Below are 56,812 nucleotides of genomic sequence, written 5' to 3'. Positions count from 1 at the left end.
CAAGGCCGCGCGTGACGATGCCAAGCTGGCGGCGACCAAGGCCAAGCAGGCGGCGGATGCCGCCCGGGCGGCGGGGGAAGCGGCGCAGACCGCGATCGGCTCTGCGCTGGCCGCGCAGCGTACAGCCCGGATTGCGGCCACGGCCGCAGCGCAGACTGCGCAGGCTGCGGTCAACGCCGCGAATGCTGCGACCCGCGCGTCCAACGCGGCGACCGCAGCCCGTGGCGACAAGAACCTGGCCCAGGACGCCCTCGATCGCGCAGCCGAGGCCGAGAAAGCCGCCGGCGTGGCGCGGAAGGCCAAGGACGCCGCCAAGAAGGCCGCCACGGCCAGCCTCGCCGCGGCAGAAGCGATCGTCGCCGCACGCTCAGCGACAGGTAACGCCAACGCGGCAGCTGACGCAGCGGATGCGGCTGCCGCCCATGCCGCGGCAGCGGGTGCGTCTTCGGCCGAGGCGAAGCGAGCGGCGGCAGAGACACGCCGTCACGCTGCGGCGGCCGACCGTGCTGCCGACGCTGCGGAGGCACTTGCCCGGCGCGCCGCCACCGCCGCCGGACAGGCCCAGACCGCCGCTGACGACGCCGCCACGCACGCGGACAATGCCGCCGCTGCCGCCAAGGAAGCCGCAGCCCACGCTGGTGAATCCGCCGGGCATGCGGAGGACGCCGGCCGCTACGCCACCGTCGCTGACCAGGCCGCGACCGCCGCGGAGAAGGCGGTCGCAACGGCGCGCTCTGTGTACAGCCTGGCGCGGGAGACCGAGGAAGCTGAGCTCGCCACCCGTACCGAGGCCGGGCAGGAGCTTGCCAAGACGCAGAAGTCGACGGCGGACTCCTACACCTCCGAGATCGCCTCGCAGGTCGTCGACATCCGTGCCATCGCCGAGGACGCGGAAGACCTGGCCGCGAAGGCCGAAGCAGGTGACACCGCGACCGAAGTGATCGTTACCGAGGGCCGCAAGCTCGCCATGCGGTCCGCCCACCACTTCGGGTCATGGCACCGGGAAGCCGCCATGCTCGCGCTCGGCGGGACCGACGAGGAGGTCGTCGACTACGTCGAACACGGCTGGCGCAAGGCTCAGGACGACGAGAACCGTCAACAGGTGACCAACCTGTCGGTGAGCAGCCCGTACGAGGTTGTCCGCACCGAAGCTGCCCGCCTGGCGGCAGACGGTACCGCGACCGAACTGGAGGACTTCCTCCGCACGGGCCGGCACGAGATAGCCGTGGCCGACTACCGCGTGGAGGTTTCCAAGCTCCACAACGAGGGGGGCCCGGCCGTCCAGGAGCAGGCGGAGAAGGTGCTCGCCGACGGAAGGTCCGCAGCGCTGCACGCGTTCCTCACGGCAGGACAGTACATCGCCCGCAACGGGGACGAGCGAGTCACCGCCAGTACCCTTGCCGGGACCGGCGGACCTGAGCAGGAGGCAGCGGCCAGGATCGCCCTTCTCGGACCGGCCGACAAGCTCACGACCTACCTTCAGGCCGGCCAGCACATGGCCGAGCGCAAGGACGACCTCACCGCGACCCACGTCCACCAGGTCCAGCGGATGATCGCCGAAGGCGAACTGGTCGCCGCCAAGGCACGCGCCGACAGTTGGACAGCGGCAGCAGCCGCAGCCGTCGCCAAGGGCGCGGCGAGCAAGGCGGCCGAATACGCAGCCAACGCCTCCGCCAGTGCGAAGACTGCAGAGGGACATGCCAAGGACGCCCGGCAGTCGGCCAACGAAGCCGCCACCAGCGCCCAGAGGGCCGCCGAATCGGCCACAACCGCCCGCAAAGCCGCCAACGACGCGGCAGGCAGCGCCCAGCGAGCGGAAGAGAGCGCGGCCAACGCCGCCTTCGACGCAGCCTGGGCCGACAGCTCCGCCTACCTGGCCCGTCAAGCCTCCGACGAAGCCCGGACAGACGCCGTAGCCGCCGGAAAATCCGCCCAAGAAGCCGAAACACTGGCCGGCGCCGCCTGGCAGAGCGTGGCCGACAAACGCCGCGCGGAACTGGCCGAGGCCCGCCGCCAGGCAGCCGAGGAGCGCCGGCAACTCCGTGAGGAGCGTCAACAGACCGCCGAGAAGCGACCGACCTGCTACCTGCACATGACCCGGGACAGTCTCCCGCCCTGCGCGATGGCCGGCGAACCGCTCGTTCTCCCGCCGGTGGACCCGCGAGCAGCGGCCTTTGTCACGGAAGTACTTGGTGTCAACGAGGCCATCGCCTGCGCGAAGGACCCCCTCAACCCTGAGTGCCTCGTTGTCCTCGCTGCTGCCCTGCCGCCCATCAGGGGACTCAAGGCCGCGGACAACGTCATCGACGCGATCAACACAGGCGACAAGTCGCTCGACAAGGTCAATGACGCAGCCAAGGTCTCGCGACTGACGCGAATCGGCAAGCTGAAGAAGATAGCCCTGGACGAGTCAGGGAAGCCTTACGGAGAACCCGGAAAACAGAAGCGTGTTTGGATCGCAGAGGAGGGGAAAATTGCGGAGATTGCCGATCTCCTGCGCAGCGAACTGGGTAGGCCAGACCAATCCTCTACGACTCCAAAGGGGCAGCTCGAAATTTGGGAGACCCCTGAGGGGGAAGTCATAATACGGAACTTCAGTAAAACCGGTGGCCTCACGGTGCAGTTCACAAAGTTGCTGGTCAAAGAGACCGGGATTGACAGGTACCACAAGCCAAGCTAGCTGGACAGCACCCTGCTGGGGTTAGCCGGACGATCCTCATCCGATGTTGAAAACTAGAGGCGGGGCGGCGAGACGCCAAGCAGGTGCGCAGGTTCAGTACTTGACCGGGCGAACTGAATAAGTCAACAGCGGTTGGCCAGTTCAGGGTGGCGCCCTGGAGGTAGTGGACCATGACACAGGCCGGGCACGGCCAGCTGCTGCACTGACTGGGTGATGGTCCTGAAGATCATCGGACCGGTCTTGCCGAAGTCGACGCCCGGTCAGGCGTTCGCAGCAGGATCAGTTCCTCTGCGGTGCTCCGCAAAGCAGTCCGGCTGCTGCAGGCTACGGACGACAGCCGGTTCACACGCAGGACGAACTACGTCCAGACGAAAGGTTGATTGTGGAGGATTCCAGCGGGCTCTTCACCTATGAGGATCGCCTTGAATACCTGCTTTATGTCGCAGGCGCGGAAGTGGTCACGTTTGAGCAGCTATGGTGGTGCGCCGAGGAAGTTATTGGCTGCAACTCTCCTGTCGAAGCGATTCAGGAAACGATGCTTCAATTCGTATCTGACATGCTCGAGAAGGGTGTGCTGGTCGGTGGACTAAAAGGGGAGCAGGATGGTGAGAATATTTCACTGAGTACGCACTCCCGGGCTCAAGTAGTAGCCGAAATTCGAAAGCAAGTTACTTCGAAGAGCGAATGGAAGGCGATGTTGCAAATGGGCTGGCTTGCTTTTGAGGAAAGTCCCTTGTGGCCTTGATCGCGCAGCCATTTCCGCATGGGGGGTGTGAGCTGAGAAATCGCGCGAGCACCTCTTTCGCGTCCGTCGAGACCGGATTCATGGCTGAAACCTTCGATTTCGACCAAGGTGTAAATTAATCACAGGAGGAGGGGTGGACTTCCAGGAATCCCTTGAATATCTCGTCGAATATGCGCGATCCACTTTTATCGCGTTCGATTCGGTGTGGGATTGCGCCGAGGAGGTTGCAGGTCTCGGGAGCCCCTTCGGAGATTTGCGCCGGAATTCCATTGATCTCGTTTCGGGCATGATCGACAGCGGCGTGACTGTTGGATACCTGAGTAAGGTATCCGGGCAGGACTTGATTCCATGGGACGGGGCAAAGCCCGAGATTCTAGCAAAGATAGACAGGGATATTGAGCGCGTTGCAGATCCTTGCGAGTTCATCAATATCTGCTGGTTCATCGTTGACCGAGGGTGCAACTCGAACCAGCGCATCCATGTCGATTCGGTTCCGCCCGCCGAGGCATCCTTCGCTTATTGGGTCAAGGGAAACGATGTAGATCTGCATAGTCAACGCCCCGGGACGGGTTCGGTGGTCCATTCTTTTCACGTCGACCAGGCGGCGGACGCTGCTTATGGCTGGAAAATAAATGACCACAAATAAGCGATAGTGAATTTAGGATTATTGATCAGAAACTCATTGGGTTCTCGTCCAGGACGTAGCGGACGTGCGGGCCGCCGAAGTAGCCGCGGACGATGTGCGGCTGGCGCTGGCGTCGGCGGAAGAAGCGGCGGGTCTCCGCGGCGAGTTCGGCCTGGTCGCGGGCTCGGTGCTGCTTGGGCAGGCTGTGTTTGAGGTCGGCGTTGACCAGCTCGTCGGGGTTCAGCTCGGGCGAGTACGGGGGCAGGAAGTGCAGCTCGACAGCCTCGGGGTGGGCGGCGAGCCAGTCCCGGACCATCTTCGAGCGGTGCGCGGAGTGCCCGTCGACCACGAGATGGACCTTGTGGTCGAAGTGGCCGGCCAGCCGGTCCAGGAAGCGGCACATCACCTTGGCGGTGAAGGACTCGGTGAAGACCATGAAGTGCATCCGGCCCTTGGTGCTGATCGCCGACATCGCATTCACGGAGAACCGGTTCCCGCTCCGCCGCACGACGGGCGTCTTCCCTTTCTCGCCCCAGGTGCGGCCGGTGACCTGGTCGGATCGGATGCCGACCTGGTCGGCGAAGAGGATCTCACCGCCCTCCGCCTTCGCCTTCGCGTGGATCTTCGGCCAGGTCTCCTGGTGCCAGCGGCGCACGGCCTCGGGGTTCTGTTCGACGGCCCGTTTGTCCGGGCGCTGGAAGGAAAGCCCCCACCGCTTCAAGTACTTGCCCACCCCCGGTTCGGTCAGCCGCACCCGGTACAGCTTCGCGATCAGGTCACCGATCAGCCGCCGCGTCCACAGCTGACCGCTCAGGCCCACGTCACAGGGCCGGTGATCGAGGACCGCCTGCCGGACAGCGCCCTGCTCGGCCTCACCAAGCACCTGATGCACCCCGACCGGCTTGCCCCTCGGCCGCATGACCAGCGCCTCACGGCCACCGGCCAGCCACTTCGCCCACCAGCCGTCCACCGCCTTCAGTGACACCCCGAAGAGCTCCGCCACATCCTCACGGTCCCGCCCCGCCACCAACGCGGCCACCGCCCGCAGCCGAAGGGCCTCCTGCGCCGACGGCGACAGATGCCGCGCGTCCCCCACCAGATCGCTCACACTCCACCAACGACCCGGAACCCAAACCGTTTCGGAACAATAGTCCCGCCGGTGGCAGCAGCAGGCGGCGCCGTTCCACCACCGAGTGCCCGCGGCCCCGCGGACTCCGGCTGCGGGGCCGCCAGCCCGACGGTCCCGCAGCAGAGGCCGGTGCGTCAGCGTCCTTGGCGGCCTCGTCGGCCGAAGGGCCGGCTATCCCCAGTCGATCTCGGGCTGCGTCCTGGCTCTGACGTCCTCGACGGAGACGTCGGGTGCGAGTTCGACCAGGCGCAGGCCCCCGGCGGTGACGTCCAGGACACACAGGTCGGTGATGATCCGCTCGACGACGCCCTTGCCGGTGAGGGGCAGGGAACACTCCTCGACGATCTTGAAGCTTCCGTCCCGGGCCACGTGCTCCATCAGGACGACGACTCTCCTGGCGCCGTGCACCAGGTCCATCGCACCGCCCATCCCCTTGACCATCTTTCCGGGGATCATCCAGTTCGCGATGTCGCCCCGTGCCGACACCTGCATGGCGCCCAGGATCGCGGCGTCGATCTTGCCGCCCCGGATCATGCCGAAGCTGGTCGCGGAGTCGAAGAACGAGGCACCGGCGCGCACGGTGACGGTCTCCTTGCCCGCGTTGATCAGGTCGGGATCGACCTGGTCGGCGGCCGGGTAGGGGCCGGTGCCGAGGATGCCGTTCTCGGACTGGAGCACCAGCTCGACGTCGGCCGGGATGTGGTTGGGCACCAGCGTCGGCAGGCCGATGCCGAGGTTGACGTAGTCCCCGTCGGACAGCTCCGCCGCCGCGCGGGCCGCCATCTGTTCGCGGGTCCAGCTCATCGCACCATCCTCTTCTCGATCCGCTTGTCGGCGGCCTGTGCGGGCGTCAGCGCGACGACGCGGTGCACGTACACGCCGGGGAGGTGCACGTGGTCGGGGTCGAGTTCGCCGGGCTCGACGAGTTCCTCGACCTCCGCGACGCAGATCCGACCGGCCATGGCGGCCAGCGGGTTGAAGTTGCGGGCGGCCTTGTCGAAGACGAGGTTGCCGTGCCGGTCGCCGCGGGCGGCCCGTACCAGGGCGAAGTCCGCCACGACGGCGTGCTCCAGCACGTAGGCGCGGCCGTCGAACTCCTGGGTCTGCTTGGCCGGTGAGGCGATCTCGACGCCGCCCGCGCCGTCGTACTTCCAGGGCAGGCCGCCCTCGGCCACCTGGGTGCCGACACCGGTGGCGGTGAAGAACGCGGGAATGCCGGAGCCTGCGGCCCGCAGCCGTTCGGCCAGCGTGCCCTGGGGCGTCAGCTCGACCTCCAGCTCACCGGCGAGGTACTGGCGGGCGAACTCCTTGTTCTCTCCCACGTAGGAGGCGACGATGCGGCGGATGCGGCCCGCGCCGAGCAGCAGCCCCAGCCCCCAGTCGTCGACACCGGCGTTGTTGGAGACCACCTGGAGCCGGTCGGCGCCCGCCTGGAGGACGGCGTCGATCAGCACGGCGGGGATGCCGCACAGGCCGAAGCCGCCCACCGCCAGCGTGGCTCCGGAGCCGATGTCCTCGACCGCCTCGGCGGCGGAGGCGACCACCTTGTCCATCAGATCCCCCGGCCGTGTCGCGCCGCGACGACGCGTCCGCGCGCCTCACCGAAGCCGATACGGGTGCCGCCCACACCGGGCGCGGTGGCGCGCAGCACCACCTCGTCCCCGTCCTCCAGGAACGTCCGCTGCTGCCCGGCGACCGTCACCGGTTCCGCTCCGCCCCAGGTCAGCTCGATGAAGGCGCCGCGCTGCTCCTTGCCCGGCCCCGAAACGGTGCCCGAGGCGAACAGGTCGCCGGTGCGGGTGGGTGCTCCGTTGACCGTGAGGTGGGCCAGCATCTGCGCGGGCGACCAGTACATGGCGGAGTACGGCGGCCGGGAGACCACCTGCCCGTTCCACTCGACCTCCAGGTCGATGTCCAGGCCCCAGGGCTCGTCGAGCGCGAGGTAGGGGAGGACCTCGGGTTCCTGGACCGGGGCAGGCACCTTGGCCTCCGCCAGGGCGAGCAGCGGCACGACCCAGGGGGAGACGGTCGAGGCGAACGACTTGCCCAGGTTGGGCCCGAGCGGTACGTACTCCCATGCCTGGATGTCCCGGGCGGACCAGTCGTTGAAGAGGACGACGCCGAAGAGGTGCTGCTCGGCCCGGCCTGCCGCGACGGGCTCGCCGAGCGGGTTGCCGGTGCCCACCACGAAGCCGAGTTCGGCCTCGATGTCCAGGCGCGTCGACGGTCCGAAGACGGGCGCCGGGTCGCTCGGGCCCTTGCGCTGTCCGGCGGGGCGGATGATGTCGGTCCCGGAGACCACGACGGAGGCGGACCGGCCGTGGTAGCCGACCGGGAGGTGCTTCCAGTTCGGCATGAGCGGCTCGGGGTTGTCCGGGCGGAACAGCCGGCCGAGGTTGGCGGCGTGGTGCTCGGAGGCGTAGAAGTCGACGTAGTCGGCCACGTCGAACGGCAGGTGGAGGGTCACGTCGGCGGCGAGGTGCACCGCCTTGCGGGGTACGTCCCCCCGCAGCGCGGCCGTGATGGCGGACCGCACCTGGACCCAGCGCTCGTGACCCTGGGCCATGAACGGATTGAGCGAAGGGCCCGCGAACACCTCGTCGCCCAGGAGCATCGCGAGGTCGACGACGTGCTCGCCGTAGCGGGTGCCGACGCGGGGGGTGCGGCCGGGCAGCGAGTACACCCCGTACGGCAGGTTGTGGATGCCGAACAGGTCGTCGAGGGGCACGTCGAGGCGGACGGTGGGGTATGCGGTCACAGGAGGTCCTTGGTCAGGTCCGGGCCGAGCAGGCCGAGAGCCGCGAGCTCACCGACCGGCTCCGCGAGGGAACAGGTGCCGAAAGAGCGGAAGGTCTTCCGGACTGCGGGGGACAGGGCGCCGACGAGCCCGGCGACCGTGGCGGCGTCGCGTGCGGCCAGGACCGCGACGATCTCGCTCTCGTCGGCGCCGTCGAGCGCGGCGCCGGTGGCCGCCAGCAGGTTGAGGTGTCCGTGCTGTTCGAAACGGGTCCGCGGATCGGTGTTGCGCACCGCGTGATGCAGCCCCGCCGTGGCCTTGAACGGGACCTTGGCGCGTACCGCGAGGAGCACGGCGCGTGCGAGTTCCCTCTCGTCCGGATACAGCTCGGCCCGCGTGCCGCCGGTGCGGAACTTCGCCAGGTAGGGGGAGTCCGCCAGCGAGGTGATCAACTCGGCTCGGCGCTGGTCGCGGGGCACCTCCACGTACACGGCCGTCCGGTCGCGGTCGGCCGCGTCCGTCAGCGCGGCGGACAGCCGGGGCACGATCTCCGCGGCGGGCACGTCCTCGGGGACGGCGACCTCCAGGAAGCGCAGCCGGGCCGCCGGCAGCGCGCTGACCGAGGTCAGTGCCCGCGCCGCCCCCTCGGGCGAGGGGACGGTGACCGCGAGTCCGAGGGACCGCGCCTCGTAGCCGGCCGTCAGCTCCGCCAGCTCGGCCAGCCGGGCCTGTGGCACGACGAGAGGCCCCACGAGCGGCGCGTGGGCGGCGCAGACGTGCCGGAGGTGGGCGGGCACGGCCTCGGACAGCGGTACCTCGCCGGGCGGGAACACCGCGGCGTCGTCACAGAACGCGGCGAACAGCTCCGCCGGGACCGGTCCGGCGCCGGGAGGAGAGGCGGCCGTCACTTCCCGGCCTCCTGGCCGGCCTTGGCCCAGGAGTACGCGTAGACGCCGTCGTCGCAGGCGCGTGCCGCCTCACCGAGCTCCAGCGGCCGGAAGGTGTCCACCATGACCGCCAGTTCGTCGAAGAACTCCGCCCCGATGGCACGCTCGTAGGCGCCGGGCTGCGGACCGTGCGGGTGGCCGCCGGGGTGCAGGCTGACCGAGCCCTGCCCGATCCCGGAACCCTTGCGGGCCTCGTAGTCACCGCCGCAGTAGAACATCACCTCGTCCGAGTCCACGTTCGAGTGGTAGTACGGCACCGGGATGGCGAGGGGGTGGTAGTCGACCTTGCGCGGCACGAAGTTGCAGATGACGAAGTTGTGCCCCTCGAACACCTGGTGGGCCGGCGGCGGCTGGTGGACCCGTCCCGTGAGGGGTTCGAAGTCGCGGATGTTGAAGACGTAGGGGTAGAGGCAGCCGTCCCAGCCGACCACGTCGAAGGGGTGGTGCGGCAGCGTGTGCACGGTGCCCGCGATGCCCCCCGGGCCGTCGCCCCGGTGCTTGATGTACACCTCGACGTCCTGCTCCGCCACGACCCTGAGGTTCTCCGGGCCCCGGAGGTCCCGCTCGCAGAACGGGGCGTGCTCCAGGAGCTGCCCGAAGCGGGAGAGGTAGCGCTTGGCGGGGGTGATGTGGGAGTTGGCCTCGATGGCGTACACCCGTACCGGCCCGTCCGGGACGATCCGGTAGGTCGTGGCGCGGGGGATGACGACGTAGTCGCCCTCGCCCGCCGGCAGGTCTCCGAAGACCGTCTCGATCCGGGCCGTGCCGGCCTCCACGTAGAGGCACTCGTCACCGATCGCGTTGCGGTAGTACGGGCTGGCGACCTCGGCGACGACGTAGGAGAGCCGGACGTCGGCGTTGCCCAGCAGCAGCCTCCGGCCGGTCACCGCGTCGGCCCCCGAAGCGCCCTCGCCGAAGAGGTCGTGCGCGCGGAGGTGGCGCGGCGTCAGCGGGTGATTCGGGACGAGCGACTGGTCCGGCAGCTCCCAGACCCGGTACGCCGCGATCGAGGACGGGATGTTCACGTGGTAGAGCAGCGAGGAGTCGGAGGAGAAGCCTTCCTCGCCCATCAACTCCTCGAAGTACAGCGGCCCGTCGGGGGCGCGGTGCTGAGTGTGGCGCTTGGGCGGGACGCTCCCCGCCACGCGGTAGTACGGCATGCCTGTCCATCTCCTGTAGGCGGTTCGCCCTCGGTGGCCGGTTCCCGAGCCGGATGCCGGCGCAGTCAAAGGGCTGCGAGCGGCGCCGGACGGTGCGCGCGGGCTTTGCGGCTGGAGGAAACGCCCCGGGGACTTCGTCCTGGAAGTACCGTCGCCACTCCGACCGGTGTGCGCCTGGCGCACATATGTGTGCGGTGTCCGCGACCTTGGTGCAACATAGTTCGCGTCCCGAGCGCGGTCAAGAGCTGCTGTGGCGCGGATCGGTCGAGGTGGGAGCCGTGTCCCCGCGGCCGTCGCGCCTGCGGGGACCGGGAGTCGTCGGCAGGCCGTGCCGTCGCGGTGGCTAACCTTCGAGTGGCCGCACTCCCGCCTTCGGGCGCGAGGCGCCACCAACCGCGGAGCGAACACAGGAGGAAGCCCCCGTGGCCACCTTGCAGAGTCTGGACCGTGGCCTGCGTGCCCTGAGCCTCGTCTCCCTCGCCCCCGAGGGGCTCACGGTCGCCGAGATCGCGACCCGGCTCGACACCGACCGGGCGACCGCCTACCGCATCGTCGACACCCTGGAGCAGCACGCGCTGGTGACCCGGGGCGTGGGGAAGAGGATCCGGCTGGGGGCGGGCGCGGTCGTCTTCGCCAACCGCTTTCAGCCCCAGCTCGTCCGCGCCGCCGGACCCGTCCTCCAGGAACTGGCCGATGCCGCCGGGGTGGCCGCGTTCCTCTCCCTGGCCCAGAGCGACGACGCGTGCGTCCCCGTACTGTCCGCGGAACCCACCCGGCAGACGATCTTCCAGGTCAGCTACCGCATCGGGGCCGGTCACCCGCTGGACAAGGGGGCCAACGGCATCGCCATCCTGGCACTCCAGCCGGCGGCGGAGAGCGACTCCGGGGCGGTGAGGCGGGCGCGGGACGCCGGGTACAGCGTCACCGCCGGTGAGCTTCAGCAGGGGGCCGTCGGGGTGGCCGCGGGCTTCGAGGTGCCGCACCTGCTCGGCGCCTCCGTCGGCACGGTGGCCATGGGGGAGGTCGACGTCGACCGCCTCGGCGCGCTGGTGCGTGCGGCGGCCGCCCGGCTCGCCCGGCTCAGTCGGGCCTGATTCCCGCCTCGCCGATACGCGAACGCCGGGCCCGGGGCCCGGCGTTCGCGGTATCGATGAGCGCCCCCGCGGCGGGAGCCGCCGGCGCGGGGGCCGGTCGCGGTGTGGCCGCGACCGGTCGGGACCTTCAGCCGAGCAGTTCGCCCAGGCTTCTCGCCGCACGGGAGACCGTGGTGCCGAGCTGGTCGAGGTCGGTGTACTCGAAGACCGAGACGCCGATGCTGGCCGCCGCCGTCCCGTTGCCCGACGGCACGGCGGCGGAGATGCCGGTCACGGCGGGGATGACCTCGCCCGTGGTGACCGCGTACCCCTTGGCGCGGGCCTCGGTGACCTCCGCGCGCTCGCCCTCGCGGTACGGGCCGTGGGCGAGCACCGCGACGCCGCCGGAGCCCTGCTGGATGGAGTGGGTCTGGCCGGGCCGGAAGGACACATGGACCAGGGCGCCGCGCGGCTCCACCACCATCAGTGCGCGCATCCGGCTCTCGCCCTCCCGGATCAGCAGGTGTGCGGTGGCCCGGGTGTCCTCGGCCAGCTCGTCCAGGATCGGGCGGGCCAGCGCGCGCAGGTCCTGCTGCACCGGCTCGGCCAGCGACACCAGGCCCGTGCCCGGAACGACCCGGCGCTGGTGGTCGCGGCGGCACAGCTGGTGTGCCTCCAGGGTCCGCACCAGGCGGTGCGCGACCGTGCGGTGCACCGAGACGGCGTCCGCCAGCTCGCTGACGGTCAGGCCCTGCGGATGCTCCGAGACGACCCTGAGCAGCAGTAGTCCGTGGTGGAGCGTCTTGGACATGCCCGCGTCGAGTTCGGGGGCCGACCTGGTCGGCGAAGGTGAAGTCACGAATTCATCCCTTGACGGGTTTCAGCCAGCTCCCTATGCTCCCATTAATCGCACAGGTGGTGCGAATATCGCACACGCTCTCGGTGTGTCGCAAGCTCTCCCCCTCCAGCGGCCGGACGACTGCCGGAGGAGGACACGAGCCGAACGGATTCCCGTATGCATCCTCACGCGCCCGGGCCTGTCGCCAGTGCCCGGCTGGCCGAAATCCACCAGCTGTACCACCTCCAGAGTCACCTCATCGACGGTGGCCGCGCCGCGGACTGGGCCGCGACCTTCACCGCCGACGGCAGCTTCACCTCACCCACCTATCCCGCCCCGGTGACCGGCACCCCCGCGCTCACCGCGTTCGCGGAACGGTTCGCCACCGACTGCGCCGCCGAAGGCGTGGTCCGCCGGCACGTGGTCAGCAACGTGGCCGTGACCGGCGACGACGGAACCGGGACGCTCCGGGTCGAGGCGTACCTGCAGATCGTCGCGACACCCACCGGCGGAACACCGCACACCGAGCGGTTCACCACACTCACCGACCGGGTCGTCCACGACGGCAGCGGCTGGCGGATCGCCGCCCGCGTCGTACGCCGCGACGGCACCCCCACCGTCCCCCTGGCCTGACACCCGGGCCCCGCGCCCCGGCCGCGCCCGCACACCACGACACCTCCACGGCGACGCCCGGCCTGGGCGGCCTTCCGGCCCGGCCGCCCAGGAACGCCCGCGAAGGGCACGGGCCGGCGCCACCTCCGGCTGAGGGCACCGGTACCGCCCCGCCACGCACCACCACCCGAGACATCTGACGGCGCCCCGTGCGTCCCCGCCCGCCCGCCGTCCCCTCAAGCTCCCGCGCGTTATAAGGACCGTTCCATGGCAGCAGACCTGAGAGCCGAAACGACTCCGTCGAACCCGTCGGGGGAGTCGCCGCCCACGGTCGGCGAGAACCCCGTCGCCACACTGAAAGTCATCCGGGCGGCGATCCTCGGAACCGTCGTCGAGTACTACGACTTCGGCATCTACGGCTACATGGCCACCCTGCTCTCGGCCCACTTCTTCGTCGAGAGCGACCCGAACACGGCGCTCCTCTCCACCTTCGCCGCCTTCGCGGTCGCCTTCTTCCTGAGGGCGCCCGGCGGCATCCTCTTCGGCCACATGGGCGACAAGTACGGCCGTAAGAAGGCGCTCACCTGGACCATCCTGCTGATGGCCGTCGCCACCACCGCCATCGGGCTGATCCCCTCGTACGCCACACTCGGCATCTGGGCGACCGTCCTGCTGGTGCTGTGCCGCTGCCTCCAGGGCTTCGCCGCCGGCGGCGAACTCGGCGGCGCCAACGCCTTCGTCTCCGAGCACGCCCCGGCACACCGACGGGCGTTCCACACCTCGTTCGTCAACACCGGCACCTACCTCGGCTCGCTGGTCGCCTCGCTGGTCGCGCTGCTGCTGACCTCGGCCGTCAGCGCGGAGACCCTGCACGACTGGGCCTGGCGCATCCCCTTCCTCCTCAGCGCGGTGATCGGCCTGATCGGCCTCTACATCCGCCGCCAGCTGCCCGAGACCGAGCAGTTCGAGGCCGTCCAGGAGAGCGACTCGGTCGAGGTGGCGAAGTACCCCATCGCCGACGTCTTCACCCACGCGTGGCGCCAGATCGTGCTCGTCATCTTCCTCGGCGCGCTGATCGTCGGCGGCTACTACGTGGCCGGCGTCTACGCCGCCAGCTACCTCCAGACCGAAGGGGGACGCTCGGCCGACTTCGCGTTCACCTCCACCTGCGTCGCCATGGTCGCCGCGGTGATCAGCCTCCCCATCGCCGGATACGTCGGCGACCGCATCGGCCGCCGACCCGTGTTCTTCTTCGGCAGCGGCGTCACCGCCGTCATCTCCTTCCCGGCCTTCATGGTGATGCGCGACGGCAGCCCGGCGGCCGCCGTCCTCGCCCAGTGCTCGCTGACCTTCTTCATCGGCCTGGTCAACGGCGTCTCGTTCGCCGCCTACGCCGAGATCTTCCGGGCCCGCTACCGCTACAGCGGCATCGCGATGAGCAACAACGTCACCAACATGGCACTGGGCGGCACAGCACCCTTCATCGCCACCCTCCTCATCAGCACCACCGACAACAACCTGGCGCCGGCCGGCTACCTCCTCGCCACCGCGCTCATGACCTTCATCGCCACCTTCTTCCTCAAGGAGACCCGCGGAAAGGAACTGCAACTGTGAACCCCGCACAGACCGGCCGACGCAGGTTCGAGGGCCGCGCGGTCCTGGTCACCGGCGCCGCCGGCGGACTCGGCCGAGCCGACTGCCTGGCACTGGCCGCCGAGGGAGCACACGTCTGGGCCGCCGACATCGACACGGCCGCCGCCCGGAGGCTCGTCCCCGAACTCACCGCGGCCGGCGGAACCGGGCAGGCCGTCCACCTGGACGTCGCCGACGCCGGCTCCTGGCATGCGCTGGCCGAGGAGGTGGAAGCCGCCGGGCCGCTGCACGGCCTGGTCAACAACGCCGGCGTCAGCCTGCGCGCGGGCATCGCCGACACCACCGTCGAACAGTGGCGGCGCGTCATGGACATCAACCTCTCCAGCGTCTTCTACGGCCTCAAGACGCTCACCCCCGCCCTCGCGCGAGGAGCCGAGGACGGCGGCGCCGCGGTCGTGAACGTCTCCTCCATCGCCGGGATGGTCGGCTACTTCTCCGCCACGTACGGCACCAGCAAATGGGGCGTCCGCGGGCTGTCGAAGGTCGGCGCGCTCGAACTCGCCGCCCACGGCGTCCGCGTGAACTCGCTGCATCCGGGCCTCACCTCCACACCCCTGCTCCACCAGGCCCCCGACACCGCCTTCGTGGACGAGAGCGTGCGGTCGGTACCGGCGGGCAGGCTGGCGACGCCCCAGGAGATCGCGCGTGTCGTCGCGTTCCTGCTCTCCGACGACGCCACGTACATCACGGGCGAGGAGGTCGTCGTGGACGGCGGACTGACCTCCGGCGGGCTCTACCACCGCATCCTCGCCGGGCTGGCCGAAAAACCGTGAACCGGCCCACCGGGCCGACCTGAAGCCCCGCCCGGCAACCCACCCCACCCCACCCACCCCACCTGAAGGAACGCGCATGAGCACCACCCAGGCACCCGACGACAACCCCGGCCGTGTCAACCACGACACCCTCCCCGCGATCAACCCCGAACTGGTCGGCCGCACCGTCGTCGTGACCGGCGCCGGCCGAGGCATGGGCGCGCTCTTCCTGGAGGAACTGGCCCGCCGGGGCGTCAACGGCGTCGGCGGCGACCTCGACCAGGAGGAGATGACCTCCGTCGCCGAGAAGATCAACGCCCGCCTGGCCGGAACCAGCGGCGCGGGCCGTGTGGTCGGTGTCGGCGCCGACGTCACCGACCCGGCCGCCGGCGACGCACTGGTGGCCACCGCCCTGCGCGAGTTCGGCCGCCTCGACCTGTGGGTCAACAACGCCGGCGTCTTCCCCCAGGCCGGGTTCACCGACATCACCCCCCAGCAGCTCGCGCTCACCTACGGCGTCAACGTCAACGGCGTCGTGTACGGCGGGCAGGCGGCCGCCCGCCACTTCCGGACCGTCGGGGGCGGTGCGATCGTCAACATGTCCTCGGTCGCCGCCGTCCGCGCACGGCCGACCCGGGCCACGTACAACTCCTCGAAGGCCGCCGTGCGGCACCTCACCACCTGCATGGCCGTCGAACTCGGCCCCGACAACATCCGCGTCAACTCCATCGCCCCCGGCTACATCGACACCGAGATGACCCGCTGGATACGCGAGGACCAGGCGGCGATGGACCGCGCGCTCACCACCGTCCCGCTGCGCCGGATCGGCGCACCCATGGAGGTCTTCGCCGCCCTCTACTTCCTCCTCTCGGACAGCGCCCGGTACATCACCGGCGTCAGCATCCCGGTGGACGGCGGTTCGCAGCATGTCTGAACCCCACGACACGGCATACGACTACGACGTCATCGTGGTCGGCGCCGGCGGTGCCGGACTGGCCGCCTCGGTCTCGGCCGCCCAGGCGGGAGCACGCGTACTGCTGCTGGAGGCCGAGGCCGAGATCGGCGGCTCCACCCAGCTCTCCGCCGGAATGCTGACCGCCTCCGCCACCAGCGTCCAGGAAGGCCTCGGCGTCCAGGACTCACCACCGCGCATGTTCCAGCACTACATGGACCTGAACGGCTGGCGGGTGCGGCCGGGCCCCGTGAGGATGTTCTGCGAGGAGTCCGCCGGCACCGTCGAGTGGCTGCTCGACCTGGGGGTCGAGATACCCGCCCAGGTCTCGCGCAGCGCCCACGAACCCGGACTGACCCGGGCCGGCGTGGAGGACGTCTGGCGCGGCCACGTCCCCAAGGACCAGGGCTACGGACTGGTGCAGGTGCTCGACAGGGCCCGCGCACGGCTCCACGTCGACCTGGCCCTCGGCAGCAGGGTGGAGGACCTGGTCGTCCGGGACGGCGCCGTCCACGGCGTCGTCCTGGACGGTGAGGAGGCCACCGCACCGGCCGTCGTCATCGCCAGCGGGGGCCTCGCGGCCGACCCCGACCTGGTCCGCCGCTTCCTCCCCGACGCCGGGATCGCGGGCGACGCCCTGTTCGTCGTGGCCGCGCCCGGCGCCCGGGGCGACCACGTCGGCCTCGCCGAACGGCACGGCCTCGCCCTGTTCGGCCAGGGCTGGGGCCTGCTCCTGGTGACGGCCGAGTTCCAGCGGTACCACCACTGGCAGAGCGGATTCCCGCCCGCCTCCCGCATCCACGTCGGCCTCGACGGCCGGCGCTGCATGGACGAGGACGCCCCCTACGCCGTCAGCCCCGGCATCCTCAAGGACCACGGCGGCTGGGTCTGGTCCGTGTTCGACGACGACGCCCGCGCCTCACTGCCCCCCGGCTACGCCGACTGGGACCCCGACCGGGTTCTGGAAGAGGCCGCCAAGGGCGTGGTGCTGCGCGCCGACTCCCTGGAGGAACTCGCCGACCTCATGGACGTACCCGCCGATCACCTGACCGCGAGCGTCGCCCGCTTCAACACCTTGTTCGCCCAGGGCCGTGACGAGGACTTCCTGCGCCACGAATCGCTCGCCGCCAAGGGCGCCGACGCGCACCTCGCCCCGATCGCGACCGGGCCGTTCCACGCGGTGCGGATGCTCCCCGCCGAACTGGTCTGCACCCACACCGGCCTGGAGGTGGACGCCCGGACCCGCGTGCTCGGCACCGACGGCCGGGCCCTGCCGGGGCTGTACGCGGCAGGCGAGGCCGCCGGCGGAATCCTCGGCGAACGCTACGTCGGCGGCGGCAACTCCGTGGCCCACGCGCTGGTCCTGGGCCGGGTCGCCGGCCGCGAGGCCGCCGCCCGCGCCGCCCTGTCGTCCCGCGGCGAGGAGGAAGCCGCATGAGCCGCGCCGAGGACCGCTTCGAGATCCAGGACGTCCTGTTCCGCTACGCCCGAGCGGTGGACCGGTTGGACTACGACGCCATCGCCGCCTGCTACTTCGACGACGCGGTCGACGTCCACGGCGCGTACACCGGCGACGCCGGCGGGCTCGTGGAGGACATCCGCGCCCGCCACCGCACCATCGACTCCTCCCAGCACTTCATCTCCAACGTGCTCGTGGAGTTCACCGGGGAGCACCGCGCCGACGTCGAGTCGTACTGCCTGTGCTTCCTGCGGCAGCAGCCTGCCGAGCCCGGCGGGCAGCAGGACCTGGCGGTCATCCGCTGCCGGTACGTCGACCGGTTCGAGCGGCGTGAGGGCTCCTGGGGAATCGCCGACCGGGTCGTCGTGTTCGACGAGTCGCGCGTCGTCCCCATCGTCGACGGCCTGGCTCCCGACTGGGTCGCCTCGCGACGCGACGGCACCGATCCCGTGTACGGGCGGGAAAGCCGCAGTCCCGCGTAGGCCGCGAGCAGCAGCCGGGCCGGGGGCGACTTCCGTCGCGGGCCGCAGCGACGAAGGGCCACTGCGGCGGGCGGCGGGCGGGGCCTAACGTGGGCGGGTGACTCGTGTGGAATCCATGCCCCCCGCAGCATCCGTACCCACCGCGCCGCCGGTGAGGCCACCCCTGGCATCCCGGCCGGCTGCGCTGTGGCAGGCCCTGACCGCCCCCGGGATGTGGCCTCCCCGGCGCATCGCCGGGGAGGCGTCGCTGTCCCTGTCCCTGGCGCTGGTGGCGGCCGGTGCCGGGCTGCTGGGCGACGACGGGGCCGTGGAGGCCGTCGGTGTCGCGCTGGGCGTCGGGCTGCTGACGCCGCTGCGCCGGGTGCTGCCCACGGCCGTGCTCCTGGTGGCCGTGGTCGGCTCCGTCATGCTCCCGGGCGCCGGGCCACTCGTGCTGGTCGCCGCGTGGTCGGCCGGGCGACGGATCGCCGGCCTCGGCCGGGCGGCCGGTGTCTTCGCCCTCGCCTACGTCCTGTCGCTGGGACTGTCCGCGGTGTGGGAACAGTCGTTGCTCTCGCCGACGCTTCTGGTCTTCAGCGGGCTGTGGCTGCTGGTCTCGCTCATCGTGCCCGGCCTCGCCGGACGCTACTGGTCGCAACGCCGGACGCTGGCCGACACCCTCTACGAGTACAACGCCCAGCTCATCCGCGAACGCGCGATGATAGCCGGGCACGCCCGGGTCCGGGAACGCCAGCGCATCGCGCAGGACATGCACGACAGCCTCGGCCACCAGCTCGCGCTGATCGCGGTCCACACCGGCGCGCTGGAGGTCGACCAGGAGCTGACCGGACGCCAGCGCGAGGCCGTCGGGGTGCTGCGTGCGGCCTCCGTCGCCGCGATGCACGAACTACGCGACGTGGTGGGCCTCCTGCGCGACAGCACCGAGGACCCCGGCCCCGACGGCGTGGAGCCGGCCCAGGACCCGGACGGCGAGGACCCCGGCATGCCCTCACGCGGGGCCGCCGGCATCGACAGCCTGGTCGAGACCTCCCGTAGAGCGGGTACGGCGGTGGAGCTGCGGCGCTCCGGCGAGGTACGCCCGCTCGCCCCGACCGCGGACCACGCCGCGTACCGCGTGGTCCAGGAGGGCCTGACCAACGCCCACAAACACGCCCCCGGCGCCTCGATCACCGTCGGCCTGCGGTACGAGGAGGACTCCCTGGTGGTCGAGGTCACCAACCGCCCGGCGGCGGAACCGGAACCCGGCAGCGTGGCCCACGGCGGCCAGGGACTGACCGGTCTGGAGGAGCGGGCCCGGCTCGTCGGCGGCATGGTGCACGCGGGCCGCACGGCGGACGGCGGTTTCCGCCTCGCGGGCGTCCTGCCGTACGCCTTGCCGGGCACCGCCAACGCGACGTTCGTCGCGGCACCGGAAGACTTTCGCACGCAGAATCCGGAGAGCTCTTTCGGCGAGATTGGCCCTGTCATCGACGGGAACGGTCTTCCGAAGGAGCTGGCCAAGGTAATGAGCAGGAACAAGATGGGCAGCGGCATAGCCATCGGCTGCGGAGTGGCGGCGCTGATCGCCCTGGTGCTGCTGGCCGCGCTGATCGTCGGCGGTGTCTTCCTCTTCCGCGAGGCCGACGAGGCCATGATCGAACCGAAGCAGTACGACGCGGTGAAGGTCGGCCAGTCCGAGGCGGAGGTACGGGAGCAACTCCCCACCGGGGACTCCTTCCTCACCAGCGACGTGGAGAAGGGCGCACCGCCCGTACCGGAGGGTGCGCGGTGCCTCACCCTGCTCTCCACGGAGTTCGGCAGCAGCTGGGAAGCCGAACCGGTCTTCCGCTTCTGTTTCAGGAACGGCGAACTGGTGGAGAAGAAGTCGTTCGAGGTCAAGACCTGAGGACGAACGGCGCCCGGCGGCGCGGTCAGGGATGACGGTCCGACCCCGCAGGTGCGACGCGTCGCACGGACCGCACAGGAGAACCGAGAGCAGCGTGCTGGTGGCCGGTGACGGGCCGCTGACCGGGGCGGGCATGCGGACGCGCCCCCCGAAGGGGACGGACGCCGGGGTCGGCGCGGCCACTTCGCAGGCCCACACGTCCACTGCGTCCTGAACGAGAACCCCATGAGTTCCTGATCAAAAGGTGCATTGACGGCAGCGGTCGCAGCGGCCCGTCCAAGACCCGTTCCGCACCTCGTCATGCAGCGATTGCATAACGCGTAGGCTGTGGGCATGGGCATGCTTCCCGATCTGGACCTGCGACTTGTCCGGTACTTCGCGGTCGTCGCCGAGCAGTTGAACTTCGCCCGTGCGGCCGAGGAGCTGCGGGTCGCCCAGCCCTCGCTGAGCCGTCAGATCAAGCGGCTGGAGAACACGCTCGGCGTACGCCTGCTGGAGCGCACCCCCCAGGGCAGTCGGCTCACCGCCGCCGGCGCGGCGTTCCTTCCACGGGCACAACAGCTGGTGCACGGCGCCCAGCAGGCGGTGCTCACCGCACGCGCCGCCGCGCCGGCGCGCACCGTCACCATCGGGTACGCCGACGATCTGATCGTCACGCCCGCCGTACGCGACCTGCGCCACCGGCATCCCGACGCCCACGTCCGCACCCGCCACCTCGGCTCCCAGGACGCCGGCGCCCTGCCCGACCGGCAGGTCGACGCCCTGGTCATCCGCACACCACTGCCGATCCCGGCCGACGGCCTCGACCTGGCCGTCCTCTACACCGAGCCGCGGGTCCTGCTCGTGCCCGCGTTCCACCGCCTCGCAGACAGGGCGTTGGTCACTGCCGCTGACATCTCCGCGGAACCACTCGTCAGCTGCACCGGTGCGGGTGCCGACTGGACCGCCTTCTGGCGGCTCGAACCCCGACCGGACAACGATCCCGCCCCGCTCGGCCCCACCCTTGCCGACACCTACGACGACAAGCTCGAAGCCATCGCCGAGGGCAATGCCATCGCCGTCGTCCCGGCCGACGACCTGCGCCACACCCTCCGCCCCGACCTCGTCGCCGTTCCCGTCGAAGAGGCCGAGCCCTGCCAGGTCGTCGTCGCCACGCGCACCGCGGACACCAGCCTCCTCGTCGCGGAGTTCGTCGAGTCCGCGAAGCGGCTCCTCGTCCGCCACACCTGACCACTGGCCCTACCGACCTCGTGGGCCCCGTCAGACCGTCCGTCATGCAACTCCCGCATGGAGGGTTGCGAAACAGGTCTTGGACGGGGCCACCGGCAGACCCGTTGGCTGGGCACATGACCGTTGACTACCGCGCACAGACCGTTCTGCTCACCGGGGCCAGCTCCGGGATCGGAGCCGCCTTCGCCAAATCCCTGGCCGCCCGCGGCTCGAACCTCGTGATCGTCGCCCGGCGCACCGAGCGGCTCGAATCGATGGCGGACGAGCTGAGCCGCACCACAGATGCCCGTATCGAAGCGATCCCGACCGATCTCTCCCACCCGACCGCCGCACACGAACTCCACCAGGCGGTCGCCGATCGGGGCATCCAGGTCACGAGCCTGATCAACAGTGCCGGGTTCGGCTCGTTCGCCCCGTTCCCCGGTGCGGGCCCCGGACAGCTCACCGCCGAGATCGCCGTCCACGCGATGGCGCCGGTGCAGTTGACCGCAGCCTTCCTGCCTCAGATGGTGAGCGCCGGCAACGGCTTCGTCATCAACCTCGCCAGCGTTTCCGCCTACCTCCCATCTCCCCGGATGGCCGTCTACAGCGCCTCCAAAGCATTCGTGCTCAGCTTCACCGAATCGCTGTGGACGGAGCTGCGCGGCACCGGCGTCACCACGTTCGCCGTCGCGCCCGGCGCCACCGCCACCGACTTCACCACCGGGATGGGGCCGGACGCCGGGGTACTGACCACCGGGAAGCTGCGCACGCCCGAGGATGTCGTCACCACCACGCTGCGCCACCTAGAGCGCCGCAGCCCCGGCCCGACCGTCGTCGACGGGCGCCTCAACCAGCTGAGCGTCTTCATGAGCCGGTTCATGAGCCGACGCCGCAACGCCCTGATGATGGCGCGCGTCTTCGACCCCGCCCGCCAGACTTCTTCGCAGCCCACCGGGTGACTCGCCCCGTGCCGGCGGCTCACCGGACACGGGTCCGACCGCCCGGCGTCAGCAGACGGCCTCAGGCTGCCAGGGCAAGACCCGTCTCGCGGCCACCACAGCGCTGCTGTTGTCGCCGTGAGACGGCCGGTGGTGCGATGGCCTCGACTGCGGCAGGTTAGGACCACTGCTGCTGGGTCAGGTGCTCGATCGGCAGCGCAAGTCTCGGCGTTTCGGCCGGTGATACGGGTGCAGCCCTTGTAGTGGTTCTCGGGCCGCCGAGTCTCGTGTTTTCTCTGCAAGGGCTGCGGTGCCTGCGTTCTGTGGTTACGGATGCTCCCGGTGTGTTCGCCGTTGGGCACCTGGGTGAGTCGCCCCGCGTTGTTCCGTCAAGAACGGTCCCGGCACGGCGGCGGTGGTGATGCGCGCGGCCCGGCTCGACCCCATGGAGCCCTACCCCGGGGCGAACGTGGCCGGGAACTGCCGCTGCCTCAAGGGCGCCCACGGGGTGGGCGCCAACCTCCACCTCGGTCCGCACCGGTAAGGAGTTCGGCGTGCCGGCGCTGCGCCGCGGGCCAGGCGCGCGTCGAGGCGGTTGCTGCGATCAGGGATGATGGCCTGATGCTCGCTGAGATGGTGCAGGGCACGGACCGTGGGGGAGAGTCGTGATCAGGGTTCTGGTGACCGATGATGAGCCGCTGATCCGGGCGGGTATCCGGATGATCCTCTCCTCGGCCGCCGATATCGAGGTGGTCGCCGAGGCGGCGGACGGCCGTGAGGCGCTCGAACTCGCCCGGACGCACACCATCGACGTCGCCCTGCTCGACCTCCAGATGCCGGTCATGGACGGGCTGACCGCCCTGGCCGAACTTCAGCGTGTGGCTCCCCGGGTACGGGTGCTGATCCTGACGACGTTCGGCGAACGCCGGAACGTGCTACGTGCCCTGAGCGAAGGCAGCGCGGGCTTCTTGCTGAAGGACTCGGCGCCCGCGGAACTCATGCGTGCGGTGCGCGCGGCAGCGGCCGGCGAGGCGTACCTGTCACCCGGCGCCACCCGGCACGTCGTGGACTCGCTGGCCTCCGGCGGCGCCGCACACCGCGAGGAGCGGGCCCGCCGCAGGCTGGAGAAGCTGACGGACCGGGAGCGGGACGTGCTGGCTCTGCTGGGTGAGGGCCTGTCGAACGCGGATGTCGGTCGGCGGGCCCACATGAGTGAGGCCACGGTGAAGGCGTACGTGAGCCGTATCCTCGCCAAGCTGGAATGCGAGAACCGGGTCCAGGCGGCGTTGCTGGCACGGGATGCGGGCCTTGGGGTGTGAGCCTGTGCGGGCCGGTGCGGGCGACACTCTCGTCGGCGCGCTCGACGCGGCGAAGGGTATGGCGTAGCTGATGGTGTGCTTATTGATCTTGATCTTGACCTGGTGTTGCTCGGTTCTACTGGGCGGTAGTTCGTTTTGGCGGGGCAGAGTTACGTGTTGCCGGGGTGTGGGTGGCCGGTGGGATCTGGTTTGAGCTGGGTGTTTGGTGTTGCGCAGTGTGTTGAGCGGGGTGCTGGTTTTTGCTCAGTGGGGTTGGCGCGTCTATATGTGCCGGTGCTGGCTGGCTGTGTAAGGGCTGGGAGCGGCGTGGCGTGCGGGCTGGTTCAGTGGGTGGTGAGGCGTTGCCAGAGCAGGTCGTGGTCGGCGGGTGCGAGGCGGGGCAGGCGGAGGCGGCCGGCGAGGTGGTGGAGGAATGCGGCCTGCTTGGTGTGTGTCAGGGGAGAGCGGAGGGGGAGGCGGTCGAGGGCTGTGGCGAGGGTGAGGGTTTCGGGGTAGATGATCAGGCTCCGGCAGGTCAGCGCGGGTGAGGCGGGGCCATGGGCGAGGCGGGGGTTGGCGGTGGTGAGCTGGCGGAGGCGAGTGTGCCAGCGGTTGTGGAGGTGCTGGTGGTGGTCGTACCAGCGGGTGGTGATCGTGGTTGCCCAGCTCAGGGAAGCCGTAGTGGGGGGCCGGCGGGCGGTGAGGCGGGCGTGGGCGAGCTCGGGTAGGGCGCGGATGCCGAGGGGGATGCACTGTCGGGGGTCACTGGAGGCTTGCTGATGGCGGGTGCAGATCATGACCCGGGGCAGGTCGGGCGCGGGGTGGATCCACGCGGTGGGGGTGTGGTGGGGCGGGCGGCGCAGGGTGCAGGTGGTGCAGGCCGGCAGTGGTTGCACTGCGGGGGCGAGGGTCTGCCAGCGGGCGGTGGCGGTGTGGGTGGTGGCGATGGCGGCGGGCGGGGGCCGGCGGGTCAGAGCGCGGTCAAGGTGGGCGGGCGGGATACGGGTGAAGGCGGCCAGGCGGCGGGCGGCTTCGCAGCTGTAGTGGAGTTCGGTGGCGTGCGGGGCGGCGGGGGTGCCGGTGGTGGTGATGTGCAGCCCGTCGAGGAGGTTGGCGGGGGAGAGGTGGTAGGCGGCGGCGAGGCGGGTGAGGTAGGAGGCTGCCGTTTCGCGGGGCACCGGCCGTACGCGCAGCGCGCCGGGCGGGCTGGGCCACATCGTGCCGGGTCGCGCCGCTAGTGCGGGGCGGGGCCGGGTGGGGGCGGTCACCGGCGGGGGCGGGTACGACGGGCAGGGGTGCGGGGCCGGTAGTGCTCTTCGGCGAGGTGGTCCAGCGCGATGGTGTCCAGCAGGGTCTTGGTGATGCGCTCGGTGCCGTCGCAGATGGCTTCGATGGCGGCCTGGCGGATCAGGCGTGAGAGGCTGCCGATGCGTCCGGCGGTCCGCTCGTGCAGGTAGGGCGCCAGCCGGGGCAGGCTGCCGGGCCGGTGCGCGGTGAGGTCGAGGGCTGCTTCCAGGGCGGCGATCAGCTCGCGGAACGGCTCGCGGTGACCGGCGCGGGCGGGTAGCGCCCCGCAGTCGATCAGAGAGGCACGCCCGGCCAGCTGCGCGCCGCGTACTCCGCTGAAAACGGTGCTGGCGGTGACGTCGATGCCTGCGTAGACGAACGTGGCGCCGATACGTTCGGTGAGGTCCTTGAGCCAGTCGGCGGCCTCCGCGCCGCTGGAGGTGCGCGGGTTGAGCCGGTGGATCTCGTCGATCAGCACGAGTGCGACGCCGGCCGTGGTGTAGGTGTGGCAGACGGCGGTCGTGATCTGCGCGGTGGTCATGCGGCTGGTCACGGGGATGCCGAGGTAACGGGCGAACTCGGCGGCCAGGGTTTTGGCGGTGGCCCCGGGCGGCACCAGCACATAGGCCACGGGCACCCGGTCGTCGCCCGGGGCGGCGCGCCGGGTGTGGGCGAGGTGACAGGTACGGCCGACCTGGAGCAGCGCGGTGGTCTTGCCGGTGGTGGCAGGCCCGGTGAGGATCAGCGACGGCCGTGCGGTGGCCTGCTGGTGCCGGCCCAGGATCATCAGGGTGCGGACCTGGCGAGCCAGGGATTCGATGGCAGGGGTGCGTACGGTGACGAACTGCGAGTGGTAGGCCAGGCGTTCCTCCGCCGAGCGGGGTGCCTGGCCCGGCTGCGGCGGTGTGGGGGGTGCGGCGTGGGCGAACCGGGCGAAGGCGTCGAACGTCGTCACCGTGCCCGTGGCCCCGTCGTCGGGGAGCGAGGGGCGGGCAGGGGTCACCACAGTTCGGCCTCCTGGTCGGCGTCGTACAGTGTCAGCGCGCCGCTTCTCGGCAGCGTGAGTGCGCCGGACTCGTCGGCGCCGACGCTGTCGTCCTGGGATCGGGCGTCCAGCGCATCCAGGCTGTCCTCCACCGCCGTTGCGGCTGCGGCCTGGGCCGCAGTGCGGTGCGGCGCTGCCGGTTCGCCGTCTGCTGCATGGGAGACGGCGTTACCGGCGCGAGTGCCAGGCGTCGCGGGGGGCGGTGCGGGTGGTGCAGGGGCGGCGGGCCGGGTGTGGCGCAGGATCTGGTCGGCGGCTTCGGCGAGGGCGGCTTCGTGTGCCTCGCGTTCGGCGCGCTGCTCGAGGGTGGTGCGCAGGTGGCGCCAGGTGGTCTCGCTCATGGGCGCGTGGACGTGGTCGCGGTGGATCCACGGGATCTCGTGCAGGTGTCCGTCGGGCAGGCGAATGTAAGTCTGGCGGACGTCGTGCGGGTTGAGGTGGACTTCCCACTTGCCGCCGGGTCCGGTGGGCGAGGGCCGTCCGCGGTGCTCGTTGAGTGCCGCGTGGTCGTAGGTGCGGTAGTTGATGCGGATGCCGCGGCCGGTGATCGGGTGGAAGCGCACCGGCAGCAGTTCGGTGTAGTCGGCTCCGGTCAGGGGCAGCGGCACGTAGCCGCTCGCGCCCAGCAGTACGCCCCACATCTCGCCCGGGGACAGTGCCTTCTTGGGCAGGAGGGGGTGGCGCAGCCCGTCGTGGGGGCGGTGCTGCCAGCACGCGGCGATCCACTCGTCCAATAGTTCCTGCAACTGGGCCACGGTGAAGCGGGCTTCGCCCTCCACCTCATGGCCGCGCTGCAGGATGTGGGAGCCGGTGTAGCCGGCGACGTGCTGGGCGAAAAGGGTGTTGATGCTGCCGAAGGTCCGTTCCACGGCGCCCTTGGCAGTGGGGGAGCGGGGCGGGGCGGGCTGCACGCTCACACCGAGGGATTCGCAGGCGGCCAGGAACGCGGCGGAGAGGAACACCCGCCCGCGGTCGATGACGATCGTTTCGGGTACTACCACCGGCCTTGCCGCGGCCTGCTCAAGGCGTGCGTCCAGGGCTAGGAGCCGGGTGTAGGGGACGGCGGCGTGGGCCAGGCGCAGGTGTTCGCCCCAGCCAGGACGCACCGGGTGGGGCACGGCCATCTCCGCGAGCAGCAGGGCCGCGTCCACCGCCTGGGTGCTCTGCTCGCGCAGCACGGCCGCCACCACCGACCGCGTCGCCACGTCCAGGGCGATCGTGAGCTCCGGGCGCACTGGTTTACCGTCCTCGCCGATGGCCATGATGTCCAGCCGGGTGGTGTCGACCTGCACCAGCTCGCCCGGCCGCAGCGCCACCACCGGTGTGAACGGGCGCACCGGCACGGCGGTGGCGGTGCGGGCGGGGCGTCCCGGGTGTTCCAGCGGGTCGGCCAGGACCCGTACCAGCCGGTTGAACGTCGACGGTGGCGGCAGTGCCACGGCGCCCGGCCCGTGGGCGTCGGCCAGGATCTGCCCGGTCACCTCCCGCAGCCCCTTCAGGGTGCCCGTGGAGCGGCCGCGCTGGCGGCGTAAAGCCTCCAGGACCGCGGCCACTATCCGCTCATCGGCCCGGCCCGTCGCGCTCGACGGCTTGCGCTGCCGGATCAGGCCCATGACGCCGCCCGTGTGGTAGCGGGCGCGCATACGGCGCACGGTGGCCCGGCTGGCCCGCGGCCAGCCCAGGGCCGCGAGTTCGTCGGCCTTGGCCTGCTCCCGCTCGGCCATCGAGGTGCGCTGCGGGTCGTACTCGGGCCGGGGGACGCCGGTGCTGCCGGCCCCGCCGGGCAGCCCGGTCTCGATCTCGCGGATGTGCCGCTGCCAGGCCAGAGCCTGCTCCCGCTCCCGGGCGGGCACCGACTCCAGCAGCCCCCACGGCGCCGCGGCGGGAACGGGGCAGTCCACCACCGCGAAGGTGGGGTCGGCGAACAGGAACGAGGACAAGACCGAGGCGGTCTGCCCGGCGGTGTCGACGAGGCGTACCGAGGCTCCGGCCACGGCGGCCACCTGCCAGGGGCGGCCTTCGAATGTCACGTACGCCCCGAGTGCGACCTGCCGGTGCCGGGCGGCGGCCACAGAGCGGGCCGGGCGGCCGGGAGCGTTCACCACTGTCCGGCCTCCGCCTCGGCGTCATACACCCCGAACCCGCCCGGCTCCACGGCCGTGCCGCGGGCGCCGCCGGTGTCGGGCACCGCGACGCCACCGGCGGAACCCCGGGCAGCCGCCTTCCGGGGCTCCGCCGCGATGAGGGCGGGGCCGGTCCGGTCGCCGCCCGGCCGCGTACCGCCGTCGGCACCCACATCCGCACCCGCGCCGCTACCGGCGGCGCGGTGTGCGAGGACGGCGCCGGTGCGGCGCCGCAGCAGCTCGTCGAAGGGCCGCGAGGCGTGCCCGCCCTGCGCCCATGGCACTGGGTGGAGCTGGCCGTCGGACAGCCGGACGAAGACCTGCCGCGGGTCGTGTGGATGGTGGTGGACTTCGAACCGGCCCGCGCGGCCGCGGTGTTCGTCCAGACACGCATCGTCGTAGCGGCGCCCGCCCAGCCGAATGCCGGACTCGGTCACCGCGCACCGGCGACCCGGCAGCAGTTCGCCATAGTGCTGCCCGGCCAGCGGCAGCGGCGCCCTCCCGGCAGCGCCCAGCAGCACCTGCCACATCTCCTGCGGCGCCAGCCCCGCCCGGGGCAGCAGCGGATGCCGCAGTTGCTCCTGGGGACGGTGGTGCCAGACGCCGGTGATCCATTCGTCCAGCAGGTCCTGCAGCTGCGGCATGCTCCAGTACGCCCCGCCCGCCCCCGCCTCGTGCGCCCGGTTCTCGTCCCCGGCGGTGGCGGGCGGCCGGGCCGCCGCCGTCGCGTGCCGGGTGAACAGGTCAGCGAGCACCTGAAGCGTGCGCAGCGCACCGCGACCGGCGCCCGCCGTCCTCGGCCCGGCCGGTTCCAGGCTGATGCCGAGGCTCTCGCACACGGCCAGGTGCACCGAGGTGATGCCGGCCGTTCCGTGGCCGAGGACGAGTGTCTCGGGCACGGCCGCCGGACGCGCCGCGGTGGCCTCGACCCGGGCGGACACGGACATCAGCCGCCGCACCGGCCCGCCTGCGTGGGCCTGTTCCAGCAGGGCGGGCCAGCCCGGACGCAGCGGCCGGGGCACGGCCATCTCGGCCAGCAGTACCGACAGCTCAACTGGCCCCTGCTGTTCAGGGTGCAGCACGGCGGTCAGCACGCAGCCGCTCGCCTCATCCAGCGCGGCCGTCACCGCCACCTCCACCCCGGCCCCGTCCTCGCCCACCACGCCGACCGGCAGGCGGCAGGTGGACACCTCTACCCGCTCCGCGGGCCGCAGCGCGGCAGGCGGGCCACCGGACCGGTCCGCCGCGCTGGCGGTGCGCGCCGCACTGCCCGGCGGCTCGGCCGGATCCGCCAGCGCCTTCACCAGCCGGTACAGCGACGAGCGGGCAGGAAGCCGCACCTGACGCGGCCCGTGAGTGTCCGCCACGATCCGCTCCGTCAACTCGATCACCTGCCGGGTGGTGGTTCTCCTCCGCCCCCGGCACCGGCGCAACGCCTCCAGCACGGCAGCGACCACCCGTTCATCAGTGCGCCCGGTGGGCGACGGGCTGCGCAGGTGTCGCTTGTCGACCAGTCCCCACAGCCCCTGTCGGCCGTAGACCAGCCGCATCCGCTGCACCGTGGTCCGGCTGGCCCTGCTCCAGCCCAGCCCAGCGAGCTCCCGTGCCTTGGCCGCCTCCCGCTCCGCCAAGGTGAAGCGCTGCGGGTCGTACTCGGGCCTCGGCATGCCGCTTCCCGGGCCGCCGGGCAGCCCGGTCTCCACCTCGCGGATGTGCCGCAGCCAGGCAAGCGCCTGCTCCTGCGCAGCCAGCGGTACCGTCTCCCACAGCACCGGGGCCACCGGCGGCGCAGCCGCCGCGCCGATCACCTCGAATCCGTGCGCGGCCACCAGAGCGGAGGCCAGCACACAGGCGCTGTCCCCGTCCCCGGCCACCAGGTACACCCGCCCGCCGGCCAGAGCGGTCACCTGCCAGGCGCGGTCCTCGAACCGGACCTGCGCGCCCACCTCAACGCACCGCCCGCCAGGGACGGCCGTATGGTTCCTGCTCACCTCGCGTACTCCCGCCCCTGCTGCTCCGTGCCGTCCCCGTTCCCGTCCGTGTCCGGGCAGCCGGGAGAGACGACGGTGTGCTCGCTCAGCGGCCGGGTCAGGTCCGCTGCCAGCCGCCCGCTCCACAGCGCGTGGTAGAGCACCGGCAGCGCGCTCAGGACCTCGCCCGCCGCCGCGGCCCCGGCCATCAGCGGCCGCGGCGCGGCGAACGCCTCTATCACCGCCGACTCCAAGCCGCCCGCGTCACGGTGGCGGGGGTGGCGGTAGCCGGCCAGCCACCGCACGTTCGCCGCCATCACCGCATCCGGCGGCACCAGACGCCGGTAGGCGAACCCCACCGCCTCACACGCCGCTTCCAGCACCGAGACCGCGCGCACCGCACGGCCCGCGGCGGGCGCCGCCGAGGCGGGACAGTCGGCGAGCACAGCGCGCCCGTCGGCGTAGCGGGCGAAGACCTGCGGCACCCACGTCAGAGCCCGCCCACTGCCCGGATCACGCCACAGCAGCCGCACCGGCCGCGCCGACAGCCCCACCACCTGCGGATCACGGTCCAGAACCATCAACTGCATGCACATCGCCTGCGACCCGTGCATCACATGCCGCCCCGTCGTCGCCGACCACCACCAGCCCGGCCCCCACCGGCGCCCCGGCACCACCGGGAAGTCCGCCACCGGCACCAGATGCTCGAACCGCACCGCCGCGGCGGCCTGGACCCAGCGCCGCTGCACCAGCGCCCCGGGCGCCTCGGCGAACTCCGCCTCCACCAGACCCGGTTCCACGGCCGGCACCCTGCCACCGTCACCCGCGGGTAAAGCAGACGGGTCGTCCCCCGCCCGGTCACTGTTGATGATCATGTACTCCACACAACGGCATCACAGCCCCGCCCCGCAGGAGAACCCGCCGGTAACCACAGGGGAGTTGCCCACGTCAGCTGCCTCGGACACACGAGGAATAAGGATCCTCTCCCCCCGTACACCGTGTCAGTGCACACCTCTGCCCTGTCTGCCCCCGAGGCGCCCCCAGGCGGTGCTCCCGCCTTGCCGTCACCCAAGGGCCGACAGCACCCACTGCGGCGGGCCGTCCGGGGGACCGCCGAGCCGGACCAGGGCGCCGGACGGCATCGCCGCGCCGCGCGCGAGCGTGTCGACGAAGGCGTCGGCGAGCGCGTTGACCTGCTCGCGCCCCTCACCTTGCCCATCGACGCGGATACCGGAGTCGACCCCCAGCACCTCGCGGTGTCCGGTGACCTTCAGCAGGATCTTCAGCGACTCCCAGCCGTAGGGCGGATCGCTCACGCTGATGCCCACGACAGCATCGCCGCGCACCAGCTCATCCCCTACCCGCACCCACACATCGCGTTTGGCCACGCGTCTGCCTGCTTCCTTCCGGCGGTACCGCCACCTCTTCTGCGCCTGCCCCCTTACGGCCACAAGCCCGCACTGGAGCCCCGCCACCCCGGTCCGCGCTCCTTGCTGTCACAGGGGCCGGGCCCGGATCTAGTCGCGGGCCCGGGGTCAGGGGTGGCGGAAGCCGCGGCCGGGGTCGCGGGCCTGGTCCGGGCGGAAGGGCTCGAACCACTGGGCGGCGCCCAGGTTCGACAAGCCCATCGCCTGGTTGATCTCATTGCCGCCGTCCTCGATCCCATCCAGTGAGGCGTCGAACAGCATCAGCACATCGTGGTCCTCGAACAGAACGGTCGAGCACCAGTCCCAGTCGAAATCGCGGCGGTCCTCGGGCAGGCCTGCCACGACTTCGTGCACCAGCCGCGGGCGGTTGCGCTGCAGAGCCCGGGCCCGGTCAATACCCAGATGCAGGGCCATCTCCTCGCCGGTGCACAACGGCTCCACGCCGCCCGCCGCGGCGAGGGCGGCTGACAGGTCATCGAAGCAGCGGGCCATCTGCCGCCGCCAGGACCGGTCCTGGCCCCAGGTCACCCGAGGCAAAGCCCCCAGTACAAGACCCTCACCCCGCCGCACCGGCGCATTCCCCTTCTCAGCGACGTCCTCCCACGCCTGCGCGGACAGCTCATCGAGCGCCACCCGCAGTACCGCAGCAGTCCGCCCGGTGAGTACCTCGTCCTCCCCGTCGTCTTCCTCATCCCAGTCCCAGTCCTGGTCCGCCGACGGAAAGTTGCCACGGCGCGCCAGACCCTCAAGACGGCTCCGCACTCGCTGCGCGGCCTTCCCCGGAGCGGCGAGGGCGTTGTCGATGATCTGCAGCTCATCGGAGAACGTCTCGGCACTCAGCAGCGCACCGGCCTCGGCGAGCAGGGCGGCGCCCGCGTCTGTGTCGCCGGCGGCGTTCTTGCCCGGCAGGACCACGGCGAAGTAGTTGTCCGTCAGCCGCTCGATGGCCGATCCCACCACCGCGGCGGCGATCAGCGGATCGGCGAACGGCCCGGTCAGCTGCAACTGGTCAACGACCAGGACACTGGAGGACGACTCGATGAACTCCTCGAACTCGTGCGTGAAATGGCCCTCGTCGTCAAGGAGCTGTCCGGCCACCAGCGCGGGGAAGGAGCCCTCGTCGGCCATCCGCTCGCGCAGGTTGTCGCACTGCCAGTACAAGCCCCGCACAGCCCCCAGGCTCCCCACCTGCTCACCGGCACAGTCGATGCGCACATCCCACCGCTGCACACCCTGCGCGGAGGGATCCAGCAGTCGGTGGGTATGGTGGAAGGTGAGCGCCAGCAGGGAAAGATCCGCCCCCGCTGCTGCCTGATCCGGACGAGTGGTCACGTGCACCTCGAAAGCTGTTGCGGGCGCGCCCCTTGCGCACCCGCGAACCAGCGTAGAGCCCCGATACCCGCTGCCGTGCCGGATCAAGAAGCCGGGCAGCCGCAGCCGCAGCGCGTGAAGCCGGGGCCAAGCCCAGACTCCGGAAGCGATCGGCACGCGCCCCGGCGTGTGTCAGTCCTCCTGGTTCCCGGCGAGAATCTCCGCCAGTTCCCCGGCGGGCACCCGGCACCACCCGGCCACGTCCTTGAGCGCCACCCCTGCGGCGACGGCCCCGGCGGCAGCGTCCATGAGCGCCCGATCGAGCAGGTCGGCGCTGCGGCTGAGGTGCCCCAGCAGCCTCTGTGCCACCTCGGCCGTGGTACCGCTCTGCACCCCGTGCACCTGCTCGAGCTCCTCACGGGCCTCGGCGACCAACCCCTCGATACGCCACCGCTGCTCGGCCGGCACCGCCGCCCCCCACCGCGTGCCCGACCCGCCCGTCCGCGCCTCCGCCGCCAGGACCCGCTACTGCCCGGCCATCGCCACCGGCTCCCGCTCCGCGCGCAGCCGCCACGGATCATCCCGCCACCCCCGCGCCACGACTCCACGGCGGGCCCGCACCAGCGCGCCGGTGAAATCACCCAGCGCACTGTCGTAGTCGGACGCGATCAACGGCCCCAGCCAACCCCGACCGAGCCGCTCACCCAGCCTCCCGCAGAACGGATCGTCCTCGATCCGCGCACCGGGCCGCGCCTCATCACCCAAGCGCCAGGCCAGCTTCGCCATCGCAGGGTCCAGCAATGCCTCCGCCACAGCCACCGTCTCCGGGAAGACAGCCGCGTCCCGGCCCACCACCCGCCACCGACCCAACTCCGCACCCGCGTCGCCGCCGGCCAGGAGGTGCAGACGACGCGGCCAGATCTTCTCCCGCTCCCAGTACAAGGCCTGATCCCACCAGCGGGCCACCACCGCATGCGCCACCGCGAACACCTGCCCCGCATCCACCCCGGCCCGCCGCGCACGCCGCGCGACAGCCGGCCACCGCCGCTGCGCTGCCACCACCTCCGCCACGTTCCGTAGATCCAGGTACTCCAGCGGCTGGTCGGCGTCCGCGTCCAACGCCCACCGCCCATGCCGCACGCACACCCGCTGCCAGCGCGGCCGGTAGAGCACCGAGCGCACCGCCCGCCCGGTGCGGCGTGCGGTACACGAACGGCACCCGAACACGGCCGGGCCCGCAACCGTCTGTGCCGCCCGCCACCGCGCCCGGGCCACCGTGCCGCTGCCGGAGTCCTTTGCCAGGCCGTCAGCGGCGTAGGCGGGCAGGGCCCGGCCCAGAACCCGGGGATCCACCCCGCACAGCTCGGCCAGCACCCGCCGCCCCGCCTCGTTGAGCACCACCTCCCCATCCGGCCGGATGCCGCCGCCTCCCGGGTGCCGGGGAGGTGACCCGGTCAGCGACCATTGCCGCAGCACCTCTGCACGCTCCATCCCGTAACGGTCCGCGACCCGGCCGATCAGGGACGACGTCAGCTCTCCGGTCAGGGGTCCCGTCCGTAACGGCCCCGCCGGCGCGAGCCGCCCGGGCCCGGCGTCTGCCGCTGCGGTGGGAGCACCCGCCCTCACATGTGCTGTGTCCTTCAACTGAACTGTCCTCTCCTACGGGGCGATCGGCTGTGGCCCGGCCTGCGTTCTCCGCCGGAACCGGAACCCCGGCGCGGAGCTGGTGCCGGTGTGGTTCAGGTCAAGGCGGCCCGCAGGCGTGCGAGGGCTTTCACCCGGTTGTCGTCGAAGGTGCGATTCCATTTCAGGTTGGAATACCAGACGGGCTGTCCGGTGGCCGGGTCCAGGAAGTCGACGGAGCACCCGGTCGAGGTGTGGCGGTGATCGCACCGGCAGGTGCACGTCTTGGCCGTGACCTCCCATCCCAGTCCGCAGGGCCCCTGCATCAGGAGGCGGATGAGGTCGGAGCAGGGCGGCCCGTCGGTCGTCTCCAGGCGGATGCCTCTGCCGCTGGTCCAGGTGTCGGTGCTGTTGACCGGTCCGGCGCCGGCGGTCGCCCGGATCCGGCGCAGCAGAGACGACATCAGCCGGAAGGGGTCGCAGGGCCGGGCGGTCCGGGCGGCGTATGCCGCCTCTTCGACGGGTGTCCAGTCCGGTCGCCGCATCACAGACCCGTAGACGCCCTCGCGCTTCGTGGCGAACCGCTCCCACCTGTCCGGGCTGAACCCGCGCAGGAGGATCGCCGCCCTCATCCCCGGCCGGTACAGGCGTACGCCGCCGGGGACACGGGCGCTGCGCAGCCCGGGCACACCGCCCACCCGGTCGCGCGGGTCCTCCCCAGCGTCCTGGACGTCGCTGACCCGGGGATACAGGAACTCCACCCAGTGACCGAGGACCACCGGCTCGTCGACGAGCCGGAGGGTCAGCAGATCCTCCTGCGGTCGCACGCTGACGATGCCCAGCGGATGACTGCTCAGACCCCCCATCGCGCAGACCCGCTGAAAGACCGCAGCCTCCAGCCGGGCCTGCTCGGCATGGCGTGCAGCCGGGATGGACAGCCCCCGGCCCGAGCCGGAGAGCAACGGGTGCAGAGCCTGGTGGGATTCACCGGTACTTTGCCGACGGTCGGCGGTGAGGTGGAGAGCGGCCGCAGGGTTCATGGGCTTTCTTCCGCGCGGAACCGGCCCCCGGGCGGTACGCGCTGTGAAGGAAACAGACGGTGCGGCAGATCATGCGGTGACGCTTCTGGCCGGTCCTCGGCGACGGAAGCAGCGGGGGCGTCGTCCGTCGCGCGGCCGGGCGTTCACAGGCCCGAACGCTATGGAAGCCGCCCGGCGGGCCACCGTCAACAAGGCGCGCGGGCGCTCCCGCCCACCGCCCCAGGCCAGCCCCTTCTCGCCTACAGCCGGAACTGGAGGTCGAGGAGGTCGGTGAGTTCGACTTCGAGGCCGTGGGCGCGGCGTCCGTTGTCACGGAAGTAGGTCTCGCCGAGCGCTTCGGCGGTGAGCTGGAGCAGCTGGTCCTCGTCGAGGCCGGAGGCCTGCGCGTCGAGGAGACGGGCGGCGTGGTGGGGCGGGAGGGCGAGGGTGAGGTGGCGGATGCGGGACTGGTCGGTGGAGCCTGTGGCGGCGGTGTAGCCGAACCGGGCCTGGACGTCGATCATGATGCCGTCGGTGGTGGCTGCCTTCTGCCGGGCCCGGGCCCTGATCTGCGGCTGCCACCGCGTGCGGACCTCGCTCTCCAGCCGGGTGGCCAGCTGCGGGCGGGGTTGTTTGATCTGGCCCTTCACGTACCGCTCCACGGTGCGCTGGCTGATGCCGAGCAGGGCGGCGACCTGCTGGGTGCTGCCCTGGTGCTGGCGCACCAGGTATCGCATCCGTGCCCCGGCGGACTTGGGCGCCGGGCGCGTGAACGCTCCTTGTACTGCCCGGCCGAGCTCTTCTTCAACGGTGACCATCTACCGCCACGCTCCTTATTCTCCGGTGTCCCGGGCGGTGACCTCGCCGGTCTTGATGTACCGGGCGAGGTTGGCGACCTTGCCTTGTGCGCCGAGCTGCTCCAGCACCCCGACGCCCCACAGCACGTCCTGGGTGCCTTCGTGCTTGACCATGCCGGGGGAGACGCCGAGGCGGAACGACCCGGGCACGGTCTTGCCGTCCTTGTCGTAGGGCAGGACGTCCAGGGGGGTGGGGCCGTCGGCGGTGTAGACGGCACAGTCGGAGAGGACCGCGACGGGGTAGCGGCCGGTGGCGGCGGCCAGGGCGATCATCTTGCGGTGCATGTTGATCCGGGCCCGGGAGATGACGGTGGCCCGCATGTCGGGGCGCCACGTCGGCCGGGCCAGCGCGGGCCACGCCTGCCCCGGCACCCAGTTTCCGCCGCGGGCCTTCTCCTGCAGCTTGCCGATGCCGCCCTTGACGGTCATCTTCACCGCGTCCAGCACGATCCCCAGCTCAGGATCCCGCCCCTTGTGACCCTCCATCGCCTCCAGAAACTCGCCCGGGGTCAGCTTCTCCGCCACCTTGAGGTCGGCCATCGTCGCGACGTAGGCGTCGCGCAGCCGCTTGTACCAGCCGTCAAGGAACCGCCCGCTCCGGGGCCGCAGCCACGCCTCGAGGGGGGTGACGTCGTAGCCGAGCTCGACGGCGTACGCCACGGTCGGCGTCGCGTACCAGGCCGGGCCCTCGGGCCGCTGTCCGGTCGGGGTGAACGGGCTGGGCAGCAGATCACCGTTGAGCTCGCGCCACTGTTTGGCGACCTTCACCCGGTCCAGGTCGACGTGGGAGAGGTCCACCAGCCAGGAGCCGGGCACCGCCGGGTCGAAGACCGGGTGGGTGACGTGCTCGGGCGGTGAGTCCAGGCCGACGACGGCGCCATTGGCGGCCGCGCCGAACGCCAGGTTCACATCGAAGCCGACCAAGTGGCGCTGCATGCACTCCACATCGGTCAGGTCCCGCGCCCAGTCGTACGCCTCCTCGAACAGCCGCTCCTCGGGGCCGCGGATGTGGAAGCGGGGCAGGTGGGCCAGGACGGGGTGCCCGTCGATCGCCTCGCACGGTGCGGGATCGAGGCCCTGGGTGCCCAGGGAGCCGGGCCGGTGCTCGGAGTGCCGTTTGCCGTCCTGGTCCGGCTCGCTCGCGCGGGTGGGCGGGTTGAGCGCGGTCATCAGCTCCAGCCCGGTCACCGCGGTCAACCCGACCGGCGTCATCACCCGGTGCGCGTACACCCCCAGCACCCGGGCCAGCTCCGCCGGGCCGAGCTTTGCGGCGTGACCCCACGCGCGGTCATCCAGGGCGTTCCAGGACGGGATACACAACTGAACACACTGGCGGCGCCCGCCGGAGACGGGGCGGTAGATCCGCGCCCACGGCCCCAGCCCGCGCCTGGTCAGCTTCCACCCCGCCCGCTCCAGCAGCTTGACGGCCTTGTGCTCCTCGGGAAGTCGCCCGGCCGACCGCTCCGCGTCCGACAGGGTGGCGGGCAGGCCGTAGCGCTCGCACACCGCTGCGGTGAGGACCAGCAGCGGGTCGGCGTCCTTGCCCGACGGGTGCAGCTTCTCCGCCCCCACCCGCGCCTCGGCCAGGGCCCATTCCACCAGGGCGGGGAGGGACCTGGCGGGCACGTCCAGGAGCAGACCGCCGGTGCCGTAGCCGGTCACCTGCCGCCCGTCATCGGCGTCCAGGACAAGCAGCGGACCGTGCGCGTACGCGCCGGACCGTACGGGCACGGGGGCCTTGCCAGCGGCGGCCTTCGGCGCACCGGGAGGGCGTGAACCGCGTGCCGGGCGCGGTGCGGCGGCCGGCGTGGGAGCGGCTGCGGAGGACCGCGCGGGAACAACCGTTGCCGCGGCGGGCGCGGGCGTCACCTCGCCCGCATCGTCGCGCGCAGACCCGGCCGGCACAGCAGGTTCGGCGGGTGCCACCGCGGCCGGTTCCGCCCCCAGCGGGCCGCTCCCCGCGATGGATGAGGTGGCTGCCGGGGCGGGGTAGAGCTGCGCGAGCTGCTGTAGCAGGCGTGCGTAAGGCTCCCGCTGGGGCGGGCGGGGTTCGGTCCTGCCCGACTCCCACGCGCCGACGGTCGCCCGCCGCACGTCGAGGGCGGTGGCCACCTCTTCGAGGGTGAGCCCGTGGGCCTGCCGCAGGCGCTTGCGCTCGGGGGGCGGGGGCAGCGGCGACCGGGACGCGACGAGCGCGTCAACAGCATCGAACAACTCGGACATGGTGAACCTCCGCCACCCACTATACCCCTGAAGCGAACATCAACCGCACAACTGCCGTTCGAATAGCGCACATTGGCCGTACTTGGGGGAGTGGTGGTGGTAGCGTGAACCGGTCAGGGCTCTCGAGAAAGACCTGCCGCGCCCCTCAGCGGAGCGCGGCCGACCCGCCACCGCCCGCGCCACCCTCAGGAGTGCTGTATGACCGTGGCTGCCGCCACCGCCCCCGGCCCGCCCGGTAAGCGGGCACTCTTCCCCGACCAGGCGGAAGCGGTGTCCCGGGTGGCACGGCATCTGCGGCGCCCCGGGACGCGGGGGCTGTTCGTCTCGGCGACCGGGACGGGCAAGACCCTGGTCTCGATCCGGGTCGCCGACGAACTCCAGGCGCGCCTGGTGCTGTTCGTCGTGCCCACCCTCGACCTGGCCGCCCAGACCGCACTGGCCTGGCGGCGCGACGGCCACCACGAGCACATGGTGATCGTCTCCTCCATGGACGCCGCCGGCCGCGACAACCTGGTGGCCGCCCGCGTCATGTCGAGCAGCGACCCCGTCACCCTGGCCGCCCTGATGTCGGTGGTGGGGGAGGGGGCAGACCAGATCCCGGCCCTGACGCTGATCTGTACCTACGACTCACTCGACAAGATCCAGGAGACCCGCAACACCGCATATGCGGTACCGCCGTTCGACCTGGCGATCATGGACGAGGCGCACCGCATCGCCGGCCGTCCGGACAAGAAGTGGGCCGCCGTCCACGACAACCAGCGCATCCGGGCCGACCGCCGCCTCTACATGACCGCCACCCCCCGCATCTTCGCCGCCCCCGACCTGGCCGAGTCCGCCGACACCACCCGCCCCCGCCGCCACATCCCTGCCGTCCCGGGTCCGGCAGCCGAGGCGTTCGCCAACTCCATGAACAACGAACAGGTCTACGGCAAAAAGATCTGGGAATATTCGCTGGCGCAGGCGATCGAGGACGGCCGGGCACCGGACTACCGCATCGTGGTGCCCACCCTCACCGACGAGGACCTGCGCCGCCGCATCAACCTCCCCGCCCCCGACCCCGACGGCCAGGGCGAGGGACCAGATCAGGCCCTGCGCACTACCGCCCTGCACCTGGCCGTGCTGCGCGCCATGGCCGACCACGGCTTGAAGAAGGTGCTGGTCTACTTCAACCTGACCTCCGACGCCCGCCTCTTCGCCCGCGAACTGCCCCACACCCTGCGCCAGCTCGCCCGCACGGACCCCCACCTCGTCCCCACCACCCAGCCGGAGACGCTGTTCGTCCACGGCGAGGACACCCCCCAGCAGCGCGAGGAAACCTTCACCCGCTTCGCCCAAGCCCCCACCGCGATCCTGACCAACGCACGCCTGGTCACCGAGGGCGTCGACATCCCCAGCGTCGACGCCGTCGTCTTCGCCGACCCCACCCGCAGCGTCATCCGCTGCGTCCAGGCCCTGGGCCGCGCCCTGCGCCTGGACGTCTCCGGCAAGACCGCCTCCCTCATCGTCCCCGTCTGCCTCCCGCCCGACGCCAGCCCCGAAGACATCCTCGGCACCGCCTACGAACCGGTCTGGGCGATCGCCTCCGCCCTGGCCAGCCACGACCACCGCATCCTGGAACGCCTCCCGGACAAAGCCAACCGCCTGCCCAAGGAGACCAGCGACGTCATCGAACGCCGCTGGCACTTCGACTTCACCGTCCACCCCGAACGCATCGCCCAGGCCATGGACCTGGTCTCCTTCGACCCCCGAGACCCCGCCACATCCCGCTCCCGCCGCCTCGGCCTCACCGCCGCCCAGGCCTACCACCACCAGTACGGCCACCTCGACGTCCCCGCCGACTACACCGACCCCACCGGCCACACCCTGGGCACCTTCATCACCACCATGCGCGACGCCCGCAAAACCGGCCACCTCGAAGCGGACTGGACCGCCGAACTCGACGCCCTGGACATGATCTGGGACAAACACGACGCCGCCTGGCGCTCCAGGCTCGCCTCCGCCGCCGACCACCACCGCACCCACGGCCACCTCGCCGCTCCCGCCACCACCCCGCTCGGAGCCTGGCTCGCCGAACAGCGACACCTCGCAGCCAACGACCAGCTCACCCCCGCCCGCACCGACGCCCTGAACGCCATCGACCCGAACTGGCGCCTGCCCCACGGTGCGGACTGGCACCGCAAATACCACCTCCTGCGCACCCACCTTCAAGCAGGCAACGACCCCGCCGCCCTCACCCCCGACACCCGCATCGCCGGCGTCAACATCACCTCCTGGCTCACCCGCCAGCTCACCCGATGGACCACCCTGCACCCCAGCCAGCGCGACCTGCTCACCGCACTCAACCTCACCCCCGCCACCAGCCCCCTGGCACCCGCCCCCCGCACCCGCCGCACCTTCCCCCAGACCGTGCAGCTCCTGGAACTCTTCCTCCACCGCCACGGCCGCGCCCCCACCGCCCGCGAAACCCTCCGCGTCGACGGCGACACCGTCCAGATCGGCCCCTGGTTCGCCAAAACCCGCACCAAGCACCGCGAGGACCAACTCCCCGCAGAACACGCCGCCCTGATCGCCTCCCTCTTCGACGGAGACTGGTGCGCCCCGGACCCCGTCCCGGCTTACCTGACGTAAGGCCTTCCAGCATCCGGCCCAGCACCGCGGTCACTTGTACGGGCCCCGTCCCGGCCTCGTCAGCCCCCACTGCCGGGGCAAGCGCCCGATCATGGCGAACGGAGCCCGGCCGGGCGCCCTTCGCACGTCGACCGGCCGGGCCGCACCACCAGCACCGCGACCCGGTCGCACTGCCGATCGCCACACCGCATCCGGGCGGTTCACCACGGTCGCGTCGGACGGCCCGCTTCCTGGAGGCGATCCCGCGCGTGCGACCGCGCCCAGGCCGCGCGCGGGGTTCTGTCAGCTACTCGTGCACGATCGCCGGACCGGACGGCGGCCCGGCCTTGCAGGCTCTCAATTGCACGTTCATGCACAGGACCCAAACACACCCGCCAGGAGCACCAACGAGTCCCGCACCACCAGGGACACAACTGTTGCAAACCGCCGAGAAGGTGAACACGCAACTGATCCGCGCAGACGGTGGCTTCGGCGGGTTCCTTGCCCAGCGGACCGGGAGCCGGTTACCGACCACCGGCCACCCACCTACCCAAGGCGGTGGCCGGCACAGCACATGCCGGCCGCCCTGGAATTCGCCCGGTCAGGGGGCAGTCGGGCCGTCGGGGTCAGATCGAGCGCGAGAACATCTGCTCGCCGGGGAGCGGCATGGCACCGACATCGCGGTGCCTTGAACTTCTGGGAAGGATGACCGGCTCGCCCGGGGGGTGGATGGTGAAGCCGTGACGTCGGTAGAACCGGGCCAGGGCGGCGTCTTCGGCGGTGAACTGCCCGTACATAAAGAACGCGCGGTGCTCACGGTGGATTGCCATGGCCCTGGTGATCAGGGCGGAGGCGATGCCCTGACGCCGGTAGTCGTCCGTGACGGCCAGGGCCCGGAGCTTGGCGTAAGCCATAGCGGTAGCTCCCAGGGACACGGGGTCTGCCCCGTCCCGTTCCATGCCTCCGAGGACGGACAGAGGCGGGATGCTGGAGGAGACGCCGACGATGCGCGCGGTGGGCGTGTGTTCGGCGACCAGGAAGACGAACCGCCCGGCGCCGAACCGGCTGATGAAGGGCCCTGCTGCGTCGACGGTCTCGCACATGGCCTCGCGGTCGTCGAAGTCGCCGTGTCCTTCCATGGCGAGCGTGGCGAGCTCGGTGAACGCCTTGCCCTCCCCGGGCCGGGTCTCTCTGATCTTGATGCTGTCGGGCAGTTCGTCGGGGCGGCGGCGTCGGGGCTTACCAGGCTTGTTGCGTCCCACGAGGGTCCTCTCGGTCTGAAATAGGCCATGCGGCCCCACCAGCCGGGCACGCATCTGTGAGGGCCGGCGCGGCAACACGGCTACCAGTAGGCCAAGAGGTCGCTCGGCGATGAGGGCTAAAGCGGTCATCACGCCGCTGAAGGCGAGAACGATGACGCGTTTCTTTCGCCTCGCGGGCTCTTGGGTTGCCCTGGCCCTTCGTCTCGCGAGCGGGCTTGATGTCGCTGCGGAGCCTTGCCGGCCCGGGCGGTGGTCAGGTGGCCGGGCGGGGTGCTCGGCCGAGCCGGTGCAAGGTGCGGCACTGCAGGTCGCTCTCGACGCCGATGCCCAGGCTGCCGAAGAGCGGCAAGTCCTGCTTCTGCAGCGCGACCGCGGCGCGCGCGGCATCTTCCTTGTCGGGGTAGATCCACAGACAGACCCGCCCGGCATCCGCGTGCTCCGCCACTTTCACGAAGAAGCGCCGGTCCTGCTCCAGGGCTGTCTCGAGCGTGAAGCGGACTGCCAGCTCGAAGGGCTTGGGTGTCCTGCCGTGAAGCAGGAGCAGAACATGACTGTGATCAGGCGCGACCTTCCACCGAGCATCGATGGTGGTGCCGGTGGACTGGATGCCTGAGGTGAAGTCCAGGCAGGCCTCGGTGTACGCCTCGTCCAGCCCTTCGACAGCGTTCCGGCTCACTGGCTGCATCAGCAGCTCCGGCCCCACAGCGACAGTGAGGGGGAATGCCTAGGCCTCGATCACGGTCTGAACGCTCATAGATAGATCGTAGACCGCGACCGGACACATGCCCGTCAACCGACGGCCCCTCAGCTGCACTCACCCGCACGGGAGTTCGGCAACGGGGGCCTGGCCGACGAGCTCGCCGTGTACGGCCCTCACCATCACCCCCCGACGGGGACGGGCCGTGCCCTGGCCACGGGGCACAGCCCCGGACAGTCGAACGACTCCGACGGCCGACGACAAGGCCGCCGCGGACGGTCAGGGCTGTGTACGGGCGGCATCGAGACGGCGGTGGACCATTGACAAGGCGGTCAGCAGCTCCAGCAGTTCCTCGTCGCCCACCGGCCGGCTGAGCCGGGGATCATGCGCCGCCGGATTCCGGTACATGCTGCCCAGTCCCTTGATCAGCGAGGCGAAGCCCTTCTGCTCATCCCGTTCCGTCGTGGTGACGCCGGTGTTGATGGCGACCTGCGGCGCTCCGGTGGCGCCGGGCATCAGGACGGCGTCGACCAGCCGGGCCCCGTCGAGCTGCTCGCCGGTGAGCTGCCGCAGGCGGTCGAAGACGGACTTGGCCGCTTCCAGGCTGGCGTGGAAGGCGTTCTTCGCGAGGATCTCCTGGGTGCAGTACTCCAGGACCCTCGGGTGTGTCCCACGTCGGCGGAGTTCCGCGCGCAGGGAGTTGGCGTGCCGAGCGGCCTCGTCGAGGGTACTGGCGGCTGTGCGCCGAGACCCTTGATCCTCCGCGTCTCTGAGATACCGAGATCCACGAGATGACGGCGGGCCTTCACCGTGCCGACGCCAGGGAGCGACTGCAGGAGATGAAGGGCACGTGTCTGCCGGGCGGTGTCGTCGCCGCGGTCCAAGACGTTGAGAAGCGAAAGACGTTCAGCCTTCAACGCCGCGAGCATCTCGCTGCGCTCTTTGCGGACCCGGCCAGCCTTCGCGAGCGCTTCGGCTCGCTGCTCGGCGGTCAGGGTGGGGAGAGGGTCGGCATGGCGCTCCTTCGTCGGTCGGGCGTCCCATCATGACCGACAGAACCACTCCCCGCGCGGACGGAATGGTTCCCGCTCCGGTCGCTCTGGACCGGAGGTTCAGGGGGACAGGTGTGGTCAGTCGGCTGCGAGCTGCCGGAGGAAGCGCTTCTCCTTGCGCTTGCGCAGGAGCTGGTACCAGCGGGCGTTGTAGGAGAGCTCTTCCCGGCAGGTGTCCAGGAACGCCTTCTGGTCGGCAACCACCGCTTCGGCCTTCAGCTGGAAGCGGTCCGCCTTCCGCTCGTTCAGATCCAGATTCCCGGCGGCCGTGACGAGCTTCTCCGCGGCGTCGATGACCTGGACGCTGCCGCACAGGCGAACACCGTTGAGCGCACTGATCAGGTCGCTGCTGATCTCCCACATCGCGGGCATCTGCGCCGTGAGCAGCTTGTACGAGGCCCGTCCGGCTTCGCGGCGCAGATCGGCGAACTGGTAGCTGTAGGCGAAGGACCGGGTCGAGGCGTCCAGCCTCCGCCGGTACGCGCCTGCCCGGTCCTCCCGATCGTTATCTAGTGCTGTCAAGTGAATCTACAGGTCAACGGGATGGGAAGGTGTAAGGCAAGTTAGGCATATATGAGGGCGGGCTCCATGTGGCAGATGCCATGGATGCGCCCCAGGCCCTCTGTCGTCTCCAGCGTCTGTGGACTACGGTCCGGACCATGGTTGAGGCCTTCATCGGAGCCGGAGCGGGCATCCTGGGCACGCTCATCGCGGCGTGGGTGGCAGTGAAAGCACGTAGGCCAGTGAAGGCTCGGGTCGAGGTAGTCGATCTTGCGGTGCTGTACCCGGATGCGGACGCGAATTCCGGCGACGAGGACGTGGACAATGCGCGGCGCGAGCTCGCCGCAGTCTTCTCTACTCGTGCACTGTTCGTGGTCCTGGACGTCAAGCTCCGTAACAGTGGAGGCGAGAGCGCCTATGTAACGGAACTGGCCCTGGAGTGCTCAGATTTGCTGCACCTGAGATCCCCGGCGCCGAGAGATGAGTGGGGAGCCGTGCTGAATAGCATGCAGAGTTCCACCGCCACCTACCGCCACGGCGATACCAGTCCGCAGCGGATCAGCCAGGTTCTGCCTCCGGGCGGCACGGACCGGTTCATCAGCCGGGTTCTGGTCGCCGTTCGCGAGGAGGACGACGGCCTCGCTTCCTGCCGGCTTCGGGTCGTTCTCACCTACAACAACACGGAAACTGTCACCTCTCACCAAAACGTGCGCGCACCGCTGCTGCTGCTGAACACACCGCATATTCAGTCCCCGGATGAGTTCCTGACCCAGCTGCGGGAGACCATCCGGGTTCCGTCCGAGCAGGGGGACCTTCCGAGCGGTTATCTCCGCGAGTGTGTCCGAGTCTACGAGCGACGCCTGCAGCAGATCCGCACCGCATACGCGGAGACCTCTCACGATTCCGGCCTTCACCTGGAGGAACCGCCCGCGCTCCAGGAGTGCCTGGACTCGCTTCCCCGCATCCGGCAGGAGCTCGGCCTGAGGTGAGCTCGTCGGCCGCGATCCAGTACCACGAGCAGCACCGTCAGGCCGGACAACTGCGGTGACGGCAGGATCGCAGAGACTTGCCGCCCAGGTCTCGCGAGTCTGGCCACGCGGCGGTGGAGTCGGTGGTTCCGGTTCGCACGTCTGCGGGGCGGCTCTGTCGGGTGCCTGTTGGTGCGTCTGCGATACACGATCTTTGGGTTGCTCTAGAGTCGGGAAGATCTTCCCGGTGGCGTCTCGCTGCCGGGATTTCGTGTTCTCTCGGCGGAGTTTGATCTTGCTCAAGGCGCGGCTGCACGACCGGAATCCAGCAGGGCCCGTTCCACGTATCAGCTGGGCGGCCCGGGTCCGGGAGGCAGGCGCCCGCTGGCCATCAGGCCGTACCGGCTGCATTTCACCGCCCGTCTGCTGTCCTGGGCGGGCTCGGCTGTGGCGGGGAGGTCGAGCTGGGGCGCGGCAGAGGCGATCCCGGCAAGCCCCGCCCCAGTGAGGGCCAGTAACAGAGATGCCTTGCTGTCGGCCCGTCCCAGCTCGGTGCGGAGCATGGCGGCCGTCTCGTTGGCGCCCTGCGTGCCGGCGCGGACGGACTGCGGTTCGGCGGTGGTCAATCGCTGCACGGGCGCGGGGGGATGCGGTACGGCCGTCTGCGGCGGCGCGGACGGGGGCGAGGCGGTCCGGGCCCGTTCGGTCCGGCCCCCGAGGAGCCGTTCGGCCATGGCCTGGATCTGGGCGGCCCGGTCGGCGAAGGGCCGCGCGGCGTTGCGGGCCGTTGCCCGCAGGAACCCTGCTTCGTCGTAGCGGGCCTGGTAGGAGGCACTGGCCTGCTGCGCCGAGACGGGGGCGATGGCTGCTGCGACATTGGGGGCGAAGCCGGCCTGGTGGGTCAGGTACGGCCGGTCGGCCTCGCGCCAGGCCAGCTCGGTGACGTCGAACCGCCACGTCGCCGGGGTGCTGGAACTCCACGCTCGTCGCTCGACGGCCCCTTGTCCGCCACCGTGCTCGCCGACCGGATCCACCTCGTCGAGCAGTGGTTCGACGGCCGGCGTATCCAGTGGAACCCGATTGCCGAGATCCCCCTGGGGGTGAGCGCGTGACGTTCCCCGGCACTCGCCCGATCCACGGCGACACCGTCCACATCTCCGTCGGCACGACCCTGCTGGTCTTCACCGGCAGCACCACCTGCCAAGGAGAGGAGTCCTCGAAGGCGGCCGCGGCTTCGTCGAGCTGACGCTCTCCGACGCCGACCCCGAGCAACGCCGCCTCCTGGAGCGCTCCACGAACTACCAGTGGGACCTGCGTCGGGGCGGCGGCATCCTCTATTCCTCCCCGGAACAGGAGCCCACGCAGTTGCGATGAGGGCAGCGTGCCTTCAGGAAGCGTCGCCGTCTCCGGCCGGAAGCCGGGGCCGACGGATCCGCTCACGCTCCACCCCGGCAGCGATCGCCGCCCGCTGGGTCTCGCCGCGCTGCTCGATGGCGGTCCGTTCGGTTGCGCCGCGCTGCTCGATGTGTGCCTTCGCTACCCGGCCGGCCACCGTGACCGCCGTAGCGACGGGCACGGCCGTGAGAAGGATGCCCGGCCATGCGGAGCCGGTGAGAGAGTCACCGGGCTGAAATTCGGTCGGCGCAACGTCAGGCTCGTCTGTATTCATGGTCCTCATGCTCCGACCTCTCCACCCACGTTGACCAGCACAGTCACCCGTGCGGCCCAAGGCGAGCCGGGGCAGGGCCGAAGGAGTCGGTGATGTGGTAGAAGCCGCTCAGCATCGGCGTCAGCTCCAGATGCAGTCGCACAGCGTGGCGGGTCTTCAACACCTTGCCGAGATGGGAGGGGCGACACTGCCGAGCAGCACCCGTTAGGCCGAATGGGTGACCTTCGGTAGTCGATTGGTGACCGATAACCCCATGGAACCGGGCCTGGAAAGAGCACAGGCGGAACCCCGTAGACCTGGCTGCGAAATCGTGGGGCCGGAATCGGCTAGGAAATCCACATAATCATCGAGCCATCGCACGGCGTTCGTGCAGGTCGCCGTCACGTCGACCACCGCAACCGGTCGTGTGAACCACGATTCGCGGACCTCTCCATGAAAAGCCAGGGGTGCCGTGAGCGGAAAACGCTGTTCTGCCCCATGCGAATCGGTGACCACCGACAGCCGCTTCAGGTGGAAAACAGGCCCGGATCGACGCGGTTTCATACCGTCAAGTTTCGTGGAAACGTGCAGGTGACGGACTTGATGACCCTGGTGGTGGGGTGCTTGTTTGAGGCCTCCACCACCTTCGGAGGCACACCTTGCACCCCGTCATCATCGGCGCGTTCATCACCGGCAGCCTCGCCCTGGCCGGTGCCGTCGGCGCCGCTTTCATCGCCACCCGGACCCGACCGGGTCAGGCATCCACGGGCCGCCGATCATCCGAGGCGGTGATGCTCGTTGAGATCATGATCGCCACCACCAGGGCCGTGGTCCTCGCCGCACTCGGTGGCATCGTCGGCCTCGCCGTACTGGCCCTCGCACTCATGGCCTTGGCCGGGTGACCAGAACCCCGGGCAGAGGGCGCTCCAGGGCGGCGAGCACGGTGACGCAGACGACAGGCACGACGGCGACGGCCGCCTCGCCCGCGCCGAGCCGGGCCCTGGTGCAGGAACAGCCCGGTGAACCCGGGGACGGGGGGAGTCGTACAAGCGCCCTCAGTCGGTAGCGCCCGGCGCGGTGACATCGATCGTGGCAGTGCTCACCGGCTCTGTGCGACCCGCTTCCCCCAGCCCCGAAGAGGCCGTACATACACGTCCGCGCCCCCCACCCCAGCGGATCCCACAGGAATACCCAACGCCCCTTGCCGCACAACATGTCCGGCTACGCTGAGCCGATGTCCGTCATACCCGCCCTCTTCCGCGATGCCGAGACCGACCACCCCGCCATCACCCAGTGGTGCACCACCGTCCTCGCTGGCGAAACCGCCCGCCTGCTGCTCCTGGGGCCGCACTGGTCCGGCAAGTCCCACACCGCCTACGCCGCGTTGCGCCGCCTCCTGGCCGCCGGTTACCCCGCGGCGGACATCACCATTCACCAGGCCATGGAGCTCAAAGGCACCTATGAGCCCGGCCTGATCGAGAACGCGGCCAGGGTCATGGTGATCGATGACGTGACGGTCTCTGTCGACCTGGTGCGGGAGGCCGCGGTGCCGCTGGAGACGGACTCCGCCGACATCCAGGCGCTGATGGCAGTGGAGGCGGGAGCCTTGGCGGACGCCGTCGACCGCCTGAGCCGACTGCCGGGGCGGTCCTGGATCCTGGTCGCCTCCAGTGTCGAGCGGCTCGTCGAGACGGTCGGCGAGGAAACCACCGAGCGCCTCCTCGCCATCGCTGAACAGGCTGAACTGCCGCCCCGCCCACGGCCGAGCAAGCGCTGGTAGCGCGGCCAGCTTTCCGAAGCCCTGCCGCGGGCCCAGGGCATCGCGGCCGAGAAAACCCAGAATTGCGGTAGGAGGCACCGCCACCTCCCGGTCCGCGAAGTCGAGGGGCGAAGATGACAGCATCGGGTTGACGCTGGACTTCGATCCCATCGAAACGCTTACCGGGTGTAAGCACGCGAACTCGCGGGCCCGCTGGCCGAACTCTGCGACACACCGGGCGCCTCCACCTGCCGGCCAGCCATGAGTGCGCCCCGCCCTCTATGGGGAACCAACTCCTGTAGACCTGTGGCATGAAGCTCACCGACCTCGCCCCCCTGACGGCCCGCCGCCGGGACGGCGCCCTCAGCTTCGACCGTTTCCGCGCCGCCCCTGAGCTGACCGTGCTGCGGTGGCCAGACGATGTTCTGGAACAGTTCCTCTTCGACCACGGCGACAACACCGCCTTCATCAACGACTACAACACCATCGACCTGCGTGACATCACCTGGCGACTGGAGACCATCCAGGCCGCCGACTTCCGCAGCATGCCGACCGGATCCTCCGATACCGGCTGCATCGAGAGCTACGCCGTCAACCCCATGCACTGGGTCAGCGTTCGGTCCCCGGAGGTCGCCCGGCACTGGGACGAGCACGGAACGTGGCTGCGCCCGCCGCTCCTGATCGAGCGGTGTCTCCTGGACTCGGCCGCGGGCGGGCTGCAGGTTTTGGAGGGCCGGACACGCGTCGGGGTTCTGCGAGGCCGCCTGCGTGAGCACCTGCACGTCGCCCCCGACCACCAGGCATGGGTCGGCCGCCGGTGACAAAAGTGTCCCGCTTCTGTGCGTACGCTGCGGACGTCCGGCCGTTTTCACAGAGAGATGCGGATGATGGAGAACACTGCTGTCCCTGGCCAGCGCCGGGACATGGCGATGCACAACGACTGGTTCGTCTCCGGCTGGGAACACGTTCTGCCCCGTCAGGCCCTCGCCCTGACCATGCTGATGGGGACCGCGGCCCAGCCCGGTTTCACCGGCTCCCTGGCCGACCTGCTGCTGGAGCTCTGCGGTGGCCACTGGGACATGATCGGCGGCGATCTCGACGGTGCCCTCACGTTCACCTGGCACGGTGAGGAGTGGGACTACGAGGAGGCCCCGGAGGGCCGGGAGGCGTGCGAGGCGGCCCGCTGGGAGAAGTTCGGCGCCATGCTCACGGCCGCTGGCTACCCGGTGCCCACCACGGTGCGGGACCTTGTAGAGCTCTACCTGACGTGGGGCCTGGCAGCCCGCAAGGAAACACCCCAGGGAACCCGGTGGTCGATGCCCGCCGCACTGCCGCTCCCCGGCGCCCTGCTGCCCCTGGACACCCGACTCACCGAGCGGCTCGACAAGATCCGCTGGATCATGCGCACCGGACCTCTCGTCGACGTCCTCGTCAACCACCTGATCGAAGATCTGGGTGAACCGCAGGAGATTCTCACCTCCTTGGACCGCCTGGCCGGCGCCACCGGTCAGGACGTCAACGACCTGCGCATCGCCCTCGTCGAACTCGTCCAGTCCGACGACGCCAAGATTTTGCGCGACCAGGAGCCGGCCGACGCCGAACGCCTGGAGACACACCACCGCTTCCGCCTGATCATGGACTGGGACCACTTCCACGAAACCCGGATCGAGCTGAGCCTCGCCAGCGACGACGCGTGACACCGAGCACGCCCATCTCGTAGTGGACGCTCAGTTCCGTCGCCGGCTCCGGTTCAGAGCTTGTCGTTGCCGTGGAGCAGGCGGGCATCCTCCTGGGCCCGGCGCCGCCACGTGCGCTGACGGTCGACGACTGCGACGGTGCGTCGGCGTACGGTCAGCAGTGCCTGATGCGGATCCGCGACGAACGAGCTTCGAGGCATGGTGCGCTGAGGTCCCACGGTACGGTGCAGAGGGAGTAGAGCGCCGGACTATGCGGGCGAGCTACGCGCGAACCGGAGGGCCTTCCAGCTTCCTGGGTCCGCGAGAGAGCGCATGCGGCCGCTGTTCGTTGAGCTCGAGGGCTTGGCCGGGGCGGGGAAGGTCGAGCCCTGCCCACCAGCGGCGCCCGCTCGGCGCGGTCTCCATACCGACATCGCGAATCCCGAGCGCGGCCAAAGCGCGCATGTGCTCGGCGTCCCGGAGCGCCTGGTCGTCGTTGCTCGGCGGCGTGTCCTGCCGGTGGCTGAGCGCCAAGAGCATCACTTGGTTCCGGTCCTCGTCGTCGGCCAGGTGCAGCGAGACGCGTCGGCCGCCATCCTGCGCGGCCGAGCGGAGCAGGAGCTCGACGGCCTGTTGTGGCTGATCGTCCTTCGGCCTGTAGCCCCACTGGTGCAGTGTTGTGGCGACCTCCTGGCCCACGCGGGCGGCGGCGCCACTGCTCGGGGTGACAGCCCAGTTCCGTACGGACCGCCCGCGGATGGTGACCGTAGCGGGCGCAGGGGCAGTCTGCTGCTCCGGCGGTAGAGGCTGGACGGGCCGCTTGGGCGGCGGCGGAGTCTTCGGCGGGTAGTCGGGACGGTGTGGCGACACAGCAGCCTCCCGGCATGGACGGAGGCACCCATCGTAGGGCGGCCGCCCCGGGCCTGGGGACTGCTTCGGCCAATACTTGCGAGGCCCGACCAAGGAGCGACGTCCTGCCGCATCCGGCACTGTGCTCGACAGCGCCATGCCGCCCACCCTCATGTCGTACTCGGGATCATCCGGGTAACCGTGCGACTCGATCAGCCGCACACCCGCGGAGCTGTCGCCCCCTCGGGAGCACCCCTACCGCATCGCCGCGTAGTCGTTCGGGGCCTTGCGGAGGATCTCGATCATCTGGGCCTCGGTCAGCTTCCGGAATGCCGCCGCGGACGAGTTCGCGATCTTCCGGAAGAGGATGTCAGAAGGGATCGGCGGAAGGCCGGCGAACAGGGGGTGATGTTCCGGCCCGGAGCCTTCGCTGAACTCGCGGTGCAGCAACCACACCGTCTCGGCGAACAGGGGGTACGCGGTCTCGTGCTTGCTCCACAGGCAGCGCAGCACGTCGCCGCCGGAGTCCCGGTTGATGAAGCCCCAGACGTACGACATCTCGGCCGTTTTGTCCGGGTGTTGGTCGTCGTTCAGGTAACGGACCCACTCGTTCAGGATGTCCCAGCGCAGTGCGCCGACGATCACGCTCGTCGGCGCTTCGCTCGGCTGTAAGTCGGAGACAGGCTCATCATCAAAGGTCATCCGCCGACGGTAGCGAGAGAGACCACCGCCGCGCCACAGCGCCCGCGCGTCAGCACGAACGAGCGCCTCCGCGACGCTCCCCTTGGCGCTACTCTGGCTGTCCGGGCGTGACCGCAGGAGGGCACATGGCGCACGAGGACTGGACCGTGGACCGGCTGCACGTCGCGCTGCCGCACTCCGCGTCCCGGCAGCAGCTGCTCCAGGACGTCAACCTCACCCCGATCGAGGACCTGCCTGCCGTCCTCGACGGCTGGGCCTCGGCCGCCGAGCAGCTCGAATCGGCCCGGCCCCGCATCGAGGCCGCCCGCGCCCACATGAAGGTGCGCGGTGTTCTCCCTGACGACCTGGAGACCAGGGATGTCACCGCCGACGTTCTCAGGGACGTCGAGCCGCGCCAGGGCAACCGGGACGACCGCGGCCGGGGAGCGGCGTGACCTACCGGCTCAACTTCCCTACTGACGTCTTCGACACGTACAAGCAGCTCCCCGATCTTGCCCGGCGGGACCTCGCGCTCGCCCTGGTCGACGCCCAGCAGGACCCGTTCGCGTGCTCGGAGCCCTACGGGCAGGACGACGGCATCATCCGCACCGTTGCCCAGGGCCACGTCACCGCGGTGATCCTCCTCGGCCACGAGACATCGACGATGACCGTCCTCACGATCGCGTACGCCGGCACGGCCAATTCGTAGGCCGGGACCGCCTGAACGCCCGTCACGCAGAACCGGACTCGGATAGTTGCCCAACGAAGCCGGACGACGTCACTCCCGAACCTCTCACTCACACTCCTCCAGAACCCTCCATCCGCAGAGGCACTACTCCGGAATCCGGCAGCCGGAGCTAGCCGTCCCCGGGCCCGCTGGAGGCAGAGAACGCGGCTCTGCGGAAGAAGGTTCGTGAGCTGGAGGAGGAACGCGAGATCCTTCGGAAGGCGGCGAAGAAGGCACGCATACCCTCCGCCGCGACGGTCAGACCCTTCCGCTGCGCGGGCTCGTCGATCTTTTAATCCAGGTCGGCCGTCCGGCGTAGCTCATCCTCGGAGACGTCTCGGACGATCCAGACTGCACCTCGACGACCCGGGCGACGTCGCCGGTCGTCGAGATCCGGCGGTTGGACCGACTCCGATCCGGCTAGCGGCGGGGGAGAAGCTGACATCCCGGTCGAGGACGAATCCAAGGAGAGCGACGATGACGACAATTGAGTACAACTGGCTACCGGATCATCAGCTGGGGGTGGCGGCGACTCTGTCGCATGCGGATGAACTGATCGGTCAGGTCTCCGATCTGCTCTTTGCCTACCAGACCAGGCCCGACGGGATCTTCGAGCTCGAGGAGCAGATCGGCTGCCCCAACACGCGGACCGTCGTGACGCGCGTGGTTCCGTTGCCGAAGAAGATGCCGCTGCTCGTCGCCGACGCGCTGGTCGCGCTCCGAGGAGCGCTCGAGCACGCGTTGTTCGCCGAGGTCGAGTTCCGCGACGGGGCTCTTGATGAGAAGGCAGCGCGCGTCGTGGAGATCCCGGCGTCTCACAAAGCCGAGGACTTCGAGTCATGGGCGAGGGGGCGTGTGAAGAACGGCCCGGCCTCGTTGCAGCCCAGCAGCGAGCTCGTGCGGAGGATCCAGGGCTTGCAGCCGTTCAATCGGAAGGACGCCGAGAACCACCCGTTGGCTCGGCTGGTCCTTCACACGAACCACGCGAAGCATCGGACTCCTGCAGTGACTGCGGTCCGGATCGCTGCCATGTATCAGGAGGACCAGAGGCCTCACTCGGTTCGCGATCTCCCGCCTCGTCCCGAGGTACCGCTGTGCGCAGGAGATGTCATCGCGGAGACCCCGTTCGGCCAGCGGGTGCCGGTCGCTCTCTTCCCGACGATCGGCATCAACCGGCCCGGGACGGATCGCTGGCCGATCTTGATGACCGAGCTCGACGAGATCTCCCATTGGATCCGCACGCAGGCGGTGCCGCGGCTCATCACCGGAACCGAGCCGCCTGAAATTGTCCTGCCGACCCGCTATAACATCTCGGTCGGGCACGAAGACGAGCGCGACGCCATCGCCGCGGGGTCGGTCGTCACTGCGGCTGAGCGCCATCAACAGCGGCTTGGCGCGGCCTTCGTCCGGATCGACCTCGTCGACATGATCGCTCAGATGGACGGTTCCCCGGGCTCGGAGCAGATCTCGGCCTGGCTCACGCACTTGACCGACGACGAGGTCCTCGAACGGATGTCCCGACTGTCAGCAACTGAGACCTACGATTCTGACGTCATGATGCGCAACTGCGAGGTTTTGGAAGGCATGCGCGACGAGGCGTTGGCATTCGGCAAGGACAACGCGGACTGAACGGCTCCCGGAACGAAGCAGCCACTCCTCGGACGAAGAAGGAGAGTGGAGGACACGAAGGGGCAGCTGTTCTCAGAGCTGCCGACTCTCTTGGTCGTAGTGCAAAGCGAGCACATGTGCCGGATTCTCGATCAGGTCGTTGAGGCCGCTCTGCGGACCCAGCCCGCCGTCGCAGGCGTCAGGAACTGGGACAGCGACCTGCTGAACGCTGGGGATCGTGTCTCGTCCCAGTGCCAGCGAGAGTCCTCGGGGTCCTCGTGGTAACTGAGGTAGCGGGCGGCGTCGGCCCTCGGAGGGCAGATGCCTTGCAGCATCACGTCGCCGACGAAGTCGCTGGGGTCGACGACCCAGCCCTCCCTCAGCGCGACCGGCGGCTCGCGGTCGATATCGACGAGTATGTGAGTGAGGCGCTGCGCGACGGCGCGGCCGGGTTCCTGCTGAAGACTGCGGCCCCCCGTCGAGGTGCTCGCCGGCGTGGTGCTGTCCATGCCGGGCGGACGATATTCGATGCGAGCGCACCGCACGCAGCTCGCCGCCGCCGTCTAGGCAGGGCTGCTGCACGATCAGCGCTGAAGTGTCCCCGTCCGGGAGACGCGGCTCCGAACACGCGCGGCCCCGGCGCGGCTGCGTGACGCACGCTAGGCCGCGTTCCTCCTGAGCGAATATCCGCCGACTTGATCGTGCGGGAATTTTCGAACTATTATCGTGCGGGAAAGTTCGAACGATAGGAGTTGGGCCATGCCCCCACGGACCTACCACCACCCGGATGCCGGAGAGATCGCGATCGCGCGCGTGCTCTTCGCTCTCAGCGAGCCGCTGCGGCTGAACATGGTGCGGATGCTCGCCGAGGAGGGTGAGGTCGACAGCATCGACCTCGGCCCCGACCTGCCGCGCTCGACTCTGACCCACCACACGAGCCTGCTGCGCGAGTCCGGGGTGGTCTTCGTCCGGGCCGAGGGCCGCAAGTGCATGATCAAGCTGCGCGACGAGGATCTCGAGGCGCGCTTCCCGGGGCTGCTCGGCACGGTGCTCACCGGCTACGAGAGCGCCGGCGACGACGAGGGGGAGACTGACGCATGATCCGCAAAGTGTGGCCTCTCGTCGTTGCCGCGGTCGCGCTCGGCATCGACGCCTACGTTCTGGCCGGCGTACTTCCGTCCATCGCCGACTCCCTGACGACCACGGCGGCGATGATCGGCCTGGGCGTCGCGGCGTTCACGGCCGCGTACGCAGTCGCCGGTCCGCTGCTCTCCGGAAGACTCACCCGCGGCAGCACCGCCCGCGCCCTGCTGATCGCCCTCGGGGTGTTCAACGTGGGTAACCTCATCACCACGGTCGCGCCGGGCATCGAGGTCTTCCTGGCCTCCCGGGTCGTCGCGGGGGCCGGTGCGGGCATTCTCACTGCGGTGGCGACGGCGACGGCTGCCGCGACGGTCGCCGACCACGAGCGGGGCCGCGCCATGTCCCTGGTGACCTTCGGGCTATCCACCGGCACCGTCGCGGGCGTGCCGGTCGGGATGATCATCGGCCAGAGTGCCGGGTGGCGCTGGACCATGGCCCTGGTCGTGCTCATCGGCGTGGTCAGCATGGCGGCGCTGGCCTTCCGCGCGAAGACGCTCCCACATCTCGACACGGCGGCAGGCGGGTCCGCGTTCACGGTGCTGCGATCGAGCCGGACCAGCGTCGGCGTCGTGGCGGCCTTCCTGCTGGGCGTCGCGAGCCTGGGGCTCTACACCTACCTGCTGCCCATGGCCGAGGACCGAGGGCTCGGGGGCCTGGGGTTCGCCCTGGTCTGGGCGTGGGGTATCGGCGGCGTTACCGGCTCTGCGCTGATCGGCAAGCCGCTCGACCGCTACGGCCCCAGGCCGATGCTAGTCGGGCTGCCCGCCCTGCTGGCGCTGAGCTTTGCTGCGGTGTGGCTTTCCTCTTCGCCGATCGTGTGGCTGATCGCGGCTATGGTCTGGGGCGCGGCTGGCTGGGCGAGCGTGCCGACGCTGCAACAGGCACTCACCGCGGACCGGCCCGGGCAGGCGATGCCGATCATCGCGTTCCAGATGGCGGCGATGTATCTCGGTTCCGCCGTCGGTGCAGCCCTCGGCGGTGCACTGCTCACCGCGGGCACCGGCCCCGCCTCCCTCGTGGCGTGGGCGCTCGTCCCCGCCGGGCTCGCGCTAGCACTCACCGCGTGGATCGCGGGCAGGACGATCGCGCACAGGAACACTGAGCCGGCAACGGTTCCAGCGTGCGAATCCGTCGGATGACGCAGTTCGACCAACTTTGGCGGACAGCGGAGCGCTGGAGCCCTATCAGGGACGCCTTGGTACAACATCACTCCTGAACCTTTTACCCATACTCCTCCAGAACCTCCACCCCCAGAGGCACTACCCCCAAATCCGGATTCCTCCAAAGTCCTCACCGAAGGAAGCACCCCAGTCTGACAGCCAGCCCCGCGAAGCGGGTTGGGTCAGGGAGCGCAGCGGACGGACCCTCAAGGTTCCGGGAACCGGAACCGCCTGAGGCTGCGTCAGCAGCTTCAGTTTCCTGGAGCAGCGCGGAAGGAAACCACCGGACTCGAAGCGCAGCGCAGAGTCCGAAAACCCCCAGCGAAGCTGGGGGTTTCACTCCGTTAGCTTCGCGCAACGCGCGAAGGGTTCCCTCGAAGCCTGCGAAGCAGGCTTCTACCCGCTCCGCGGG

Annotated in this window: 55 protein-coding genes and 1 pseudogene (1 of these 56 cut by a window edge); 26 read left to right on the top strand and 30 right to left on the bottom strand. The window is 70.5% G+C overall.

Going from position 1 to position 56,812, the window contains the following annotated elements:
• From ACSLIC_RS00280 to ACSLIC_RS00270, 3 genes are all read left to right on the top strand, one after another.
• Positions 1-2,680, top strand: the 3' portion of a protein-coding gene (locus ACSLIC_RS00280; RefSeq protein WP_436735640.1) for an ALF repeat-containing protein. 767 nt of this gene lie to the left of the window's left edge; the window shows 2,680 of its 3,447 coding nt (coding positions 768-3,447); its start codon lies beyond the left edge, outside the window; it ends in the stop codon at positions 2,678-2,680.
• 382 nt (positions 2,681-3,062) lie between these two features.
• Positions 3,063-3,425 (top strand): hypothetical protein, encoded by a 363-nt coding sequence (locus ACSLIC_RS00275; protein ID WP_436735639.1) that lies wholly within the window; start codon positions 3,063-3,065, stop codon positions 3,423-3,425.
• Positions 3,426-3,558: 133 nt separating this feature from the next.
• Complete coding sequence (locus ACSLIC_RS00270) at positions 3,559-4,071, top strand: hypothetical protein (RefSeq protein ID WP_436735638.1); 513 nt, start codon at positions 3,559-3,561, stop codon at positions 4,069-4,071.
• A 25-nt stretch (positions 4,072-4,096) separates the two neighbouring features.
• On the opposite strand, the gene ACSLIC_RS00265 is transcribed toward ACSLIC_RS00270, so the two are convergent.
• The 6 genes from ACSLIC_RS00265 to ACSLIC_RS00240 form a co-directional block, all read right to left on the bottom strand.
• The gene (locus ACSLIC_RS00265; RefSeq protein ID WP_436735637.1) at positions 4,097-5,158 is read right to left on the bottom strand and encodes an IS630 family transposase; all 1,062 of its coding nucleotides are present in this window, start codon (positions 5,156-5,158) and stop codon (positions 4,097-4,099) included.
• 192 nt (positions 5,159-5,350) lie between these two features.
• A complete protein-coding gene (locus ACSLIC_RS00260) occupies positions 5,351-5,983 on the bottom strand; it encodes a CoA transferase subunit B (RefSeq protein ID WP_436735636.1) in 633 nt (210 codons plus the stop codon).
• Positions 5,980-6,732 (bottom strand): CoA transferase subunit A, encoded by a 753-nt coding sequence (locus tag ACSLIC_RS00255; protein ID WP_436735635.1) that lies wholly within the window; start codon positions 6,730-6,732, stop codon positions 5,980-5,982. The genes ACSLIC_RS00260 and ACSLIC_RS00255 overlap by 4 nt, the downstream gene beginning before the upstream one ends.
• Positions 6,732-7,937 carry a fumarylacetoacetase gene (fahA, locus tag ACSLIC_RS00250; protein WP_436735634.1) on the bottom strand — a complete coding sequence of 402 codons (1,206 nt, stop codon included), beginning with the start codon at positions 7,935-7,937 and terminating at the stop codon, positions 6,732-6,734. Before fahA ends, ACSLIC_RS00255 begins: the two co-directional genes overlap by 1 nt.
• Positions 7,934-8,824, bottom strand: a complete 891-nt coding sequence (locus tag ACSLIC_RS00245) for a hypothetical protein (RefSeq protein ID WP_436735633.1) — start codon at positions 8,822-8,824, stop codon at positions 7,934-7,936. The genes fahA and ACSLIC_RS00245 overlap by 4 nt, the downstream gene beginning before the upstream one ends.
• Positions 8,821-10,023: a homogentisate 1,2-dioxygenase gene (locus ACSLIC_RS00240; RefSeq protein ID WP_436735632.1), complete on the bottom strand. Its 1,203-nt coding sequence runs from the start codon at positions 10,021-10,023 to the stop codon at positions 8,821-8,823. The genes ACSLIC_RS00245 and ACSLIC_RS00240 overlap by 4 nt, the downstream gene beginning before the upstream one ends.
• Positions 10,024-10,445: 422 nt before the next feature.
• Here ACSLIC_RS00240 and ACSLIC_RS00235 point away from each other — a divergent pair, with 422 nt between their 5' ends.
• Positions 10,446-11,117: an IclR family transcriptional regulator gene (locus ACSLIC_RS00235; protein ID WP_436735631.1), complete on the top strand. Its 672-nt coding sequence runs from the start codon at positions 10,446-10,448 to the stop codon at positions 11,115-11,117.
• Positions 11,118-11,244: 127 nt separating this feature from the next.
• Here ACSLIC_RS00235 and ACSLIC_RS00230 read toward each other — a convergent pair whose 3' ends face one another.
• The gene (locus ACSLIC_RS00230; RefSeq protein ID WP_436740227.1) at positions 11,245-11,907 is read right to left on the bottom strand and encodes an IclR family transcriptional regulator; all 663 of its coding nucleotides are present in this window, start codon (positions 11,905-11,907) and stop codon (positions 11,245-11,247) included.
• A gap of 204 nt (positions 11,908-12,111) precedes the next feature.
• On the opposite strand from ACSLIC_RS00230, the gene ACSLIC_RS00225 reads away from it, so the two are divergent.
• From ACSLIC_RS00225 to ACSLIC_RS00180, 10 genes are all read left to right on the top strand, one after another.
• On the top strand, positions 12,112-12,567 hold the full coding sequence (locus tag ACSLIC_RS00225) for a nuclear transport factor 2 family protein (protein ID WP_436735630.1): 456 nt from the start codon (positions 12,112-12,114) through the stop codon (positions 12,565-12,567).
• A 246-nt stretch (positions 12,568-12,813) separates the two neighbouring features.
• Positions 12,814-14,160 (top strand): MFS transporter, encoded by a 1,347-nt coding sequence (locus tag ACSLIC_RS00220; protein WP_436735629.1) that lies wholly within the window; start codon positions 12,814-12,816, stop codon positions 14,158-14,160.
• The gene (locus ACSLIC_RS00215; protein WP_436735628.1) at positions 14,157-14,972 is read left to right on the top strand and encodes an SDR family NAD(P)-dependent oxidoreductase; all 816 of its coding nucleotides are present in this window, start codon (positions 14,157-14,159) and stop codon (positions 14,970-14,972) included. The genes ACSLIC_RS00220 and ACSLIC_RS00215 overlap by 4 nt, the downstream gene beginning before the upstream one ends.
• Positions 14,973-15,048: 76 nt before the next feature.
• Positions 15,049-15,885, top strand: coding sequence for an SDR family NAD(P)-dependent oxidoreductase (locus tag ACSLIC_RS00210; protein WP_436735627.1), 837 nt, complete (start codon positions 15,049-15,051; stop codon positions 15,883-15,885).
• Entirely contained in the window at positions 15,878-17,341 is a 1,464-nt protein-coding gene (locus tag ACSLIC_RS00205; RefSeq protein ID WP_436735626.1) for an FAD-dependent oxidoreductase, read from the top strand. The genes ACSLIC_RS00210 and ACSLIC_RS00205 overlap by 8 nt, the downstream gene beginning before the upstream one ends.
• A complete protein-coding gene (locus tag ACSLIC_RS00200; RefSeq protein WP_436735625.1) occupies positions 17,338-17,844 on the top strand; it encodes a nuclear transport factor 2 family protein in 507 nt (168 codons plus the stop codon). The genes ACSLIC_RS00205 and ACSLIC_RS00200 overlap by 4 nt, the downstream gene beginning before the upstream one ends.
• Before the next feature lie 211 nt (positions 17,845-18,055).
• Positions 18,056-19,729, top strand: a complete 1,674-nt coding sequence (locus tag ACSLIC_RS00195) for a sensor histidine kinase (protein ID WP_436740226.1) — start codon at positions 18,056-18,058, stop codon at positions 19,727-19,729.
• Positions 19,730-20,062: 333 nt separating this feature from the next.
• Positions 20,063-20,959, top strand: a complete 897-nt coding sequence (locus tag ACSLIC_RS00190; protein WP_436735624.1) for a LysR family transcriptional regulator — start codon at positions 20,063-20,065, stop codon at positions 20,957-20,959.
• A gap of 116 nt (positions 20,960-21,075) precedes the next feature.
• Positions 21,076-21,900: an SDR family NAD(P)-dependent oxidoreductase gene (locus tag ACSLIC_RS00185; RefSeq protein ID WP_436735623.1), complete on the top strand. Its 825-nt coding sequence runs from the start codon at positions 21,076-21,078 to the stop codon at positions 21,898-21,900.
• A 644-nt stretch (positions 21,901-22,544) separates the two neighbouring features.
• Positions 22,545-23,198, top strand: a complete 654-nt coding sequence (locus ACSLIC_RS00180; protein ID WP_436735622.1) for a response regulator transcription factor — start codon at positions 22,545-22,547, stop codon at positions 23,196-23,198.
• A 323-nt stretch (positions 23,199-23,521) separates the two neighbouring features.
• Here ACSLIC_RS00180 and ACSLIC_RS00175 read toward each other — a convergent pair whose 3' ends face one another.
• The 12 genes from ACSLIC_RS00175 to tap form a co-directional block, all read right to left on the bottom strand.
• A complete protein-coding gene (locus tag ACSLIC_RS00175) occupies positions 23,522-24,445 on the bottom strand; it encodes a TniQ family protein (protein WP_436735621.1) in 924 nt (307 codons plus the stop codon).
• Positions 24,442-25,470, bottom strand: coding sequence for a TniB family NTP-binding protein (locus ACSLIC_RS00170; RefSeq protein WP_436735620.1), 1,029 nt, complete (start codon positions 25,468-25,470; stop codon positions 24,442-24,444). Before ACSLIC_RS00170 ends, ACSLIC_RS00175 begins: the two co-directional genes overlap by 4 nt.
• The gene (locus ACSLIC_RS00165; protein ID WP_436735619.1) at positions 25,464-27,614 is read right to left on the bottom strand and encodes a transposase; all 2,151 of its coding nucleotides are present in this window, start codon (positions 27,612-27,614) and stop codon (positions 25,464-25,466) included. The genes ACSLIC_RS00170 and ACSLIC_RS00165 overlap by 7 nt, the downstream gene beginning before the upstream one ends.
• Positions 27,608-29,578, bottom strand: coding sequence for a Mu transposase C-terminal domain-containing protein (locus tag ACSLIC_RS00160; protein WP_436735618.1), 1,971 nt, complete (start codon positions 29,576-29,578; stop codon positions 27,608-27,610). The genes ACSLIC_RS00165 and ACSLIC_RS00160 overlap by 7 nt, the downstream gene beginning before the upstream one ends.
• A gap of 41 nt (positions 29,579-29,619) precedes the next feature.
• Positions 29,620-30,477 (bottom strand): TnsA-like heteromeric transposase endonuclease subunit, encoded by an 858-nt coding sequence (locus ACSLIC_RS00155; RefSeq protein WP_436735617.1) that lies wholly within the window; start codon positions 30,475-30,477, stop codon positions 29,620-29,622.
• 189 nt (positions 30,478-30,666) lie between these two features.
• Positions 30,667-30,990 (bottom strand): hypothetical protein, encoded by a 324-nt coding sequence (locus tag ACSLIC_RS00150; RefSeq protein ID WP_436735616.1) that lies wholly within the window; start codon positions 30,988-30,990, stop codon positions 30,667-30,669.
• A 147-nt stretch (positions 30,991-31,137) separates the two neighbouring features.
• Positions 31,138-32,361 carry a hypothetical protein gene (locus ACSLIC_RS00145; protein ID WP_436735615.1) on the bottom strand — a complete coding sequence of 408 codons (1,224 nt, stop codon included), beginning with the start codon at positions 32,359-32,361 and terminating at the stop codon, positions 31,138-31,140.
• 171 nt (positions 32,362-32,532) lie between these two features.
• Entirely contained in the window at positions 32,533-32,808 is a 276-nt protein-coding gene (locus ACSLIC_RS00140) for a hypothetical protein (protein WP_436735614.1), read from the bottom strand.
• A 57-nt stretch (positions 32,809-32,865) separates the two neighbouring features.
• Positions 32,866-33,966 (bottom strand): TniQ family protein, encoded by a 1,101-nt coding sequence (locus ACSLIC_RS00135; protein WP_436740225.1) that lies wholly within the window; start codon positions 33,964-33,966, stop codon positions 32,866-32,868.
• A 113-nt stretch (positions 33,967-34,079) separates the two neighbouring features.
• Positions 34,080-35,003, bottom strand: a complete 924-nt coding sequence (locus ACSLIC_RS00130) for a hypothetical protein (RefSeq protein ID WP_436735613.1) — start codon at positions 35,001-35,003, stop codon at positions 34,080-34,082.
• A gap of 239 nt (positions 35,004-35,242) precedes the next feature.
• Positions 35,243-35,800, bottom strand: a complete 558-nt coding sequence (tpg, locus tag ACSLIC_RS00125) for a telomere-protecting terminal protein Tpg (RefSeq protein ID WP_436735612.1) — start codon at positions 35,798-35,800, stop codon at positions 35,243-35,245.
• A 15-nt stretch (positions 35,801-35,815) separates the two neighbouring features.
• Positions 35,816-38,062 (bottom strand): telomere-associated protein Tap, encoded by a 2,247-nt coding sequence (gene tap / locus ACSLIC_RS00120; protein WP_436735611.1) that lies wholly within the window; start codon positions 38,060-38,062, stop codon positions 35,816-35,818.
• Between the two features lie 198 nt (positions 38,063-38,260).
• Between tap and ACSLIC_RS00115 the strand changes: the two genes are divergently transcribed.
• Positions 38,261-40,690, top strand: a complete 2,430-nt coding sequence (locus ACSLIC_RS00115) for a Helicase associated domain protein (protein WP_436735610.1) — start codon at positions 38,261-38,263, stop codon at positions 40,688-40,690.
• Positions 40,691-41,295: 605 nt separating this feature from the next.
• On the opposite strand, the gene ACSLIC_RS00110 is transcribed toward ACSLIC_RS00115, so the two are convergent.
• The 5 genes and pseudogenes from ACSLIC_RS00110 to ACSLIC_RS00090 all read right to left on the bottom strand — a co-directional run bounded on the left by ACSLIC_RS00110 (position 41,296) and on the right by ACSLIC_RS00090 (position 44,202).
• A complete protein-coding gene (locus tag ACSLIC_RS00110) occupies positions 41,296-41,931 on the bottom strand; it encodes a GNAT family N-acetyltransferase (protein WP_436735609.1) in 636 nt (211 codons plus the stop codon).
• Between the two features lie 253 nt (positions 41,932-42,184).
• Entirely contained in the window at positions 42,185-42,634 is a 450-nt protein-coding gene (locus ACSLIC_RS00105) for a hypothetical protein (RefSeq protein WP_436735608.1), read from the bottom strand.
• Between the two features lie 273 nt (positions 42,635-42,907).
• Positions 42,908-43,324, bottom strand: coding sequence for a TIGR02391 family protein (locus ACSLIC_RS00100; RefSeq protein ID WP_436740224.1), 417 nt, complete (start codon positions 43,322-43,324; stop codon positions 42,908-42,910).
• A gap of 101 nt (positions 43,325-43,425) precedes the next feature.
• Positions 43,426-43,623: pseudogene (locus ACSLIC_RS00095) on the bottom strand (integration host factor, actinobacterial type); the annotation flags it as partial.
• Between the two features lie 135 nt (positions 43,624-43,758).
• On the bottom strand, positions 43,759-44,202 hold the full coding sequence (locus ACSLIC_RS00090; RefSeq protein WP_436735607.1) for a hypothetical protein: 444 nt from the start codon (positions 44,200-44,202) through the stop codon (positions 43,759-43,761).
• A gap of 137 nt (positions 44,203-44,339) precedes the next feature.
• Here ACSLIC_RS00090 and ACSLIC_RS00085 point away from each other — a divergent pair, with 137 nt between their 5' ends.
• Complete coding sequence (locus ACSLIC_RS00085) at positions 44,340-45,170, top strand: hypothetical protein (RefSeq protein ID WP_436735606.1); 831 nt, start codon at positions 44,340-44,342, stop codon at positions 45,168-45,170.
• Between the two features lie 326 nt (positions 45,171-45,496).
• Here the strand turns inward: ACSLIC_RS00085 and ACSLIC_RS00080 are convergent, their stop codons facing one another.
• Positions 45,497-46,183, bottom strand: coding sequence for a hypothetical protein (locus ACSLIC_RS00080; protein WP_436735605.1), 687 nt, complete (start codon positions 46,181-46,183; stop codon positions 45,497-45,499).
• A gap of 74 nt (positions 46,184-46,257) precedes the next feature.
• Here ACSLIC_RS00080 and ACSLIC_RS00075 point away from each other — a divergent pair, with 74 nt between their 5' ends.
• Positions 46,258-46,395, top strand: coding sequence for a hypothetical protein (locus ACSLIC_RS00075; protein WP_436735604.1), 138 nt, complete (start codon positions 46,258-46,260; stop codon positions 46,393-46,395).
• Positions 46,396-46,536: 141 nt separating this feature from the next.
• Here ACSLIC_RS00075 and ACSLIC_RS00070 read toward each other — a convergent pair whose 3' ends face one another.
• Complete coding sequence (locus tag ACSLIC_RS00070) at positions 46,537-46,818, bottom strand: hypothetical protein (RefSeq protein ID WP_436735603.1); 282 nt, start codon at positions 46,816-46,818, stop codon at positions 46,537-46,539.
• 638 nt (positions 46,819-47,456) lie between these two features.
• Between ACSLIC_RS00070 and ACSLIC_RS00065 the strand changes: the two genes are divergently transcribed.
• The 4 genes from ACSLIC_RS00065 (at position 47,457) to ACSLIC_RS00050 (ending at position 50,253) form a co-directional block, all read left to right on the top strand.
• On the top strand, positions 47,457-47,699 hold the full coding sequence (locus tag ACSLIC_RS00065) for a hypothetical protein (RefSeq protein WP_436735602.1): 243 nt from the start codon (positions 47,457-47,459) through the stop codon (positions 47,697-47,699).
• Positions 47,700-48,031: 332 nt separating this feature from the next.
• Entirely contained in the window at positions 48,032-48,577 is a 546-nt protein-coding gene (locus ACSLIC_RS00060) for a hypothetical protein (protein WP_436735601.1), read from the top strand.
• A 290-nt stretch (positions 48,578-48,867) separates the two neighbouring features.
• Complete coding sequence (locus ACSLIC_RS00055; RefSeq protein WP_436735600.1) at positions 48,868-49,377, top strand: hypothetical protein; 510 nt, start codon at positions 48,868-48,870, stop codon at positions 49,375-49,377.
• A 63-nt stretch (positions 49,378-49,440) separates the two neighbouring features.
• Positions 49,441-50,253 carry a DUF6042 family protein gene (locus ACSLIC_RS00050; RefSeq protein ID WP_436735599.1) on the top strand — a complete coding sequence of 271 codons (813 nt, stop codon included), beginning with the start codon at positions 49,441-49,443 and terminating at the stop codon, positions 50,251-50,253.
• Between the two features lie 53 nt (positions 50,254-50,306).
• Here ACSLIC_RS00050 and ACSLIC_RS00045 read toward each other — a convergent pair whose 3' ends face one another.
• From ACSLIC_RS00045 to ACSLIC_RS00035, 3 genes are all read right to left on the bottom strand, one after another.
• Positions 50,307-50,453 (bottom strand): hypothetical protein, encoded by a 147-nt coding sequence (locus tag ACSLIC_RS00045; protein WP_436735598.1) that lies wholly within the window; start codon positions 50,451-50,453, stop codon positions 50,307-50,309.
• A gap of 61 nt (positions 50,454-50,514) precedes the next feature.
• Positions 50,515-50,931: a hypothetical protein gene (locus tag ACSLIC_RS00040; protein ID WP_436735597.1), complete on the bottom strand. Its 417-nt coding sequence runs from the start codon at positions 50,929-50,931 to the stop codon at positions 50,515-50,517.
• A gap of 405 nt (positions 50,932-51,336) precedes the next feature.
• A complete protein-coding gene (locus ACSLIC_RS00035) occupies positions 51,337-51,783 on the bottom strand; it encodes a hypothetical protein (RefSeq protein WP_436735596.1) in 447 nt (148 codons plus the stop codon).
• A 125-nt stretch (positions 51,784-51,908) separates the two neighbouring features.
• Between ACSLIC_RS00035 and ACSLIC_RS00030 the strand changes: the two genes are divergently transcribed.
• The 3 genes from ACSLIC_RS00030 to ACSLIC_RS00020 all read left to right on the top strand — a co-directional run bounded on the left by ACSLIC_RS00030 (position 51,909) and on the right by ACSLIC_RS00020 (position 54,118).
• Positions 51,909-52,217 (top strand): hypothetical protein, encoded by a 309-nt coding sequence (locus ACSLIC_RS00030; RefSeq protein WP_436735595.1) that lies wholly within the window; start codon positions 51,909-51,911, stop codon positions 52,215-52,217.
• The gene (locus ACSLIC_RS00025; protein ID WP_436735594.1) at positions 52,214-52,471 is read left to right on the top strand and encodes a hypothetical protein; all 258 of its coding nucleotides are present in this window, start codon (positions 52,214-52,216) and stop codon (positions 52,469-52,471) included. The genes ACSLIC_RS00030 and ACSLIC_RS00025 overlap by 4 nt, the downstream gene beginning before the upstream one ends.
• A gap of 495 nt (positions 52,472-52,966) precedes the next feature.
• Positions 52,967-54,118 (top strand): hypothetical protein, encoded by a 1,152-nt coding sequence (locus ACSLIC_RS00020; RefSeq protein ID WP_436735593.1) that lies wholly within the window; start codon positions 52,967-52,969, stop codon positions 54,116-54,118.
• Between the two features lie 131 nt (positions 54,119-54,249).
• On the opposite strand, the gene ACSLIC_RS00015 is transcribed toward ACSLIC_RS00020, so the two are convergent.
• A complete protein-coding gene (locus ACSLIC_RS00015; protein WP_436735592.1) occupies positions 54,250-54,606 on the bottom strand; it encodes a hypothetical protein in 357 nt (118 codons plus the stop codon).
• 250 nt (positions 54,607-54,856) lie between these two features.
• Between ACSLIC_RS00015 and ACSLIC_RS00010 the strand changes: the two genes are divergently transcribed.
• A complete protein-coding gene (locus ACSLIC_RS00010; RefSeq protein WP_436735591.1) occupies positions 54,857-55,198 on the top strand; it encodes an ArsR/SmtB family transcription factor in 342 nt (113 codons plus the stop codon).
• A complete protein-coding gene (locus ACSLIC_RS00005; protein ID WP_436735590.1) occupies positions 55,195-56,379 on the top strand; it encodes an MFS transporter in 1,185 nt (394 codons plus the stop codon). The genes ACSLIC_RS00010 and ACSLIC_RS00005 overlap by 4 nt, the downstream gene beginning before the upstream one ends.
• Positions 56,380-56,812 lie beyond the last annotated feature (433 nt).

Origin of the sequence: Streptomyces sp. BBFR102 (assembly GCF_051397025.1) — a bacterium.
In the GTDB taxonomy this organism is placed as follows: domain Bacteria; phylum Actinomycetota; class Actinomycetes; order Streptomycetales; family Streptomycetaceae; genus Streptomyces.
This window is presented reverse-complemented; position numbering and strand designations above follow the sequence as displayed.

Bases quoted from the DNA above. Each gene is read 5' to 3' on its own strand.
- ACSLIC_RS00260 (WP_436735636.1), bottom strand. From the start codon at position 5,983: ATGAGCTGGACCCGCGAACAGATGGCGGCCCGCGCGGCGGCGGAGCTG.
- ACSLIC_RS00255 (WP_436735635.1), bottom strand. From the start codon at position 6,732: ATGGACAAGGTGGTCGCCTCCGCCGCCGAGGCGGTCGAGGACATCGGC.
- ACSLIC_RS00240 (WP_436735632.1), bottom strand. From the start codon at position 10,023: ATGCCGTACTACCGCGTGGCGGGGAGCGTCCCGCCCAAGCGCCACACT.
- ACSLIC_RS00230 (WP_436740227.1), bottom strand. From the start codon at position 11,907: ATGTCCAAGACGCTCCACCACGGACTACTGCTGCTCAGGGTCGTCTCG.
- ACSLIC_RS00225 (WP_436735630.1), top strand. From the start codon at position 12,112: ATGCATCCTCACGCGCCCGGGCCTGTCGCCAGTGCCCGGCTGGCCGAA.
- ACSLIC_RS00220 (WP_436735629.1), top strand. From the start codon at position 12,814: ATGGCAGCAGACCTGAGAGCCGAAACGACTCCGTCGAACCCGTCGGGG.
- ACSLIC_RS00210 (WP_436735627.1), top strand. From the start codon at position 15,049: ATGAGCACCACCCAGGCACCCGACGACAACCCCGGCCGTGTCAACCAC.
- ACSLIC_RS00205 (WP_436735626.1), top strand. From the start codon at position 15,878: ATGTCTGAACCCCACGACACGGCATACGACTACGACGTCATCGTGGTC.
- ACSLIC_RS00200 (WP_436735625.1), top strand. From the start codon at position 17,338: ATGAGCCGCGCCGAGGACCGCTTCGAGATCCAGGACGTCCTGTTCCGC.
- ACSLIC_RS00195 (WP_436740226.1), top strand. From the start codon at position 18,056: ATGTGGCCTCCCCGGCGCATCGCCGGGGAGGCGTCGCTGTCCCTGTCC.
- ACSLIC_RS00190 (WP_436735624.1), top strand. From the start codon at position 20,063: ATGGGCATGCTTCCCGATCTGGACCTGCGACTTGTCCGGTACTTCGCG.
- ACSLIC_RS00185 (WP_436735623.1), top strand. From the start codon at position 21,076: ATGACCGTTGACTACCGCGCACAGACCGTTCTGCTCACCGGGGCCAGC.
- ACSLIC_RS00155 (WP_436735617.1), bottom strand. From the start codon at position 30,477: ATGATCATCAACAGTGACCGGGCGGGGGACGACCCGTCTGCTTTACCC.
- ACSLIC_RS00130 (WP_436735613.1), bottom strand. From the start codon at position 35,003: ATGAACCCTGCGGCCGCTCTCCACCTCACCGCCGACCGTCGGCAAAGT.
- tpg (WP_436735612.1), bottom strand. From the start codon at position 35,800: ATGGTCACCGTTGAAGAAGAGCTCGGCCGGGCAGTACAAGGAGCGTTC.
- tap (WP_436735611.1), bottom strand. From the start codon at position 38,062: ATGTCCGAGTTGTTCGATGCTGTTGACGCGCTCGTCGCGTCCCGGTCG.
- ACSLIC_RS00115 (WP_436735610.1), top strand. From the start codon at position 38,261: ATGACCGTGGCTGCCGCCACCGCCCCCGGCCCGCCCGGTAAGCGGGCA.
- ACSLIC_RS00085 (WP_436735606.1), top strand. From the start codon at position 44,340: ATGGTTGAGGCCTTCATCGGAGCCGGAGCGGGCATCCTGGGCACGCTC.
- ACSLIC_RS00070 (WP_436735603.1), bottom strand. From the start codon at position 46,818: ATGAATACAGACGAGCCTGACGTTGCGCCGACCGAATTTCAGCCCGGT.
- ACSLIC_RS00060 (WP_436735601.1), top strand. From the start codon at position 48,032: ATGTCCGTCATACCCGCCCTCTTCCGCGATGCCGAGACCGACCACCCC.
- ACSLIC_RS00055 (WP_436735600.1), top strand. From the start codon at position 48,868: ATGAAGCTCACCGACCTCGCCCCCCTGACGGCCCGCCGCCGGGACGGC.
- ACSLIC_RS00050 (WP_436735599.1), top strand. From the start codon at position 49,441: ATGATGGAGAACACTGCTGTCCCTGGCCAGCGCCGGGACATGGCGATG.
- ACSLIC_RS00045 (WP_436735598.1), bottom strand. From the start codon at position 50,453: ATGCCTCGAAGCTCGTTCGTCGCGGATCCGCATCAGGCACTGCTGACC.
- ACSLIC_RS00035 (WP_436735596.1), bottom strand. From the start codon at position 51,783: ATGACCTTTGATGATGAGCCTGTCTCCGACTTACAGCCGAGCGAAGCG.
- ACSLIC_RS00030 (WP_436735595.1), top strand. From the start codon at position 51,909: ATGGCGCACGAGGACTGGACCGTGGACCGGCTGCACGTCGCGCTGCCG.
- ACSLIC_RS00020 (WP_436735593.1), top strand. From the start codon at position 52,967: ATGACGACAATTGAGTACAACTGGCTACCGGATCATCAGCTGGGGGTG.
- ACSLIC_RS00015 (WP_436735592.1), bottom strand. From the start codon at position 54,606: ATGGACAGCACCACGCCGGCGAGCACCTCGACGGGGGGCCGCAGTCTT.
- ACSLIC_RS00010 (WP_436735591.1), top strand. From the start codon at position 54,857: ATGCCCCCACGGACCTACCACCACCCGGATGCCGGAGAGATCGCGATC.
- ACSLIC_RS00005 (WP_436735590.1), top strand. From the start codon at position 55,195: ATGATCCGCAAAGTGTGGCCTCTCGTCGTTGCCGCGGTCGCGCTCGGC.